Source organism: Xanthomonas hortorum, from assembly GCF_040279205.1.
In the GTDB taxonomy this organism is placed as follows: Bacteria; Pseudomonadota; Gammaproteobacteria; order Xanthomonadales; family Xanthomonadaceae; genus Xanthomonas; species Xanthomonas hortorum_F.
The window spans coordinates 1-57,671 of record NZ_JBEOLS010000009.1 but is presented as its reverse complement, the minus strand read 5'-3'; the positions used below and the strand labels follow the sequence as shown (position 1 = coordinate 57,671).

The following is a 57,671-nucleotide window of genomic DNA, read 5'->3' as shown; positions in this document are numbered from 1 at the left end:
TCGACACCGCATACGTGTTGTTATCGCCCGGCTTGGCGACCAGCAGCAGATTCATCGGTAGTTGCGCGGGCAATGCGCTTCCATCGTCTTTGACAGGGTCGAAGCGCCAAGAGGCGATCGATTGTTTGACGCGGTCGCGGACCACTGGTGGCAAGCTTGCTTGGTCGGTGAGCTTGACCGCCGTGACGGTGCCGTCCGGAGTCAGCGTCAATTCGCCCGCGACATTCATGCTGGCCTCCATCTGCGCCTGCACCTGCGCGGCACTGGGACGTGCCTGCACGCCGTTGATACTCGCCATTGCCATCAAAATGCCCAGGCCCAAGCGTTGCTTCCACTGCATGACCGCGCTCCATCGTGATTGAATCTTCGTTGTACCAGCCTTGGTGCATACGCGCAAATCGTCAGGCCAGTTTTCGCGAGTCCGCGTAGGGCGGCGTGTCCGGGTAATCGTCTTCGCGCAGTCGCGCTTGCAGATCGCGCCACCATTGCGGCTCGAACAGTTCCGGATGCGTGTGCCTGACCGCTTCCAGCTGCGACGCCGGCAAGCCCATAAACAGCGCAAAACGCTCGGGAAACACATCGCGCGGGCCGACATGAAACCAGGGCTCGGCGGACATTTGTTCTTCGTAACTGGTGGGCGTTGGCCAATCGCGGAACGTGCATTCGGTGATCAGGCACAGCTCGTCGTAGTCGTAGAACACCGCACGCTGATGGCGGGTGATGCCGAAGTTCTTCAGCAGCATGTCGCCGGGAAAGATGTTGTTGCGCGCCATGTCCTTGATCGCCTGCCCGTAGTCCAGCGCTGCGGCATGCGCGGCCTCGGGCAGTTGTTCGCGCAGGTATAGATTGAGCGGGCGCAGCCGGCGCTGCACGTAGCACAACGCGATCAACACATCGGCGCCATCTTCGCTCAGGCTCATCGCACAGCTGGTCTGCAGTTCTTCCAGCAACGCCGGCGAAAAACGCGCCTTGGGAAAGCGCAGAAAGCGGTACGGCTGCGCGTCCAGCAGGCGGCCGATGCGGTCGAGCTGGAACACCAGTTCGTATTTGCCTTCCACCTGCGCGCGGCTCATGGTTTTTGGATACGCAAAGCGGTCGCGGATCAGCTTGAACACCAGCGGATAACTGGGCAGCGTAAACACCACCATGACCATGCCCGGCGTGCCATCGGCATGCACCAACTGCTCGGCAGGATGGGCCTGAAAATGGCTGAAAAACGTGCGATAGCGTTCGGTCTTGCCCTGCTTGGCGCGCCCGAGCATCGTGTACAGCTCGTCGACCGGCTTGTGGGTGAGCAGGCTGCGTAAGAACACCACCGCGTCGCCGACAGTGGACAAATCGGCCTGGAAGTAACTGCGCGAGTTGCTGAATAACTGCGCGACGTCGCTGCGTTTGGTCAGCACCGCTTCGGCACGCAGGCCGGCACCATCGTTGACCAGTGCGATCACGCAGGGAGAAAAGCGATGTTCGCCAAACACGCGCCCGATCAGATAGGCGCGCCGTTCGCGGTAGAACACGGTCTCCAGCAGTTCCACACTGCGCACAGGATGCTCGCCCCGGTGCGCAAGATCGTCCTGCAGCCGCACTGCAATTGCCGCCGCGCAACGGGTGCGGTGCAGATACGGCACATCGAACGCATAATCGCCCAGCACGCGCACCAGCATGTCGGTCAGCCGGCCCGGCGAGACCGCGTAGGTATGCCGCGCAACCGGCAACGTGATCGCATCGGTGGGCTCGATATCCAGCGCGATGAATTCGATCTCCGCATCCACACCATGAGTGCCGAAGTAACGCCGGGTCAGGGTGTTGTAAAAGGTCTTGTACAGCTCCTGATCGATCAACCCGGTCAGAAGCGAGGCGTAATGCTCGCGTGCGCGCATCCACAACGCGCGGTCGTGCGCCTGCCCCAGCAACACCGCACGCAGCCGCAGCATGCATTCGCTTATGTATTGATCGTAGAGCGCAATACGCGCCACCGCATCCTCGCGCGCGCCGTTCCAGTCACGTGTCTCGAAGCGCTGTTTGGCGCGTGCGGTGATCTGCGCAAAGCGGGCGTGGTAATCCTCGAAGGCTTCATACACGGCGCGGCCGATCGCCAGCGCGCGACGCTCGGACTGCGGCGGTAACGGAACAGGGCTCATGGTGGCAGTGTACTCAGCACTTGCGACGGCGCGCAGCCAGTGCGGGCGATCGAGCACGTAATAAGCGGGCAAACACCTGCATCACGCGTCAACCTGCCGCAGCACGCGGTGCGCGCGCCGGCCCTGCTGATCCTGGCAAGGCAGCGCACGTTGCCAAGAGCTCTCGCCAGCCAGAGCCACACCGGGCAACACCCAGCCGTGGGCAATCCACTGCAAAGCGGCGGCAAGGCCGGATGCATGACGGTTGCGCTGTCTCCATTGCGCTGAAACGACAGGGCCCGCCTCTGAACGAGGCGGGCCCTGGATGTCGCACTTGCTGAGCGCACCGATACGCGGTGCGCTGGATCAGGCCTTCAGCGTCGCCAAGACGTCGTTGAAGGTCTTGCTCGGGCGCATCGCTTCGCTGACCTTGGCCAGATCGGGGTGGTAGTAGCCGCCGATATCCACCGGCTTGCCCTGCGCGCCGTTGAGCTCGGCCACGATGGTGGCTTCGCTCTCGGTCAAGGCCTTGGCCAGCGGCGCGAACTTGGCCTGCAGCGCGGTGTCTTCGGTCTGTGCGGCCAGGGCCTGCGCCCAGTACATCGCCAGATAGAAGTGGCTGCCGCGGTTGTCCAGTTCACCGACCTTGCGTGCCGGCGATTTGTTGTTGTCCAGGAACTGGCCGTTGGCCACGTCCAACGCCTTGGCCAGCACCGTGGCCGACGGGTTGTCGTAGCGGTTGCCCAGATGCTCCAGCGAGGCGGCCAGGGCCAGGAACTCGCCCAGCGAATCCCAGCGCAGGCTGTTCTGTTCGACGAACTGCTGCACGTGCTTGGGCGCCGAGCCACCGGCGCCGGTTTCGAACAGGCCGCCACCGGCCATCAGCGGCACGATGGAGAGCATCTTGGCGCTGGTGCCCAGTTCCAGGATCGGGAACAGGTCGGTGAGGTAATCGCGCAGCACGTTGCCGGTGACCGAGATGGTGTCCTGGCCCTTGCGGATGCGCTCCAGCGAGAAGGTGGTCGCTTCCACCGGCGGCAGGATGCGGATATCCAGCCCGCTGGTGTCGTGATCCTTCAGATAGGTTTCGACCTTGGCGATGACCTGCGCGTCGTGCGCGCGGGCCTTGTCCAGCCAGAACACGGCCGGGGTATCGCTCAGACGTGCGCGCTCGACCGCCAGCTTCACCCAGTCCTGAATCGGTGCGTCCTTGACCTGGCACATGCGCCACAAATCACCGGCTTCCACCGCATGTTCGAAGACGGTGGTGCCGGTGTCGTCGGTGACCTTGACGGTACCGGCGGCGGCAATCTGGAAGGTTTTGTCGTGCGAGCCGTATTCCTCGGCCTTCTGCGCCATCAGGCCGACATTCGGCACCGAGCCCATGGTGGACGGATCGAATGCGCCATGCGCCTTGCAGTCGTCGATCACTGCCTGATAGACATCGGCGTAGCAGCGATCCGGGATCACCGCCTTGGTGTCCTGCAGCTTGCCTTCGGCATTCCACATCTGACCGGAGTCGCGAATCATCGCCGGCATCGACGCATCGACGATCACGTCGCTGGGCACATGCAGGTTGGTGATGCCCTTGTCCGAATTGACCATCGCCAGGGCCGGACGCTGCGCGTATTCGGCCTGGATATCGGCCTTGATCTGCGCCTGCTGCGCTTCCGGCAGCGTGGCGATACGTGCGTACAGATCGCCGATGCCGTTGTTGGGATCGAAGCCGACCGACGCAAGCGCATCGGCATGCTTGCTCAGCGTGTCCTTGTAGAACTCGCCGACCACCACACCGAACAGCACCGGGTCGGAGACCTTCATCATGGTGGCTTTCAGATGCACCGAGAACAGCACATCGCGGGCTTTGGCATCGACGATCTGCGCGTCGATGAAGCTGGCCAGCGCGCGCTTGCTCAGCACCGCGGCATCGACGATTTCGCCGGCCTTGACCGCCACTTTGTCCTTCAGCACGGTGGTGCTGCCATCGTTGCCGACGAATTCGATCTTCAGCGTGCCCGCCGCTGCCACCGTGGTGGACTGCTCGCTACCGAAGAAGTCGCCCTCGTCCATGTGCGCCACGTGCGACCTGGAGTCGCTGCTCCACTTGCCCATGCGGTGCGGATGCTTGCGTGCGTAATTCTTCACCGACAGCGGTGCGCGGCGATCGGAGTTGCCTTCGCGCAGCACCGGGTTGACCGCGCTGCCCTTGACCTTGTCGTAGCGCGCCTTGATGTCCTTTTCGGCGTCGTCTTTGGGCGTGTCCGGATACGCCGGCAGCGCATAGCCCTGGCCCTGCAGTTCGGCGATCGCGGCCTTGAGCTGCGGCACCGAGGCGCTGATGTTGGGCAGCTTGATGATGTTGGCTTCCGGCGTGGTGGCCAGCGCGCCCAGCTCACCGAGGTCGTCGGCGATCTTCTGCGCGTCGGTCAGGTGCTCGGGGAACAGCGACAGAATGCGGCCGGCCAGCGAGATATCGCGGGTTTCGACCACGATGCCGGCGGTATCGGTGTAGGCATCGATGATCGGCAGCAGCGACTGCGTGGCCAGATACGGTGCTTCGTCGGTGAGCGTGTAGAGGATCTTCGGTGTCTTCGACATAAGGTGCGATGGCTCGTGTGGTCGGAAGGAGCGCCGGCGTTGTTGGCACTGGCGTTGGCGTGCGCGACGGGGGTCGCTGGTTGCACGCCGATCGGCCAGCGCGTGGAACGCGGCGATGGATCAGCACGGCATTGTCGCGTCTGAGCCGCGCCCGGGTAAAGCGACCACAGGCGGATGCTCCATCCCGTGACCCGGCCAATCGACATGGATGCAGCTGTAACGAATGCGTCGCGTCACAAGGTGGCGCAGCAAAAAGGCGCGATCGTGTGATCGCGCCCTGATGGCTTACCGCTTGATGGCTTGCTGGAAGAACAGCGACGAAGTGATCGCCCTGTTGGCGAAATGTTGGCGGGCCAGCGTGTTACCGCCCTGCTCCGCCAGCATGCGCGTCTACATGCAGCATGCTTCTTCGCGCCTGTCTTACTTGACCGTAATGGTCTGTGGATTACCTGCCGGCTTGCCATCCACCATTACCTGCGCGGTGTAGGTGCCAGCCGGCCAGCCATCGGGCTTGCTGAAGCTGAGATTGGTGGTTTCGGCACCGGTGGTGGTCAAGGTGGCGTTCTGCTCACCAGCGACCTGGCCGTCCTGGTAGGTGAGCTTGGCCGAAACCGCCACGTTGCTCGCGCTGCCATCGGTTTTCACCGAGACGATAATGGTGTCTTTGCTACCGATATTGGCCGACGGGGTCACCGTCTTGTCTGCGTCAGCGGTGGTGCCGACCGCGACGCTGGACACCGTCACTGCCGCGCCGGTTGCGGCGGCACTGTCGGTACTGGCAGCACCGGTAGCAGTGCTCTGGCCAGCCTGATCGCTTGCGGGCGGCGTGCCCGCCGGGCCGGGCATTGCTTCGGTGGCGGCACCGGAGGTCGGATCCTTCGACACGCTGGCATCTTCTTCTTTCTTGCAACCTGATAGTGCGAGCACGCCGACAAGCGCAATGGCGAGCGTGCTTGAAACGGATTTGGTACGCATGAATGAATCTCCGGATAAACGAATGGGGTTTCTTGAGGAAAGCATTGAGTGGAACAGATCACCAAGCCAGCGACTGGCTAAATCAGGCGTTTATGCCTTTGGTGGTAAGTGCAACACCTGTCCCGGAAAAATCTTGTCCGGATCCTTTAGCGTCTCGCGATTGGCCTCGAAAATGCGCGGCCACAGATTGCCGTCGCCATAATGGCGTTTGGCAATACTGGAAAGGCTGTCGCCTGCCTGCACGGTAATCGTCTCTTCAACGATCTGCGCGGTGCTTTGCACGCTGCTGCGGACGTTGGAAAAATCCGCCGCAGGCGCAACCTCTGCGGTGCTGTCGACCGACGACGTCACGTTGGAAAAATCTGCTTTCTTGTCGACACTCATTGCTGCCATCCTGCGTGCATCACGATGACTGCAGGATGCGCGGTGCGCCGTTAAGCGTGGATCGCGCCGCCGTGAAGCTGGCGCGATCCTCCAACACGGCCGGCTACTGGCGCAGATCGCGGAAAATCGACAGCGGTGTCGGCACGCTGGGCGAACTGCGCAACGGGTTGATGTCCAGTCCGCCACGACGGGTATAACGCGCCTCCACCACCAACCACTCGGGCGCGCAGCGGATCAGCACGTCATGGAAAATGCGCTCCACGCATTGCTCATGAAATTCGGCGTGGTCGCGGAAACTCACCAGATAGCGCAACAGGCCTTCGCGGTCGATCGGCGCGCCACGATAGCGCAGTGTGACGCTGGCCCAATCCGGTTGACCGGTGACCGGGCAATTGGACTTGAGCAAGGCCGAGGTCAGCACTTCTTCCACGATTGGTTGTGCGTGCGCTGAGAGATACGCGGCCTTTGGCGGGCCGTAGTCGTCGATGCTGACATCCAGCGCGTCGATCGATTCGCCCTCGCCCACCACATCGATCGGCGGCAGACCGAATTCCACCGCCACATCGGCACCGGCGCGCGTGGACAGGTCGGAGGCGATGCGCGTACGCACCGCTTCGGCGCTATTGAAACGGGTGGCATTGAGCGAATTGAGATACAGCTTGAGCGACTTGGATTCGATCAACGACGGCGAATCGCAAGGCACATGCAAGGTGGCGGTGGCCACGCAGGGTTTGCCCTGTGCATCGAGCCAGCTGAGTTCATAGGCGTGCCAGCGATCACGGCCGATAAAGGGCAGCGCGCCGGTCAGGCCGATCGCCTCGCGCCCGGCCGCGCGCGGAATCGGAAACAACAGCGACGGATCGTAGCCGCTGGGGTAAGCGACCTCACGACCGAGGGAGGAATCTTCAGGGGTATTCATGCCGCCATTTTAGGGCGAGCGGGCTGGCCGTGAGGTGTATGGCGGCCGCCGGAGCGACCCCTGGGCAAACAGAAGCAGAGGGCTTCACACAGCCCGCCGCCGTAATCACCGCAAACGGACAGCGGGAATCGTGCAGTTGCACACGAATCCCTAATCCCCAATCACGAATCCCGGTTTCAGCCAGCCTCACCCTGATGCAGATAATCCAGCGACACCTGCAACAGCGCGCGCAAACCCACATCCAGCGACGACTCGTCGAGCAGGAACTGCGGCGAATGATTGCTGGGCGCGGTCGCCGGGTCGATGCCCTTGGCGGTGGAGCCGACGAAGAAGAACATCGACGGCACCTGCTGCGCGTAGAACGAGAAGTCTTCAGCGCCCATCTGCAGCGGCGGCTCGTAGACGTTGTCGGCGCCCACTACGGCCTGCAGGCTGGGCAGCATCTTGGCGGTCAGCGCCGGGTCGTTGACCGTGGCCGGGTTGCCGGGCTGGTCCGGCACCTGCGCCTCGACGGTGGCCCCGTGGGCGGCGGCGGTGTGTTCGGCCACGGTCTTGAGGTCGGCGAAGATCTGCTGGCGCATGGCTTCGTCGAAGGTGCGGATGGTGCCGACCATTTCCACGTCGTCGGGGATGATGTTGTAGCGGATGCCGCCCTTGATCGCGCCGAAGCTCAGCACCGCCGGCTGCTTGGACAGGTTGGCGCGGCGGCTGATCACGGTCTGCGCAGCGCCGATCATGTCGGCACTGGCCACGATCGGGTCAATGCCGTTCCACGGCGCCGAGCCATGCGTCTGGCGGCCGATCATCTTGATCGCGAACCGATCCGAGGCGGCCATCAGCGGGCCGCTACGCACCGCGATCTTGCCGGCCTGCACGCTGGAGAACACATGCAGGCCGAACACCGCCTGCGGCTTGAAGTCGGCAAACAGGCCTTCCTTCAGCATCAGCGAGGCGCCGCCCTCTTCGTTGCCGGGTGCGCCCTCTTCGGAGGGCTGGAAGATCAGCATCACTTCGCCGGGCAGCTGCTCGCGCATGCCCACCAGCGCTTCGGCCACGCCGAGCAGGATTGCGGTATGCGCGTCGTGGCCGCAGGCGTGCATCACCCCGACCTGCTCGCCGCGGTACTCGGCAGTGGCTTTGGACGCGAACGGCAGCCCGGTCTGCTCTTTCACCGGCAGGGCGTCCATATCCGCACGCAGAGCGATCTTCGGCCCGGGCTTGCCGCCCTTGATGATGGCCACCACGCCGTGATGGGCGATGCCGGTGCGCGGCTTGAGGCCGAGCTTGCGCAGCTGCGCGGCCACCGTGGCGGCAGTGCGCTCCTCGCGGTTGGACAGTTCCGGATGCTGATGGAAGTCGCGGCGCCACTGCACCAGCTTGGTCTGCAACGGCGCGGCGGCGGCCTGCACTTCGGGCCGGGGCGCGGCCTGGGCGGCGGCGAGCGTGGGCAGGGCGAGCAACAGCGCGCTGGTCAGCAGGCGGGAGTGGCGCATCGAGAATCCTCTAAAGATGGTTGCTTAATGTAGTGCACCCGCGCAGCTGGCGGGCTGCGGTGGTGCCCGATTCAGCCCGCCGGTCAACCGTGGCGACCGTGGTGCGTTGCCGCTGTACTGCATCTGTGAACGTCGTGGCCGTTTCGCCTGGCGAGCCGTTACTTCAGTAACGCTCAATTGGTGGGGCGCAACGATATGCTTCGCACAGCTGCCCCACGGTCGCATCAGCGCCCGGCCCGCCCTCAGGAGTTGTCGCATGTCGCGTTTTTGGAAGATCACACTGCTGGTCGTAGCGGTGCTTGTCGTGGTGTTCGTTGCAATGCGCATGTTCGGTGGGGGCAATCACGGCAAGCGCGCGGGCGCGCCGGACGGCAGCGGCACCGAAGACCACGGCCCGGTGCCGGTCACGGTGGTGGCCACCACCACCCAGGACGTGCCGGTCTATGCCAGCGCGTTGGGCACGGTCACCGCGCTCAACACGGTCACGGTCAGCCCGCAGGTCGGCGGCCAGCTGATGAGCCTGAATTTCCAGGAGGGCCAGGAAGTGAAGAAGGGCCAGCTGCTGGCGCAGATCGATCCACGCAGCCTGCAGGCCAGCTATGACCAGTCGCTGGCGGCCAAGCGCCAGAACCAGGCGCTGCTGGCCACCGCGCGGGTCAACTACCAGCGCTCCAACGATCCGGCCTACAAGCAGTACGTCTCGCGCACCGATCTGGACACCCAGCGCAACCAGGTGGCGCAGTACGAGGCAGCGGTGTCGGCCAACGATGCGCAGATGCGCGCGGCCCAGGTGCAGTTGCAGTTCACCCGCATCCTGGCGCCGATCGACGGCATTGCCGGCATCCGCGGTGTGGACGTGGGCAATATCGTCAGCAGCACCTCCACCATCGTCACCCTGACCCAGATCCGCCCAATTTACGTGTCCTTCAACCTGCCCGAGCGCGAGCTGCAGGCGGTGCGCAGCGGTCAGGCCGCCGCCGCACTGGGCGTGGCGGCGCTGGATCGCGGCGATGCGCACATCATCAGCGGCGACGGCAAGCTGGATGTCATCGACAACCGCATCGCCGCCGACAGCGGCACCTTCGGCGCACGCGCGATCTTCGACAACGCCGACAACGCGCTGTGGCCGGGCCAGTTCGTCAACGTGCGCCTGCAGCTGCGCACCATCGCCGGCGGCACCGTGGTGCCGACCCAGGCGGTGCAGCGCGGCCCGGACGGCGATTACGTCTACGTGGTGGGCAGCGATAACACCGCGCAGATGCGCACCGTGGTGCAGGGCGTGGAGGTGGACGACAGCCACGTGCAGATCACCAAGGGGCTCAAGCAGGGCGAGCGGGTGGTGACCGAAGGCCAGTTCCGCTTGAAGCCGGGCAGCAAGGTCAGCGCGCTCAAGCCGGGCGAAACACCGCCCGAGCCGACCGAGGCCGAGCTCAAGGCTGCGCAGGACAAGAGCAGCGGCGGCGCCGGTGGCCGACGCGGCGGCGGCCCGCGCTAACTCGCGACCACCGGCGACGGGAGTTCCGTCGCCGGTGCGCGTCGGCGCATTGCGCGCCGGCACCGATTGACGTCTTCAGCAAGGATTCCCCCCGTGGGCTTTTCGACCATCTTCATCCGCCGTCCCATCGCCACCTCGTTGTTGATGGCGGGCATCCTGCTGCTGGGCATCCTGGGCTACCGGCAACTGCCGGTCTCCGCACTGCCGGAAATCGACGCGCCCAGCCTGGTCGTCTCCACCCAGTACCCCGGCGCCAATGCCACCACCATGGCCTCGCTGGTGACCACACCGCTGGAGCGCCAGCTCGGGCAGATCTCCGGGCTGCAGATGATGACCTCCGATTCGTCGGCAGGCCTGTCCACGATCATTCTGCAGTTCTCGATGGACCGCGACATCGACATCGCCGCGCAGGACGTGCAGGCGGCGATCCGCCAGGCCACCCTGCCCTCGTCGCTGCCGTATCAGCCGGTCTATAACCGGGTCAATCCGGCCGACGCGGCCATCCTCACGCTCAAGCTCACCTCCGATTCGCTGCCGCTGCGCGAGGTCAACCGCTACGCCGACGCGATCCTGGCCCAGCGCCTGTCGCAGGTGCCGGGCGTGGGTCTGGTCTCGATCGCCGGCAACGTGCGGCCTGCGGTGCGCATCCAGGTCAACCCGGCGCAGTTGTCGAACATGGGCCTGACCATGGAGTCGCTGCGCAGCGCGCTGACCCAGACCAATGTCAGCGCGCCCAAGGGCTCGCTCAACGGCAAGACCCAGTCCTACAGCATCGGCACCAACGACCAGCTCACCGATGCCGCGCAGTATCGCGAAACCATCATCAGCTACAGCAATGGCCGCCCGGTGCGGCTGGCCGATGTGGCCAACGTGGTCGACGGTGTGGAAAACGATCAGCTCGCCGCCTGGGCCGATGGCAAACCGGCAGTGCTGCTGGAAATCCGCCGCCAGCCCGGTGCCAACATCGTGCAGACGGTGGAGCAGATCCGCAGCATCCTGCCGCAGCTGCAGTCGGTATTGCCGGCCGATGTGCACCTGGAAGTGTTCGCCGACCGCACCGAAACCATCCGCGCCTCCGTGCATGAAGTGAAGTTCACCCTGGTGCTGACCATCTTCCTGGTGGTGGCGGTGATCTTCGTGTTCCTGCGCCGGCTGTGGGCCACCATCATTCCCTCGGTGGCGGTGCCGCTGTCGCTGGCCGGCACCTTCGGGGTGATGGCGTTTGCGGGCATGTCGCTGGACAACCTGTCGCTGATGGCGCTGGTGGTGGCGACCGGCTTCGTGGTCGACGATGCGATCGTCATGATCGAAAACATCGTGCGCTACATCGAACAAGGCAAAAGCGGGCCGGAAGCGGCCGAAATCGGCGCCAAGCAGATCGGCTTCACTGTGTTGTCGCTGACCGTGTCGCTGGTGGCGGTGTTCCTGCCGCTGCTGTTGATGCCGGGCGTCACCGGACGCCTGTTCCATGAGTTTGCGTGGGTGCTGTCGATTGCGGTGACGATCTCGATGCTGGTCTCGCTGACGCTGACGCCGATGATGTGCGCCTACCTGCTCAAGCCAGACGCCTTGCCCGAGGGCGAAGATGCGCACGAGCGTGCCGCCGCAGCCGGCAAGACCAACTTGTGGACGCGCACGGTGGGCACCTACGAGCGCAGCCTGGACTGGGTCCTGGCGCATCAGCCGCTGACTTTGGCGGTGGCGATCGGTGCGGTGGCGCTGACCGTGGTGCTGTACATCGCCATTCCTAAAGGCCTGCTGCCCGAGCAGGACACCGGCCTGATCACCGGCGTGGTGCAGGCCGACCAGAACGTGGCGTTCCCGCAGATGGAGCAGCGCACCCAGGCGGTGGCCGCGGCGCTGCAGAAAGACCCGGCCGTGACCGGCGTGGCCGCCTTCATCGGCGCCGGCACCATGAACCCGACCATCAACCAGGGCCAGCTCTCGATCGTGCTGAAGACGCGCGGCGACCGCGAGGGCCTGGACAAGGTGCTGCCGCGCCTGCAAAAGGCGGTGTCCGGCATTCCGGGCGTGGCGCTGTTCCTCAAACCGGTGCAGGACGTCACCCTCGACACCCGCGTAGCCGCAACCGAGTATCAGTATTCGATGTCGGATGTGGACAGCGCCGAGCTGGCCACCTGGGCCGCACGCATGACCGAGGCGATGCGCAAGCTGCCCGAGTTGGCCGACGTGGATAACAACCTGGCCAACCAGGGGCGCGCGCTGGAACTGACCATCGACCGCGACAAGGCCAGCATGCTCGGCGTGCCGATGCAGACCATCGACGACACGCTGTACGACGCCTTCGGCCAACGCCAGATCTCCACCATCTTCACCGAGCTCAATCAGTACCGCGTGGTGCTGGAAGTGGCGCCGGAATTCCGCAGCAGCACTGCGTTGATGAATCAGCTGGCGGTGGCCAGCAACGGCAGCGGCGCGTTGACCGGCACCAATGCGACCAGCTTCGGTCAGGTGAGCTCGTCCAACTCGTCCACCGCCACCGGCGTGGGCGCGCAGAACACCGGCATCGTGGTCGGCGCCGGCAGCATCATTCCGCTGGCTGCACTAGCCGAGGCCAAGGTCACCAACACGCCATTGGTGGTGAGCCATCAGCAACAGCTGCCGGCGGTCACGGTCTCGTTCAATCTGGCGCCGGGCCACTCGCTGTCGCAGGCGGTGGAAGCGATCGAACAGGCGCGCGAAGACCTCAAGATTCCGACCCAGGTACATGCCGAGTTCGTCGGCAAAGCGGCCGAATTCACCGGCAGCCAGACCGATATCGTGTGGCTGCTGCTGGCCTCGATCGTGGTGATCTACATCGTGCTGGGCGTGCTCTACGAGAGCTACATCCACCCGCTGACGATCATCTCCACGTTGCCGCCCGCCGGCGTTGGCGCGCTGCTGGCGCTGATGATGTGCGGGCTGAGCCTGTCGGTGGACGGCATCGTCGGCATCGTGCTGCTGATCGGCATCGTCAAGAAGAACGCGATCATGATGATCGACTTCGCCATCGACGCACGCCGCGAAGGCGCCAACGCGCACGAAGCGATCCGGCGCGCCTGCCTGCTGCGTTTCCGCCCGATCATGATGACCACCGCCGCCGCCATGCTGGGCGCCTTGCCGTTGGCCCTGGGCACCGGCATCGGCTCGGAGCTGCGCCGTCCGCTCGGTATTGCGATCGTCGGCGGCCTGTTGTTGTCGCAGCTGGTGACGCTGTACACCACGCCGGTGATCTATCTGTACATGGAACGCGCCGGCGAGCGCGTGCGTGATTGGCGTGCACGGCGTGCCGCACGCCGTGACGGCGCGAACCCGGCCTCCACCTCGGAGCGCCCGGCATGACGACTGGGGCAGCGAAGGCTGATCGGATTTCCGGCCTGCGGCGGCGCATGCCCGCACGCCTATTCGGGCGTGGCTTTGGCCCTGCTTGCCGACTCCCGATTCCCGAATCCCAAATCCCGGCCCCACAGCCATGAACATCTCCGCCCCCTTCATCAAGCGCCCGATCGGCACCTCGCTGCTGGCGATCGGTTTGTTCGTGATCGGATTGATGTGCTACCTGCGGCTGGGCGTGGCGGCATTGCCGAACATCCAGATTCCGGTGATCTTCGTGCACGCCACGCAGTCCGGCGCCGATGCCAGCACCATGGCCTCCACCGTCACTGCGCCGCTGGAACGGCATCTGGGCCAGCTGCCCGGCATCGACCGCATGCGCTCCTCCAGTTCGGAGAGCAGCAGCCTGGTGGTGCTGGTGTTCCAGAGCAATCGCAACATCGATTCGGCCGCACAGGACGTGCAGACCGCGATCAACTCCTCGCAATCGGATCTGCCTTCCGGACTCGGCACGCCGATCTATTCGAAAGCCAACCCGAACGATGACCCGGTCATCGCCATCGCGCTGACCTCCGACACCCAATCGGCCGATGAGCTCTACAACGTTGCCGACTCGCTGCTGGCGCAACGGCTGCGCCAGATCACCGGCATCAGCTCGGTGGATATTGCCGGCGCGTCCACACCGGCGGTACGCGTGGATGTGGATCTGCGCGCGCTCAACGCGCTGGGGCTGACCCCGGACGATCTGCGCAACGCGGTGCGCGCGGCCAACGTCACCTCGCCGACCGGATTCCTGTCCGACGGCAACACCACCATGGCGATCGTGGCCAACGATTCGGTCGCCAAGGCCGCCGATTTCGCACAGCTGGCGATCTCCACCCAGTCCAACGGGCGCATCGTGCGGCTGGGCGATGTGGCCACCGTCTACGACGGCCAGCAGGATGCGTATCAGGCGGCCTGGTTCGACGGCAAACCGGCGGTGGTGATGTACGCCTTCACCCGTGCCGGCGCCAACATCGTCGAAACCGTGGACCAGGTAAAGGCGCAGATTCCGGGTCTGCGCGCCTACCTGCAGCCCGGCACCAAACTCACGCCCTATTTCGACCGCACACCCACCATCCGCGCCTCGCTGCACGAGGTGCAGGCCACGCTGATGATCAGTCTGGTGATGGTGATCCTGACCATGGCGCTGTTCCTGCGCCGGCTGGCACCGACCTTGATTGCCGCAGTCACCGTGCCGCTGTCGTTGGCCGGCTCGGCGCTGGTGATGTACATGCTGGGCTTCACCTTGAACAACCTCAGCCTGCTGGCGTTGGTGATCGCCATTGGCTTTGTGGTCGACGATGCGATCGTGGTGATCGAAAACATCATGCGGCATCTGGACGAAGGCATGCCGCGTCTGGACGCCGCACTGGCCGGTGCGCGCGAGATCGGTTTCACCATCGTCTCGATCACCGCCTCGCTGGTGGCGGTGTTCATTCCGATGCTGTTTGCCAGCGGCATGGTCGGGGCGTTCTTCCGCGAATTCACCGTGACCCTGGTGGCGGCGATCGTGGTATCGATGCTGGTGTCGCTGACCTTGACGCCGGCGTTGTGCAGCCGCTTTCTGTCGGCGCATACCGAGCCGGAAAAACCTAGCCGTTTCGGTGCCTGGCTGGACCGTATGCACGAGCGCATGCTCGCCGTTTACACCGTGGCGCTGGACTTCTCGTTGCGCCACGCGCTGCTGCTGTCGCTGACGCCGTTGCTGTTGATTGCTGCCACCATCTTTCTCGGCAGCGCGGTCAAAAAGGGCTCCTTCCCCGCGCAGGACACCGGCCTGATCTGGGGCCGCGCTAATTCCAGCGCCACGGTGTCGTTCGCCGACATGGTCAGCCGCCAGCGCCGCATCACCGACATGCTGATGGCCGACCCGGCAGTGAAGACCGTCGGCGCGCGGCTGGGCTCCGGCCGTCAGGGCTCCAGCGCCTCGTTCAATATCGAACTGAAAAAACGCAATGAAGGCCGCCGCGACACCACCGCGCAAGTGGTCGCACGCCTGAGCGCCAAGGCCGACCGCTACCCGGATCTGGATCTGCGCCTGCGCGCGATCCAGGACCTGCCCAGCGATGGCGGCGGCGGCACCAGCCAGGGCGCGCAATACCGCGTGTCGCTGCAGGGCAACGACCTGGCACAGCTGCAGGAATGGTTGCCCAAGCTGCAGGCCGCGTTGAAGAAGAATCCGCGCCTGCGCGATGTCGGCACCGATGTGGACACCTCGGGCCTGCGCCAGAACATCGTGATCGACCGTGCCAAGGCCGCGCGGCTGGGCATCTCGGTCGGTGCGATCGATGGCGCGCTGTATGGCGCGTTCGGCCAGCGCTCCATTTCCACCATCTACTCGGATCTCAACCAGTACAGCGTGGTGGTCAATGCGTTGCCCTCGCAGACGGCCACGCCCAAGGCGCTGGATCAGGTGTTCGTGCCCAACCGTGCCGGCCTGATGGTGCCGATTACGTCGGTTGCCACGCAGGTGCCGGGCCTGGCGCCGCCGCAGATCATCCATGAAAACCAGTACACCACGATGGATCTGAGCTACAACCTGGCACCGGGCGTGAGCACCGGCGAGGCGGATCTGATCATCAAGTCCACCGTGGACGGCTTGCGTATGCCCGACGGCATCCGCCTCAGCGGCGACGACAGCTTCAACGTGCAACTCAGTCCCAACTCGATGGGCGTGCTGCTGCTGGCCGCGGTGCTCACCGTCTACATCGTGCTGGGCATGCTCTACGAGAGCCTGATCCATCCGGTGACCATCCTGTCGACGCTGCCGGCCGCCGGCGTCGGCGCGCTGCTGGCGTTGTTCCTCACCAACACCGAGTTGTCGGTGATCTCGATGATCGCGCTGGTGCTGCTGATCGGCATCGTCAAGAAGAACGCGATCATGATGATCGACTTCGCGCTGGTGGCGCAGCGCGTGCACGGCATGGATGCGCGCGCGGCCGCACGCGAGGCCTCGATCGTGCGCTTCCGCCCGATCATGATGACCACGATGGTGGCGATCCTGGCCGCAGTGCCGCTGGCGGTGGGCCTGGGCGAAGGCTCGGAACTGCGCCGCCCGCTCGGCATCGCGATGATCGGTGGGCTGATCTTCTCGCAGAGCCTGACCTTGCTCAGCACCCCGGCGCTGTATGTGATCTTCTCCTGCCTGAGCGAGCGCTGGAAGGCACATCGCGCACGTGCGCGCGCGCGCCGTGCAGAACGCGCGGCAGCACGGCGCCCGGCAGCCTCGGCGCACTGAGGCTGGGCTGACAAAAACCGAAGAGAAGTGATTGAACGGTGTGGATGCGTTGCGGTTGTGGAGCGGCTGATCTGCGCCTTGGCGGCAAGGACCAGTCGAGAGTGTCGGTGTGCAGGGTTTTAAACAAAGCTACCGATCAACTCTCTGGTGCGGTGTCCTCGCCGATTGCGGGACCGTGTGGCGGCATGGATGCCGCCACCGAGCCTCCAGGGATGGATTCACGGCGTGTCCCGCGAGCGGTGAGGGCATCGCGCCCTCGACCCGCTAGGTTTCGGAACATCCAAGCAATGCTGAAGCTCAAGATCCCGGTCGCCTTGAGATGTAATCGAACGGTGTGGATTGGTTGGTTGTAGAGCGGCTGATCTGCGGCTTGGCTGCAGGGCCCTTGCCCGCCTACCATCGCGGGACACGCCGCAAGTACGTCCGTGTAGGCTCTTACGCGGCATCCATGCCGCGTAAGGTCCCGCGACGGTGAGCGGGCAAGGACCAGTCGAAATGGTCGGTGTGCGTGGTTACAAGCAGGGCATGGAGCGCGATAGTTCGATTAGGTGCGGTCTGATCAGCTTAGTTCTATCCGATCGATGTCACTGCCATCCAACACCAACTCATTCGTCAAACCAGGGGCGTGTGGCCAACACGCTGCCGCTATCGAGACAGCGTTGAGAACTTATCAGTCGCCCTTCGTAGTGCGTGCAGTTGGGCGATATCGCATGCAGCACTTGAAACTGCGGGATACCGCTACCGCACACACCCACCTGATACTGTCGCCTGGTTGCTGCCTTACACCACCAACGCCTGCAGCGACTCCCGCTCCAACTGCGCATACAACGCAAATTCGTCGTGCACCTGCGCGCCCAATGCCTGCTCGAAACTGCGCTTGCTCGAATGTGCGGCGTAGGCGCGTTGTTCGGCGCCGCCGAGATTCGACTGGAAGATACCCGCCGCACTCACCGGCAGAAAATCTTCATAGATGATCGGATCGGCGCTGACCAGGCCAAGCGCGATCGCAGTTTCTGCTGGCATCGCGGCCACCTGCGCGGGATCGGCGCGGCCTGCCTCGGTGAACGCGTAACGGAAATAGCCCAGGCCTTCCTGACGCAACAGCGCTTCGTCATCGGGAAACGCCACAAACGCAGTCTGCAGCCGCGTGGCGTAATCGGCGCCGGTGCTGCCGGCGCCATCGCTGTCGCGTGCCTGCGCCAGCAACGCGTCGTACAGCGCGCGGCCCTTGGGCGTGAGCGCAAGCCCGCGCTGCTCGATCTCGCCAAAGCGCGCGGTGTGCGTGCCATGTTCGGCCAGCCCGCTGTCGCCGACAAAGCGCACCGGCTCTTCCAGGGCCTTGAAGCTGGTCTGCCGCAGCAGGATCGGAATGCGCCGCTGCGGCGGGCCTTCGATCACCGCCTTGGCATCGATGCCGGCACGCTGCATCTGCGCCTGCGCCGCATCGATATCCAGCGTGCGCGGCGTCAGGTGATTGATATGCGGGCCGTGGAAGCTCACCACGTCGGCAATCAGCTTGTGCGCCTCGCTCAGCGCGCGGTAGGTCGGCAGCGACACGGTGGCATCGCCATGCCAGCGGAAGGTTTCCAGCGCTTGCGCCACGAATTCCTGCGCCTGCGCCGCCTCCAGCCCGCCGTGACGCTCGTGCTGTTCGATCAGGTCCAGCGCGCCGGCGGTGAAGATCTGCCGCTGCTGCAGGATCTGTTCGGCCTGCGCACGCAGCGCGACATCTTCGATCAACTCCAGCCGCAGCAACGAGGTGAACACGCGGAACGGATTGGCCGACAGCGCCGCATCGTCGATCGGGCGGAACGCGGTGGAATGCACCGGCACGCCGGCCACCGACAGGTCGTAATAGCCCACCGGATGCATGCCCATCACCGCAAACAGCCGGCGCAAGGTGGCCAGTTCCTGCGCCGTGCCGACCCGGATCGCGCCGTGGCGTTCCAGATCCAGCCGCGCGCGCTCGTCGTTGCGCTGCAGGCGCGCGGCCAGGGCGGGATCGGCGCTCAGGGTGTCGGCGTTGACCTGCGCCACCAGCGTCATCAGGTCGCCATACAACGGCACCTCGGCGCGATACATGTCCGACATCGCCTGGGCGAACAGGCTGCGGATGTGATCGGGAGAGACAAACACGGTATCGCGCATGGGCTGGTCTTGGCAGAGCCGGCGAACGCCAGCGTTATCGCATTCTCGCCGACCCTGCCCTGCGGCGACCAGCTGCACGGCAGCATGCGGGCAGGCGCGTTGGCGTGTAGACAGTTGCGGGGTACGGCGAGTGTGGCGACTACGCACGCCTTGCCGCGCTAGAGCGTATAGATAGTCGTTGAGATCAGATGCGTTGTGCGGCGGCGGTGCGGAGCGGGTACTGCAAGCGCAAGCTTGGCTGGCTCGCCCAGGCAAGCCACGCGTCGCATGCTCCGTGCCACTGCACGCCATGCCACTGAAGGCCAACCTATGCGGGAGGCCCAAAGGCATGACACCCGCGCTAAAGCCCGGCCTGCGCCGCTGCCTCGTCCGCTTCGCTGGCCTGGCGCGCGGCCTCCAGCCGTTGCGTATGGTCGCCAAGTTGTCGACGCAGCAGCGCATCCAGCGTGATCGGCCGCTCCCAGCGGTCGTAGCTGGCGACGATGGCATGCCGCAGCGCACGCATGTGCGCGCTGTCCGGGCTGGCCGACAGCCGCGTGACCACGCCTTGCCAGCCATCGTGATGGTCGCGGCTGTACGCACGCACCGCGTCGCGACAGGACAACTGCAGCGTCTGCGCCCAGAAACAGGCGAAATAGATATCGCCCGCATGCCAGCCATGCACCTGCAGCAACGCCTGCACGTAACCGCGCGGGGTCCCGGTATAGCGCGCCACTTCGGCGATAAAGCTGTCCGGATAGCGCTGCGCGTAGCTACCCATGTCGGCCAGATGCTGGTCCACCCACGCATCACCGGTGCCGGGGATCACCGCCGGCGCCACCGGCTCTGCCGCAGCACCGGACGCTGGCGTTGCAGCAGGCGAGGTCTGCGCTGCCGCCAATGTCGGCAACAGCAACGCCATCAGCAATGGCAGAGATCGCAACAGGGCGGTGGGCAGTAAACGCATGTGCCGATGATGCCGCATGCCCGCGCCGGTGTCAGGCCGATCGCAGCGCTGCGCCATGTCACGCGTGGTCAACAGTGGTCAGGCAAGCAGCGTGGCGCGCCCAGACTTCAGAGTAGGCACGTGGTACAGGTCGCACCGCGCGTCGGCAATGCACCTGCGCCGGTTGGCGCAGCAGGAATGAGCCGCGCTCAGCGCAGATCGTAAAACCCGATGTGATGCACTTCGCGGCAACCGGTCAGGTCGCAAGACCCAACATAGCCCGGACCGATGTAACGCTGCCGCGCATCGCGGTTATGCGGGCTGCTGTAGGGGTCGGGGCCGTACAGCCCGTTGCCGTAATAAATTTGCCCGTAGGGACGGTTACGCGATGCACCCAGCCGCAAACCGGCGCCATATCCCGGATACCCAACACGATAGCCGGCGTATCCACCGTAGCGATCGTCCGAATACCGGTCCACCGCGAATGCGGAGCTGCCATCGCGCCCATTCGGCCGGGTCTGCAAGGTCGCGATACTCTGACCCTGGGCATCCACATAGCCTTGCTCACGGTCGAAGCGCACCGTGCGGAAATACACCAACTCCCCACCCTCCCGACGCGTGCGCAGGCGAACATAGTCGCCGCCATCGTCGTAGTACGGCTGGCCGTCGCGAAAGATCACTTCGCTGGGGTTGATGACTTCTTCTTCAAGCTCGGCAGCCGCCAGCGGCAGCGTGCCCACCAGCAGACCCAACAACGCGGCCAGGCTGGTGCGATAGGTAAACGACAACATGTGCATTGGTGATCCCCAAGGTCGGCCATGCGTGCGCCCAGCCGGAAACGTCCTGTTGCTAGGGCACCTCAGCGTGCCCGCCTGTTGCATCTGCAGTGATTTTGTTCGCCGCTTTTAGCTTAGCGCGTGCTGCCGGGCCAATGCATCCAGCGCCTGCACCGCCGCCGGCCAGCCGGCCGCATCGGGCACTTCGTGCATCCGTGGCTCGTCGGCGGCCACGCCATGCTCCTGCTCGTGCGCCCAGGTCACCGCGTACGGGGTGTAGATGCCCCAGCCACCGATGGCCAGCACCGGCTCCACATCCGAACGCAACGAGTTGCCGATCATCACAAAGCGCTGTGCCGGCAGGTCGAACTCGCCCAGCACGCGCGCATAGGTCTCGGGGTCTTTTTCGGAGACCACTTCGACGCGCGGAAACAGATCGGCCAGACCGGACTGCTCGATCTTCTGCTCCTGATGGAACAGATCGCCCTTGGTGATCAGCACCACCGCATAGTCGGCGGCGATCGTACTGACCGCCTCGCGTACGCCGGCAATCACCTCTACCGGGTGCTGCAGCGTGGCGCGGCCGATCTCGACGATGCGCTGGATGTCGCGCGCGGCAATGCGCGCCTGCGTCAGCTCGATCGCGGTTTCGATCATCGACAACGTCATGCCCTTGGCGCCGTAACCGAACACCTTGAGATTGCGCCGCTCCACCGTCAGCAGATGCTGCTGCATGCGGCTGTCGCCCAGGTCCAGATAATCGGCCAGAATCGCTTCGAAATCCGCTTCGGCGCTGCGGTAATAGTCCTCGCTCTTCCAGAGGGTATCGTCGCCATCGAAGCCGACCAGTTGGATCGCCTGGCCGTCGCGCTGTGCAAAAGAGGTCATCGCACAAGTCTAGCAGCGCACTGGAGCGTTGCTGTGCTCAGTCGCCTGCGGCATCGCCCGGGCCAGGCTGGTAGCTGACGAATTCATCGCGCGACAGGCGCCCGTCGCCATTGCTGTCGAAACCGGCGAAGTTCTCGCGCAGAACCGGGTCGGCGCTGGCTTCGGCCATCGTCAGCGACCCATCGGCATCGCTGTCCAGGCTGCGAAAACTGCGTGGCACCAGAACGCCTGCTTGCGGTGCGAGCGACGCCTCTGCGCCGCCTTTGGCAGTGGATGACCCGGGCACATCGGCAGGCAGCAATGGCGTGCTGGCAGGCGTTGGTGGATCGATTGGCAATGGCGACATCGCCGGTGCAGCGGTATTGGATGCCGTCGGCGACGGCAATGGCGCCACGGTGGGCAGCTCTGGCGGCGCGGCGAGCGCCAGCAATGGACTCGACAAGCCGACCAACAAGACGATGCGCAACTGAAACATGAAAGAAGACCGGGCAGAAGGCCACACCACCGTAGCGAGGCAGACGTAAAGAAAACGGGAGCGACCCCGGCAGATCGCTCCCGCATGTCCATCCTGTTACTTGCTCATACCGGGCATCCAGAAGCGATGCCACGGATCAAACGACAACTGCTGATCAAACACCTGCTACTGCGAAAGCTGCCTCCTGATATCTGGAAATTGTCAGCAAACAAACTCACTTGCGTTGCAACCTACTGCCTTAATTGCCTTGCGACCCACTCGCTGCGCCGCCCTGCTGCTTGACGACAAACGCCTTGTACTCGTCCGGGGTCAATTGCCCGTCCTTGTCGGAGTCGGCGTCGTTGAAGATCTGCGCAAGCCCAGCGTTGACCTGAGCCTCCTGTGTACTGATGGCGCCGCTGCTATCGGTGTCGACACTCGCCCAGGTCTGGCCGCCGCCGGACTGTGCAGGCTGTGCCGCAGTGGTGGCAGAACTTCCCGACTGGGCCGATGTCGCGGCGGCATCCTGTTGCGTGCTCTGCGCCATGGCCGGTAGCGCCAAGGCGGCAGCAAGGGCGGCGGTGGCAGCGAGCAGCGAGATGCGGTTGCGATTCTTCATTTGGGTGGTCTCCTTGGCTTGGGAATGCACGGTATCGCCGCGCATGGCATCACCCTACCTAGCGCGAATGAATACAAAACCCACCCTAAATTTGCGCGAAACATCCTTTTAACCACAGCGCGGATATTTGCGACTAGCCATCTGTTAGGTCTCGATGAGCCAAACAGAAGTGGCTCATTCAATGCAGGAAAATATGCGAACTCCAACACATTTTTTCGGGCGATGTCAGGCGTTCGGCGGCGCGTCGTCCCAGCTCCCGGAGCTGAACAGTTTCCAACCCAGTACCACGCCGGCAATCGCGCCGAACACTTCCAGCACCACACGCGATCCCAGCTCGTTGGGATCGTGGATCCTGGCCAACGCGATGCGCGCATACAACGGCGACTCCAGCCGCACGATGCTGGTGTAGACAAGATTCCAGATGTCGTAACCGGCGCCGATCGCAACTGCGAGCAGGCAGGCGATCCCCAGCGTGTGCCCATGGGTGAACTGCAGGCGCCGCCCGCTGTACTCCACTGCCGCAAACACCAGCACACCCAGCACCAACGCGATCAAACCAGCCTCCAGCGAACCGAGCAGGCCGAAGTGCAGAGACAAATTCATCGTGACGATCCGGGTAGCAGGCGCATCAGTCTAGCGGCTGCGGGCGACCGATCCCTGCCAGACCCGCAGGAACGACCGGTCACGCGAATGGGGTTTGGCTGGGCAAACCGCTTACTCGATCGTGCGACAAGCCACGCTCATGCATCGTCCTGCCCGCGCGCGCTCACCTGCGCCTCGCCCTCGTCGTCCCACTGCACGCTCACCGAGATCGGCTTGCAGCAGACCTGGCAATCTTCGATGTAATGCTGATCGCCGCCGGTCAGGTCCAGCGTGAGCGTGATCCACTCCCCGCAATACGGGCAGGCGATATCGACAAAACGTTCCGGGTCGGACATGACAGTTCCTTGAAGTGGCAATTTACGCTACGCGGCAATCAGGCCACGCGCAGCGCGCGGATGGCGGGCAGCACGCGCAGTGTACGAGCGGCGTTGACCGCTGCCGAGCGCCCACGACCACCGGCGACAGCGCAGCGGCTTCGTGCCCGATCAGTTGACCGGAACGTCGTACGCAGTGTCGGGCGTGGGCTCGGGACGCAGAGTGAAGTGCCACCACTCCATCGGATAGTTGGCAAAGCCCTGCGCCGCCATCGCACGCAGCAAGCGCTGACGGTTCGCCCGCTGCGCGGCGCCGATATCGGGTGCATCGGTATGCGCACGCGCATCGAAGAAATCGAAATCGGTGCCCATATCGACCGCAAGACACTGGCCTGATCGGCAATCCAGCAAGCCCAGATCCAGCGTCGCACCGCGGCTATGGCCGGAGGTCTCGGCGATGTAATCGCCCAGCAGCGCGCGCTTGTCCACGCGCGGGTAGTACTGCGCCTTGCTCGCCTGCTCCTGCAGATCCCCTGCCCAGGCCACGAACGCCTGCACCGCCCGCACCGGTCGATAGCAATCGAACACCTGCAGCCGATATCCCTGGGCCTTGAGCGTACGCGCCACCCGCGCCAACGCCTCCGCCGCCGGACGCAGCAGATAGCAGGTCGGCGCCGCATACCCCGGCACCACACGCCCGGTGAAGTTGTTGCTGCCCGCATAGCGCATGTCCACCGCGATCTCCGGCGCAAGGCTGCGCACATCGATCAGGCCGGCTTGTGCGGGTGTCTGCGCTGGCGAAACACGCACCTCGGCTGCGTTTACGGCAAACGGTAGCGCGACCATCATCAGCAACGTTCTCCAGATCGCCTGCGGCCAGTCACGGCGCTGATTTTGTAACAGTTTGGTTTTCTGCATGGTCTTACTCCTGTGCAAGCCGCAAACGACGCGCGCCATTCGCCGATCTTTACCCAATTGCCGAAGAGGTGGCTTGGCCACTTCGACCAGGATCCGCTTACGGTCCATCGCCCTCAAGCGGCTCGGCAGCGCCAGGCAGGCTTGGTGGCCGCAGTGGTCCGGTCAACGCGTACAGAATGCGCAGATCCTCAGCATCCAATGTGCGTGCATCGTTGCCGCGATAGTGGTGGTGAAAGGCGCGCAGCGTCGCGGCGGGATCCTCGACGCTGTAGCCGAGCAGGGCGAGCGCTTGCCACGGGTCGAAACCGGCCGGCGCAGCCGGGGCGTCGGCTACGGGCCAGCGGCCGAATCCGGCGTCGGCCAGGCGTTTCCAGGGAAACAGGGGGCCGGGGTCGTTCTTGCGCGTCGGCGCGACGTCTTCATGGCCGACGATCTGCGTGCGCGGGATGCGCAAGCGCGTGCACAGGTCGTCCAGCAAGACCAGCAGGCTGTCGATCTGCACGGACGCGAACGGCTCACTGCCGTCGTTGTCCAGCTCGATGCCGATCGAAGCGGAATTGATGTCGGTAATGGTGCCCCAGCGCCCGGCACCGCCGTGCCAGGCGCGCTGGTCGTCGCTGACCAACTGATAACGCTGCCCATCGTCGCCGATCAGATAATGCGCACTGACCCGGCCACCGCTGTTACGCCCGCGCAGCGTACTCAGACTTTGCTGCACCGAGTGCTGGTCGGTGAAGTGCAGCACGATCAGGATCGGCCGCCGCGTGTCGTAATTGGGCGACGGCACCCACTGGGCCAGCGGATTGCGCTGCGGCGCATGCGCGCAAGCACCCAACGACAGCACGACCAGGCAACACGCGGCGCGTAGCCAGAGCGATGGCGACAGGGTGGTAGTGGGCGACATCGGACTCTCCGGGTGACTGGCGAAACGACAAAGACATGCGCCGTGCCTGCGCCTGGATGGACACCGCACGCGGTGCACCCATTATCTGCCGAGCGTCATGAAGTTGCAGCGGCCGCGAGCAGCGCTGCAAGCGCGGTAGGCACCGCGGCATGCGCCACGCGTACACTGCAATCCATTGCGCTCGTCGCAGGTGCAGAATGCGCTTGCAGCATTGGTCTCTCGCACAGCACCTCGTCAGTCGCTACATCCATCAAGAGCCTTCTTCATGCCATTGTCGCGCCGCCTGCTGACGTTGTTGCTGCTGGTCACCGGCCTGCCCTGCAGTGCGGCTCCGGCAACGCATGCCGTTCCTGTGCAGCAGACGGCCCCATTTGCGATCAGCGATGCGCAGCTGACAGCCGATTACTGGATCCAACGCAGTCGCACCGCACCAACGCTGCGCATGACTTCCGCACAGATCGCCAGCTTCAATGCGCGCTTGCTGCGTGACGATGTCTCCATGCACGATCTGTCACAGCTGCCCGAAGCTCTCCCTGCTGCCGATGTACGCGCACGCATCGAGAAACTGTCGGCCACGCCAACGCGTGCGTTGTACGGCGCGGACGGACAGCCCATCGACACAACACGCTTGGCCGCGTTGCGCCACGCACTGGCATTGGATGCACTCCCCGCCCAGGTAACGCCACGCTTCGCGCTGGTGGTGCGGCGCACCGCGCTACGCACCTTCCCAACTGCGCAACGTGCGTTCACCACCACTGACGACCACGATATCGACCGCTTCCAGGAATCGGCGCTCTACCCCGGCACGCCGGTGGCGGTGTTGCACACCAGTGCCGATGGCGCATGGCAATTCGTACTGGCCGCCAACTACGCCGCATGGGTCGCCAGTGATCGTCTCGCAATCGGTACACGCGCCGAAGTGCTGGGCTACGCACAACGCAGCCCACGCGTGATGGTCACCGCTGCACGCGTGCAAAGCGCTTACACACCAGAACTACCGGCAATTTCTGCGCTGACGCTGGACATGGGCACCAGCGTGCCGCTGCTCAATGACTGGCCACCGCAACAGCCGGTCAACGGGCAGTTGCCGCTCGCAGCCTATGTCGTGCAACTGCCACTGCGCAACCAACAAGGCAGCTTGCAACTGGTGCCGGCACTGATCCCGCGCGGTGCCGACGCGCGCACTGGTCCGTTGCCGGCCACGCATGCAGGGCTATTGCGTCAAGCATTCAAATTCCTTGGCGAACGCTATGGCTGGGGCAACGATTACGACGCGCGCGACTGCAGCGGCTTCGTGCTGGATGTGTATCGCAGCCTCGGCATCGCGTTGCCGCGCAATACCGGCGATCAGGCGCGTAGTCCGGCGTTACGTAACGTGCCGTTCGATGTGCGCGCGCCATTGCCGCAACGCCTGCAACAACTCGCACAACTGCAGGTAGGCGACCTGCTCTATATCCCGGGCCATGTGATGCTGGTGATCGGGCATGAACATGGTGCACCGTGGGTCATCCACGATGTGGCAGGCGCCAACTATCGCGCGGCCGATGGCAGCGTGCAGCGCGCGCGCTTGAACGGCGTATCGGTCACCCCGCTGCTGCCACTGCTCGCCAGCGACGGAACGCCGTTTGTCGATCACATCACCCGCATCCAACGCATCGCACCGATTGGCTCCCCATGAAGATCACCGGCTTCCGCCTCGGCATGCTGCGCGTGCCGTTGAAAACTCCGTTCAAGACCGCGGTCCGCACCGTGCAGGCGATCGAGGATGTGGTGGTGCTGTTGCAGACCGACAGCGGCCATATCGGCTATGGCGCAGCGCCGGCCACCGCACCGATCACCGGCGATACGCATGGTTCTATCGTCGCCGCGATCCAACAGTGCATCGCCCCGAAGTTGATCGGCCAGGACGTGGCCGATCTCAACCGGCTATGTGCGCTGGTGCAACACGCGCTGGAGCGCAATACCAACGCCAAGGCGGCAGTGGAAATCGCGCTCTACGATCTGTGGGCGCAGGCATTGGGTACCCCGCTATATCAGGCGCTCGGTGGCGGCACGCCGCGCATCACCACCGATATCACCATCAGCGTCGATGCCATCGACACGATGGTGGCCGATGCGCTATCCGCGCTCGCACGCGGCTATGGGTCGCTGAAGATCAAGGTCGGCAAAGACGGCGATTCGGATGTCGAACGCATCAAGGCGATCCATGCGGCGGTCACTGGCCGCGCATCGCTGCGCCTGGATGCCAACCAGGGTTGGACGCCCAAACAGGCGGTGCGCACGATGCGCACGCTGGAAGACGCAGGCATCGTGATGGAGCTGGTGGAGCAGCCGGTCAAGGCGGCCGACATCGACGGACTGGCCTTCGTCACGGCGCGGATCGACACGCCGGTGATGGCCGACGAAAGCGTGTTCTCGCCGATCCAGGCGATCGAGCTCATCCAGCGCCGCGCCGCCGACATCGTCAACATCAAACTGATGAAGACCGGCGGACTCTCCAACGCAATCCGTATCGCCGATATCGCAGCGTTATATGGCGTGCCGTGCATGATCGGTTGCATGATCGAATCCAGCATCAGCGTGGCGGCGGCGGTACATCTGGCCGTGGCCAAGGCCGACAGCATCACCCTGGCGGATCTGGATGCGCCCGCACTCGGGCAGTTCGATCCCACCGAGGGCGGCGTGCACTTCGACGAAGCGCAACTCCATATCGACGACTCGCCGGGTCTGGGCATCCGACGCATTCGCGGACTGGAGCTGTTGTCGGATTAAAGCGCAGCTGGATATTTCCAAGCCGCGTCGGTCGGTCTGTCGAGCGCGCGGTGCCCTCGCCGCTCGCAGGACACGCCGTAAATCCGTCCGTAGAGGCTCGGTGGCGGCATCCATGCCGCCACACGGTCCCGCAAGCGGCGAGGACACCGCACCAGAGAGTGGGTCGGTTGCGTTGTTGAAAACATACACAACGACCATCTCCACTGGTCCTTGCCCGTCCACCGTCGCGGGACCTTACGCGGCATGGATGCCGCGTAAGAGCCTACACGGACGTACTTGCGGCGTGTCCCGCGATGGTGGGCGGGCAAGGGCCCTGCAGCAAACCCGCAGATCAGCCGCTCTGCAAGTGATCTATCCGCACTGTCCAACCACGCCAAGACAACCGCAACCTCTCGGTCTTAAGCCGGCGCCGCCAAGCACGCATACAAACATCGCGCGCGCATGCGCCACACAGCCGCATTGCTGGGTACAGTAGCGATAAGGTGTTGGTCCGTGATGCAGTGCCGAGGCACCGCACTGTCGCCGCCAACGACCGATCGACTCAACGCAGCTCACCCCTGCCAGACCCATTCCTCCGGAGCCTGCATGCGCCTTGCCACCGTGTTTCGATCCGTCGCGTTGTTGGCGCTGACAAGCTGCAGCAGCCTTGCCGTCGCTGCCAGTCCAATCGATGCGCTGAATCGAGCGCGCGCATTGATCGTGGTGACCACACCGGATTGGAACAGCACACAGGCGCGCCTGCAGACATTTACCCGTGTGGATGGCCACTGGCAACCGGCCGCACCAGGGTTTGCGGTGGCGCTGGGCCGCCATGGCAGCGCCTGGGGCGATGGCCTGCATCCTGCACAGACGCAAGGCCTGCAGAAGCGCGAAGGCGACGGCCGCAGCCCGGCCGGTGTCTTCGCCATCGGCCCTGCCTTCGGTTATGCCCCGAGTATCGACAGCACGATGCCGTACCAGGCGATGACCGCCACCAACTACTGCATGGATGTACCGAGCTCGCCGCTGTACAACCGCATCGTCGATGCCGCACAGGTCGGTGAGGCAGCGGTGGCCGGGTCGACCGAACCGATGCGCCTGGATCTGCAACATCCCGGCGATGCACGTTACAGCGAAGGCTTCGTGATCGCGCACAACCCCAACGCGATCCCCGGTCATGGCAGCTGCATCTTCGCCCACCTATGGCGCACGCCGGGCCAGTTCACCGCCGGTTGCACCGCCATGGCGCCGGCCGATATGCAACGCCTGCTGGCCTGGTTGAAGCCCGACGACAAACCGCTGTTCGTGCTGTTGCCGCGTGCCGAATACGCACGCTTGCAAGCACAGTGGCAGCTGCCCAAGTTGAAGGACGCCGCACGATGAACACACCGGTTCCGGCTCCCGATTCCACTGGGCTGGTGCGCGTCGTCAGCCGTTGGCAGATCGTCGGATTGTCGATCAACGATGTGATCGGCAGCGGCATCTATCTGCTGCCGGCGGCCACCGCCGCGCTGCTGGGGCCAATGAGCCTGTGGGCGGTGATGCTGGCCGGCCTGGCGGTGGCCTTACTGGTGTTGTGCTATGCGCAGGCGGCGAGTTATTTTGATACGCCAGGCGGTAGTTACCTATACACGCGCGAGGCGTTCGGCCCCTTCGTCGGTTTTCAGATCGGCTGGATGATCTGGCTCACCCGCATCAGTTCGGCAGCCGCATTGAGCAACGGCCTGGCCGACGCGGTCGCGCGGTTCTGGCCGACCGTCGCCACCGAGCAGTGGGCACGTCTGCTGGTGGTGGTCGGCTCATTGGGATTGCTCACCGCCATCAATGTGATCGGAGTGAAATCGGCCGCGCGCACCGGCATCGCCCTGGTGATCGGCAAGCTGGTGCCGCTGCTGTTGTTCGTGGCAATCGGCCTGTTTTATGTGGATTGGTCGTGGGCCTTCGCCGGCACCACGCCGGACTTGCGCGACCTGGGCAATCTAGGCGAAGCCGCCTTATTGTTGCTGTTCGCCTACGCAGGCTTCGAAAACATTCCTGCTGCCGCTGGCGAATACCGCAATCCACGTCGCGATGTGCCGTTTGCGCTGATCACCATGATCGTCACCGTGACCTTGATCTACGCAGCGGTACAAGTCGTCGCACAAGGCACGCTGCCCAATCTTGCCGCCTCGCCTACACCGTTGGCCGATGCCGCAAGCCGCTTCGGTGGCGAAGCGCTGGCGCTGATTCTCACCGTTGGCGCCACCATCTCCATCCTCGGCACCACCAGCAACACGGTGATGCTCGGGCCACGCTTTTTGTTCGCGCTCGCACAAGATGGGTATGGCCCGGCATTTCTGGCGCGCGTGCATCCGCGCTTCCACACCCCTGCAGCGGCAGTGATCACCCAAGGCGTGTTGTCGCTTGGATTGGCGTTGTCCGGGTCGTTCACGCAGCTGGCGCTGTTGTCGATGGTCACGCGGCTGTTTGCGTATATCGGCACGGCTGCAGCGGTCATCGTGCTGGCGCGTCGTTACCGGCAACGTACCGACACCTTGCGTCTACCGGGTGGGCCAGCCATTCCCATCGCCGCACTGCTGTTGTCGCTTGGCCTGCTGGCCAGTGCCAGCTGGCAGAATCTGGCCGCCGCCGGCATCGCCTTGCTGGTGGGCTGGGCGTTTTATCTGTTCCCACGCAAGCAGGTCTAAGGATTTCGCAACACACTCGCGCAGGGCTCACGCACACCTAACTGCACGCACCTAACGCTGCAGCTCTTACCTGCATGGGAGTTTGCGATGAAACTGCGCCGTGTCTACAGCACACCCGATATCGCTAGTGCGCAACGCGTCATGCAGGCCGCACGCAGCGCAGGCATCGACAACGATGCGTTGTCGCTGATTGCCCGTTCGGATATCGAGCTGGAAGACGTGCCTGACGAGCGCAAGAATGCCAAGACCGATTTTCTTCCCGCTGCCGCGCGTGGCGCCGCAACGGGCGGTGCCGCAGGCTTAGTCGCCGGTCTGGTTGCCATCGCAGTGCCTCCCATCGGCCTCACCATTGCCGGGGCCGGCGTCATGGCGCTGGCAGGCGCGCTGGTCGGCACCTGGTCGTCTGCACTGATCGGGGCCACCGTACCCGATCCGATTCGTCGCCAGTTCGAAGAGGAAATTCAGGCCGGGCGCGTATTGGTGATCATCGATGCCGACGAGCCGTCGCTGCTGCATGCCGAAACCAGCCTGGTGGCTGCGGGTGCAACACCATTGCCCTACGAGGCCGCATCGGCGGCGACTTGAATGCGGTCGGAGACGGGCGACAGCCGGCCAATTGCAAGGGACCTTGGTTTCAGCATCGCAAGCCGGACCGGTTTTATGGAACTCACCTCGACCCGACGCCTTGATGCCCTCCTCACCTGCCCTGGCAACGGATTTAACACCTGTCCACCTACGGTAGCTGGCACATTCACCGTGGAGACGAGCATGAACGTGCCGTATCAGATTCCAGGCCGTGCGCCGGACGAAGACCGCAGCCAGAACGTATCCAACTATTGGCGTGAGCGCTTCACCGAAGAGCCGTATTACACCGAAGGTGACCGTTACGAAGATTACGAGGGCGCCTACTTGGCAGGACATGAAGCACGTATCCGTGAAAACGCGCGTGCCTATGACCAGGTAGAAGCCGAATTGCACCGCGAATGGGAAGCCAATCGCGGCACCGAAGGTTTGAGCTGGAGCAAGGCCCGTCACGCAGTCAAGCGTGCCTGGGAAAACGCGACGGACTTTGTCACCGGCGATAGCAAGTCAAAGCCCTGAAAACAACAACGCCACCGTCGAGGTGGCGTTGTTGTTTCAGCGTGGTCAGGCATCAGTCCAGTGGCGGCGGTGCCGCGCGCGAAATAGGCAACCTGCTGTCGACATCCATCGCATCGCGCGTGTTCTTCTGCACCGCAACCGCACCGAACAGACTCAATGCATACGCCATTGCATAAAAGCCTTTCTCGCTGAGCAACAAGGTCGCGTTGATCAAGCCAATCGCCAATAGCAGCAGTGCGATGATCAGCGAGAACCAGCAGATCGCGTAATACAGTCCCGTCACCGGAATACCGTCCGCGCGGTCACGCACACTCTTCTGCAGCGACACCGATGCGAACAAGCCAAACAGCAGCAACGTAAAGTAGTAGCCTTTTTCGTTGAGCATCATCTGCGCATTCCACAACCCGATCAGGTAGGCAGTGCTGCCCAGCAGCAATGCGGCCCAGGATGCGGCGATAAAAGCAGGCGAGGTTTTTTGCGTGGCAACCATGGAAACTCCTTTTCATGGTGGAGCAGGAAGGTGGGACGCACACGTCTCACAGAGAAAGTGATCTACGACAAGGCGGCCTCGAAGGCGTCGTGTAAGGTACTTGAAAACCCGACGCGGGACACGTTGCGGGAGGGCTGCAGCGTCACCGCGCCTTATCCCCTGGAGGACCACATGTCTGTCCGACGTCTGCTTGCACTGGCCTGCTCGGCCACGCTGTTCACCACCGGCGCCGCATTTGCCGCGCCCGCCGCCGCACCTGCGGCGTCCATTCCCAAGGCGCAGTGGCCATTCCAGGCCACCACCGTTGCCGATTTCGACGAACCCTGGGCGATGACCTTCCTGCCTGACGGCAGTTTGCTGGTCAGCGAAAAACGCGGCTCGCTGATGCGGCTTGATCCCAAGACCAAGCGCAAAAGCGCCATCACCGGCATCCCGACCGTGGCCTACGGCGGCCAGGGCGGCTTTGGCGACGTGCTCGCGCACCCGCGCTTTGCTCGCAATGGCCTGGTCTATGTGAGTTATGCCGAACCAGGCGAAGGCGATACACGCGGCGGTGCCGTGGCGCGGGCCAAACTGACCCTGGATGCCACCGGCGGCGGCACGCTGTCGGACTTCAAGGTGATCTGGCGTCAGGACCCCAAGGTCACCGGCAATGGACACTTCGGGCACCGCCTGGCATTCGATCAGGCCGGCAAACTGTGGATCAGCTCCAGCGAACGGCAGAAATTCACCCCCGCGCAGGACATGAAAGCGAATCTCGGCAAACTGATCCGGCTCAATGACGACGGCAGCGTGCCGGCCGACAATCCCTTCGTTGCGCAAGGCGGTGTCGCCGCGCAAGTGTGGTCGCTGGGCCATCGCAACATCCTGGGCATCGCGTTCGACAGCAAGGGCCGCTTGTGGGAACACGAGATGGGCCCGATGGGCGGCGATGAGCTGAATCTGATCCAGCGCGGCGCCAACTATGGTTACCCGATCGTCTCCAATGGCGACAACTACGACGGCACCCCGATTCCCGACCACAACACCCGCCCGGAATTCGCCGCGCCCAAGATCAGCTGGACACCGGTGATCTCGCCGGCCGGCTTTGTGATCTATAGCGGCAAGCAGTTCCCGACATGGCGCGGCAACGGCTTCATCGGCGGGTTGTCGTCGATGGCATTGGTGCAGGTCTCGCTCGGCGATCAGCCGCGCGAAGTGGCCCGCTACGACATGGGCGCACGTATCCGCGAAGTGGAACAAGGGCCAGATGGCGCGCTGTGGTTGCTGGAAGACGAAGCCAGTGGCAGCACCGGGCGTTTGCTCAAGCTGACACCCAAGAGCAAAGCCGCAGTCGAGAACGATGCGTAAGTTGGTGCATCGCCTGGATCGCTGCGCCAATGCGTGCTGCGTCAGGTAGCAGCACGGAGTGATGACTCGCACCATCGCCATGCGCTCGTTGAGCGCTGGCGATGGTGACGATCAAGCGAATTGCTTGGGTGGCGATTTGCGCTGCATTGCGTCGGCTTGGCCAAACGCAACGCTCTTGCTGACAACTGCATCAGCGCAAACTGGTGATGACCAGCCGTTAGACATACGGTCAACCGAAAGCGGCGGCTCCAAACGCACCGGCTTCCTCGGAGGACACGCTTTCAGCCTTCCAGCAACTCGAAGGTCACTGCCTCGCCACTCTTGGCCGATGCGCAGACCCACACATCGAACAATCCCGGCTCGGCGCCGAATACGCCCTTGGGGTCAGTGAAGGCCAGCGCATCGCGTGCAAGGGTAAACACCACGTCCGTGCTTTCGCCAGGCTGCAACAACACCTTGCGAAAGCCCTTGAGTTCGCGCACCGGGCGCACCCGGCTGGCCACGCGATCGTGCACATACAGCTGTACCACTTCTTCGCCTGCAACGCGACCGGTATTGGTCACGCGCGTGGTGATGGTCAGCGCCTGATCCCAACCAACCTGCGCGCTGCTCAGCTGCGGCGGCGCATACGCAAACGTGGTGTAACTCAAGCCATGCCCGAACGGATACAACGGCTCGTTGGGCATTTCGCGCCAGCGCGCCTTGTATTCGGACAAGGTCGGCAATTCCGGGCGGCCGGTGCGCAGATGGTTGTAGAAATACGGCTGCTGCCCGGTCACCTGCGGGAAGCTGATCGGCAGCCGCGCAGACGGGTTGTAGTCGCCGAACAACACATCGGCCACGCCGGTGCCGGTCTGCGTGCCCAGATACCAGGTCACTGCAATCGCATCGGCATCGCGCACCGCACCGCTCAATGCCAGCGCGCGCCCATTGCGCAACAACACCACCATCGGTGTGCCAGTGGCGGCAATGGCTTCGGCCAGCGCCTGCTGTGCCGGCGGCAACACGATCTCGGTGCGCGACTGCGCCTCGCCACTGAACCGCTGCGGCTCGCCCAGCGCCAGCACCACCACATCGGCGGCCTGCGCCGCATCAATGGCGGCGGAAATCCCGCCCGGCAGCGGCTCTTCCAGGCCGCAGCCCGGCACCACGCTCAGATGCTCACCACCGACCACCGCACGCACGCCCTGCTCCAGGGTCACATAGCGTTCCTTGTCGCCGAACAGCGTCCAGCAGCCCTCGATATTCTCGCGGTCCTGCACGAACGGCCCGATCAGCGCGATGTGCTGTCCGCTTTTCTTCAACGGCAACACGTCGCCGTCGTTCTTCAGCAACACGATCGAACGCCGCGCCGCATCGCGCGACAACCCATCGTGCGCCGGCAGATGCGCGGTATCGGCTTCGCGTGCCGGATCCAGCGAGCGATACGGATTGTCGAACAAGCCGATCGCTTCTTTGAGCTGCAGCATGCGACGCACACTCGCATCCAGCGTGGCCATCGGCACCTCGCCGCTTTCCACCAGCGACGGCAGATGCGCAGCATAAAAGCCGCTCTGCATGCTCAGATCCAGGCCGGCCAGGAAGGCTTTTTTGGTCGCATCGCGCTCATCGGTGGCGTAACCGTGCGCGATCAATTCCATGTCGGCGGTGTAATCGGAAATCACCACGCCGGGGAACTGCCATTCGCCGCGCAGGATCTCGGTCAGCAACTCGTGGTTGGCGCTGGCTGGCACGCCGTTGATGTCGTTGAACGAGGACATCACGGTCAGTGCGCCGGCATCGAAGGCGGCCTTGAATGGCGGCAGATGCACATCGCGCAAGGTTTGCGGCGCGATGTCCACGGTGTTGTATTCCATGCCCGCCGCCACCGCGCCATAGGCGGCAAAGTGCTTGGGCGTGGCCAACAGCGAATCGGCGGCTTTGAGATCGCTACCCTGGAAACCGCGCACGCGGGCGGCGGCAAACGCCGCGCCCAGCAACACGTCTTCGCCGGCGCCTTCCGCGCCACGGCCCCAGCGCTGATCGCGCGCAATGTCCACCGCCGGTGCGTAGGTCCAGTGCAGGCCAGCGGCGGTCGCTTCGATCGCGGTGGCGCGCGCGGTGCGCTCGGCCAGTTCCGGCTCGAAGCTGGCCGCTTCGCCCAGTGGAATCGGGAACACCGTGCGCATGCCGTGGATCACGTCGGCGGCCAGGATCACCGGGATGCCCAGACGGCTTTCTTCCACCGCCACTTTCTGGATCTGGACGCCCAGCGCGGCGCCAACGCCATTGAACAGCGAGCCGACCCGGCCCTGCCGGACCTGCTGCAGCACCTCGTCGGCGTTGAGCACATTGGCTTCGGGATTCACGTCCGGCGCGAACGGCCGCACCATGTCGGCGAACACACCCAACTGTCCGACCTTCTCTTCGACGGTCATCTGGGCAATCAGGGTTTCGATGCGATCAGCAGCCATGAGATCCTTGAGAAAACGTTTACATGGCCGTCAATTCTAGCCTGACGCGACCGCGAGGATGCAACTCTTCTGCCTGTTCAGGCTGATATTCAGCCCCGTTGGCAGACGTTGGACGGCAAAATGACGACCTGCCTTGCAGTCGCTCCCGCGCCACCGCAACCGCTCAATACCTGCCATCGGTGGGCGCCCGGAACCTACAGACGGCCCAGCCGCCGACAACACCGAGCGCTACTGTAAGGCCAGGGAGCGGATACACCCTATAGAGAAGGTGGCACGTCAGCAGAAACGCGCGTGCGCTCGATGATCACCCCCACCGCCTGCGCCCCGCGCACCGCACCCGGCTTGCTCAGCTTCAGCCGCAGCCAGTGCACCCCAAACTCGTCCAGCACGATCGCCGCGCAGCGCTCGGCCAGCGTTTCCACCAGCCCGAAGTCGGAGGCCTGCACGAACTCGATCAGCCGCTTGCTCACCGCCTTGTAGTTCAGCGTGTCGGCAATGTCGTCGCTGGTGGCCGGAATGCGGTTGTCGAACCCCATCTCCAGATCGAACCGCAGCGTCTGGCGGATGCGCCGCTCCCAGTCGTAGATGCCGATCAGCGCATCGATTTCCAGGCCTTCGATAAAAACTTTGTCCATGGGGAGCCGTGATTGGGGATTGGGGATTGGGGATTGGGGATTGGGGATTGGCAAGAGCGGAGCACATGAAGCGAAGGAAAGGGCTTTTACGAATCCCCAATCCCAACTCCCGAATCCCGCGCCGCCACGAGTGGCGGCAGCGCAGCCATATCCCAGCGCGGCGTCACATGCACCGCCGCATCGGCGCGCTCGCCGGCCTCCAGCCGCAGCGCGCCGGCGAAGGCGATCATCGCGCCGTTGTCGGTGCACAAGGCCGGGCGTGGGAAGCACACCCGGCCGCCGCGCCGCTGCGCCGCCTCCTGCAGCCGCGCGCGCAGGCGCTTGTTGGCACCCACGCCACCGGCCACCACCAGCGTGTTGCAGTCGGCCGCATCCAGCGCGCGCAGGCACTTGATCGCCAGTGTCTCCACCACCGCATCCTCGAACCCGCGCGCGATGTCCGCGCGCGTGGTGTCGAACTGGTCGCTGGCGCGCCAGGCCAGCAGCACCTGGGTCTTGAGCCCGCTGAAACTGAAATCCAGGCCGGGCCGGTCGGTCATCGGTCGCGAGAATTTATAGCGTCCCGGTGTGCCGGTTTCGGCCAGGGCAGCGAGCTGCGGGCCGCCCGGATACGGCAGACCCATCATCTTGGCGGTCTTGTCGAAGGCCTCGCCGGCTGCATCGTCCAGCGTTTCTCCGAGCACTTCATAACACCCCAGCGCCTTGACCGACACCAGTTGGGTGTGGCCGCCAGAGACCAGCAGCGCCACGAATGGCGGCTGCGGCGGGTCGTCTTCCATCAACGGCGCCAGCAGATGACCTTCCATGTGATGCACACCGATCGCCGGCACATCCAGCGCCCAGGCCAGCGAGCGCGCCACACCGGCACCTACAAGGAGTGCGCCCACCAGGCCCGGGCCTGCGGTATAGGCCACGCCATCGAGTTCGTCGATGCGCAAGCCGGCCTCGTCCAGGGTCTGGCGGATCAGCGGCAGCAACTTGCGCACGTGGTCGCGGCTGGCCAGCTCCGGTACCACCCCGCCGTATTCGGCATGCAGCGCAATCTGGCTGTAGACCGCATGCGCGCGTAACGCCGGCACGCCGGACAGCGCGGTGTCGTAGACCGCCACACCGGTCTCATCACACGATGATTCGATCCCAAGAACTTTCACGGCAACTCGGCAGACAGGCACATGCGGCCTATTTTCGCAGCTTTTGCGCTGCGCAGATTGGCCAGAGGAGATATGCTACGCCGCCGTGCGATCGCTGCCGGATCAGGCCAAAACGCACGCTCTTATTGGCCTGCAGAAGCAAATCTTGCAGGGGGCTTGCAGGTCGTTGGCAAGTCGTTATAATGCGCGGCTCGCCGGGGCAACCCGGAAATTCCGTCACGCGAGTCCGCTCGCACCCGCCCGGGGCTCCCGGACGGAAATCCCATTATCTGGAGAACCCATGCCCAGCGTTAAAGTCCGCGAGAACGAGCCCTTCGAATTTGCGCTCCGCCGTTTCAAGCGCACCTGCGAAAAGGCCGGCGTGCTGGCCGAAACCCGCAAGCGCGAGTTCTATGAAAAGCCGACCCAGGAGCGTAAGCGCAAGGCTGCCGCTGCTGTGAAGCGTCAGTTGCGTCGTTCCTCGCGCGACGTCACCAAGCGTCAGCGCTTGTACTGATCGAACGCGGTTCCCTGCCGGTGGGCATGCGCTGTAGGCGCGGCTCATCGGGATCGAACCCAAGAGCCGGCACGCGCAAGCGTCGCCGGCTTTTTGTATTGGTTTTTTTCAACACGCAACCTCAGGAGTCACCGCATGCCCCTCAAGCAGCAGCTCACCGATGACATGAAAGCCGCCATGAAGTCCGGCGACAAGCACAGCCTGGGCGTGATCCGGCTGATCAATGCCGCGATCAAGCAGAAGGAAGTGGACGAGCGCATCGAGATGGACGATGCGGCCGTGATCGCCGTGCTCGACAAGATGGTCAAGCAGCGCAAGGACTCGGTCACCCAGTTCGAAGCCGCCGCGCGCGAAGACCTGGCGCAGATCGAGCGCGAGGAGATCGTGGTGATCGAGCGCTATTTGCCGGCCAAGATGGGCGAAGCCGAGATCGTCGCCGCCATCCAGGCTGCGATTGCAGAAACCGGCGCCAGCAGCCCCGCCGACATCGGCAAGCTGATGGGCGCGCTCAAGCCAAAGCTGGCCGGTCAGGCCGACATGGGCCTGGTCTCGACCCTGGTCAAGAAGAGTCTGGCAGGCTGAAATCTGCCTCCGCATTGCCCTGTGCTTGATTGCCAGGGCAATACAGATCTCCGCGCAAGCAGGGATCTCGGTGCCGCATCGTGCGCACCACATCGCGCGACATCCAGCGCCCGCTTTCACCAGACCTTCGATTCGGCCCTGTTAGAACAGGTCCGCCAATGCAGGCACGGGCGAAGCATTCCGCATACCGGTTTCGTCCTCTCACCCCTGCACGCATCACGGTATGCCCAAGGATTTCCCCCGCCGGTGACGAAGCTCTCAACCGAACACCTGCAGAAGCATCTGGGCCGCCTGCAACGCAGCCTGCCGATGGCACTGCTCAATCGCTTTCTTGAGATCGACGTGATGACGCAGGCCGCGTCGCTGTCGTTCTACGCCTTGCTGTCGCTGGCACCGCTGCTGGTGTTGCTGCTGTGGCTGACTGCATCGCTGTATCCGCCTGCGCAGGAAGCCTTGGTGCAGCAGATTGCGCAGCTGGCCGGCGGTAGCGCAGCGGAAGTCGCCGACACGGTGATCCGCAATGCCACCGATCAACCCGGCGTGGGCTCGCTGGCCGGCCTGTGGAGCACGCTGTTGCTGTTCATCGGCGCCACCGCGGTGTTTGCGCAGTTACAGAACGCATTGAACCTGATCTTCCGCACTGACAAGGAGCGCCTGGAAGGCGTCGTGGCGTGGCTGAAGAAGCGCGTGTTCTCGTTCGGCGTGATCCTGGCGCTGGGCTTCTTGTTGATCGTGTCGATGATTGCCACCACCGCGCTGCAAGTGGTGTTCGCACGCCTGCCCTCGGTACTGCCGGCGATCGGGTATGTCACCACCCTGGCGCTGTATTCGCTCGCCTTCGCGTTTCTGTATCGCTATCTGCCCGATCGCACCGTGAACTGGCGGCAGGCCTTTGTCGGCGGCGTCATCACCGCGTTGTTGTTTGCATTGGGGCGCTACGGCATCGGCCTGTACATCGCCAAGGCGGCACCCGGCAGCGCGTATGGCTCGATGGGCACCTTGGTGATCCTGCTGGTGTGGATGTACTACGCCTCAGTGGTGTTCTTCGTCGGCGCCTTGCTGACCGCCGTGATCGACGAGCGCGTGCGCTCGCACCGCAAGCTGCGCGAGGCCGGGGTGGATACGGACAACCTGCCGCCGGCGGACGACGAACCGAGCGTCACGCCGCAGCCGGAAACGCCGGCACGCAGTTGATTGCGCCCGGCGCGGCCTGTGCCATGTGTGGCAAGGCTGCACGTAGTGACGCACTGAGGGCCTTCGCTCTCTAAGAGCCTTCGTTCGCTGAAGCCGGCGAGCGCCAGCGGCTGGGATATCCTAGCGGGATGGCCCGCATCCCCGACGCATTCATCGACGAACTGCTCGCACGCACCGACATCGTCGAGGTGGTGGGCGGTCGCGTGCCGCTCAAGCGTCAGGGCAAGGAATACTCGGCGCGCTGCCCGTTCCATGACGAGCGCTCGGCCTCGTTCACGGTCTCGCCGACCAAGCAGTTCTATCACTGCTTCGGCTGCGGCGCGCACGGCACCGCAATTAGTTTTCTGATGAATTACGACCGCCTCGAATTTCTCGATGCGGTCGACGAGCTGGCCAAGCGCGCCGGCATGGAGATCCCGCGCGAGACCCAGCAGCGCACGCCGCAGCAGCAGGACGACAGCCGCGAACTGTATTCGGCACTGGAAGCGGCAACGCAGTTCTTCCAGCGCCAGCTAGAAGGCAGCGAGCGCGCCCGCGACTATCTGGACGGGCGCGGCGTGGATGCCGACAACCGCGCACGCTTCCAGATCGGCTACGCACCCGATGGCTACAGCGCGTTGAAGGACACCCTGGGCACCGATGCGCGCCGCATGAGCGTGCTCGAACGCGCCGGCCTGTTTTCCAAGAACGATCGCGGCCACGTCTACGACAAGTTCCGCGACCGGGTGATGTTCCCGATCTTCGACCGCCGCGGCCGCGTGATCGCCTTCGGCGGGCGCATCATGGGCGCGCCGGCCGATGGCCGCGACCCCGGCCCGAAGTACCTCAATTCGCCGGAAACCGCGCTGTTCCATAAGGGCCGCGAGCTGTACGGCCTGTGGCAGGTGCGCCAGGCCAATCAGAAGATCGAGCGGCTGATCGTGGTGGAGGGCTACATGGACGTGGTCTCGCTGTTCCAGTTCGGCGTCACCCAGGCGGTGGCCACGCTTGGCACGGCAACCACACCCGAACATGCCGAACTGCTGTTTCGCAACGCACCGGATGTGTATTTCTGTTTCGACGGCGATAACGCCGGCCGCAAAGCCGGTTGGCGCGCGCTGGAATCGGTGCTACCGCGCATGAAGGACGGCCGCCAGGCGTTCTTTCTGTTTCTGCCCGATGGCGAAGACCCGGACACCATCGTGCGCAAGGAAGGCGCGCAGGCCTTCGATCAACGCCTGAAACAGGCCACACCGCTGTCGCAGTTCTTCTTCGACGAGATGTCGCGCGAGATCAACCTGCACACGCTCGATGGCAAGGCGCGGCTGGCCGAACGCGCCAAGCCGATGCTGGCGCAGATTCCCGAAGGTGCGTTCGGCGATCTGATGAGGCAGGAACTGTCGCGCCTGACCGGTGTGGGCGCCAGCACCTCCACGCAAGCGTCCACGCCACAAGGGCGGCCGCCCGCGCGCATGGGCGCACCCACGCAAAAACGCAGCCTGGTGCGCGCGTCCATCGCCATCCTGCTGCAACAGCCGTCGCTGGCAATGAGCCTGGAAGGCGACCACGATTTTTCCGGCCTGCGCCTGCCTGGCATCGACCTGTTGATGGAGCTGCTGGCGCTGGTGCGGCAACGCCCGGAAATCAGCACCGGCGCGCTGCTGGAACACTTCGCCGAACGCGAAGAACAGGCCGCGCTGCAGAAACTGGCCGCACAGGTCCTGCCCGGCGACGAGCATAGTTGGGCGATGGAGTTGCATGACGTCGTCGCGCAACTGGACAAGCAATTGCTGCGTCAACGCCTGGACGAACTGCAGGACAAGCAGCGCGCGCAAGGACTGGACGACACCGACAAATACGAGCTGCGCGAGCTGTTCAAGGCGCTCGCTGCGTTGTAGGGCGGGTTGCCGCTATCAAGGAAGGCCAGGTTGTTGTGCGCGCTGCCCAGGCCACCGTGCATCGTAGAATGACGCGCACCACGCGCCTGAGCGCGCACTCTCCGGGACCTCGATGAAGAAGCTGCTGGCGCGGTTGCGCATTGATCCATTCACCCTCGCGCTGCTGTGCACGGTCACGCTCGCCTCGTTTCTGCCGGTCTACGGCACGGCTGCCGCGATCATGGACGATGTCACCGATGTGGCGATCGCCGCGTTGTTCTTCCTGCACGGCGCGCGGTTGTCGCGTGAGGCAGTCAAGGCCGGCGCGCTGCATTGGCGCCTGCATCTGGTGATCCTGACCTACACCTTCGTGCTGTTTCCACTGCTCGGAGTGTTGTCCAAACCGCTCGCGCATCTGGCGCTGACACCGGAGCTGTATGTCGGCCTGTTGTTTTTGTGCGCGCTGCCATCCACGGTGCAATCCTCGATCGCCTTCACCTCGATGGCGCGCGGCAACGTGCCGGCCGCCGTCTGTGCAGCCTCGCTTTCCAGCCTGTTGGGCGTGTTTCTGACGCCATTGTTGATGGGTCTGTTGGTCGGCAGCCAAGGCGCGATGGCGCACCCGGCCGAGGCGATCGGCAAGATCATGCTGCAGTTGCTGGTGCCGTTCCTGGCCGGGCATTTCCTGCGTCCGTGGATCGGCGGCTGGGTCGAACGGCATCGCGCCGTGCTGCGTTACACCGACCAGGGCACCATCCTGCTGGTGGTCTATACCGCCTTCAGCGCGTCGGTGAACGAAGGGCTGTGGCAGAAGACGCCGTTGCCGGCCCTGCTCGCCGTACTCGGTGCGGCCGCGCTGTTGCTGGCCGTTGCGATGCTCTCGATCACCTTCATCGCGCGCCGCCTGCGCTTCAACCGCGCCGACGAGATCGCAATTGTCTTTTGCGGCTCGAAGAAGAGCCTGGCCACCGGCGTGCCGATGGCCAAGGTGATGTTCGCCGGCGGCGGCCTCGGTGCGATCGTGTTGCCGATCATGCTGTACCACCAGCTGCAGCTGATCGTCTGCGCGTTCGTGGCCGCACGTTATGCACGTAGCGCACCGAGCGAGCCGCAAGCCGGTGCCGGTGGTCACTGAGCGCGACGATCACTGCACTGCGGTGGTCTGATCGCTTACACGCAGGCGCGGCCCGCGCTGCGTGGCCTTAAAGATGCCTGCTTGCTGCCGGCGGGTTGCATCTGCCGCAAACGCCAAGCCACGACGCTCCACGTGATGGCACTTCGCATTGCAGCTCGGAGCGGGTTCTAAGCAGATGGACAAGCGTCATGAGCTGTCGCATGGTTGGCAAGGCACAGCTCGCTAGAGTGCTTGATCGTCCCCCTGCCGCCCCCATCGGTGATTGCCATGACGCTGTCGTTCCGACGCCCTTCCCCGTCCTTGATCGTGCTGCTGGCGGTACTCGCCACCCTGACTGCCTGCGACAAGCCCGCGACGCCATCGGCACCCGCGCAGACCAAGACAACGGCCACGCCTGCCCCAGCGTCCAGCATCGCCTGGCGCGAGGGCGATGTGGAAGACGCGTTTGTCGAGGCCAAGGAAAGCGGCAAACCGATCCTGCTGTACTGGGGCGCGGCCTGGTGCCCGCCGTGCAATCGTCTGAAGGCCACCTTGTTCAAGGACCCGGCCTTCATTGACCGTACCCAGCAATTCGTGGCAGTGCACCTGGATGGCGATTCCGAAGGCGCGCAGGCCTGGGGCGAGCGCTTCGGCATCAAGGGCTACCCGACCATCATCGTGCTGCGCCCGGATCGCAGCGAGATCACCCGCCTGGCCGGCGACGCCGACAACGCGCGTCTGGCCGATGTGCTGCGCGTGGCGGCCAAGAGCACCAGCACCGCCAAGCAAATGCTCGACACCGCATTGCAGACCCCGCAGCAACTCAGCGCGGACGACTGGGCCGTGCTCGGCAATTACGCCTGGGGCACCGACGATCGGCTCGTCAAACCCGATGAGGCGGTCGATGTGCTCACGCGCCTGTCCAAATCGGCCCCGCAGCCGGCCCTGCAACGCAGCTTCGCGCTGGCAGCGATTGCGGCGGCCAAGGAGCCTCCCGCCCCGACTCCGGCTGCTCGCACCCTGCTGGAATCGGTGCTGGCCGATCCGGCAGAAGTACGCGCCAATCTCGGCACGCTGACCTACGTCCCCGCGCGTCTGGTCGCCGCTGCCAGCAGCGATGCCGGCGAGCGCGCCACCTTGTCCAACGCGCTGAATCTGGCATTGGACAAGGTCTACGCCGACACCGCGCTGCCGATCGCCGACCGGCTGGGCACTGCCTACGCACAGATCCAGCTGGCACGCCTGGCGCAGGGCCAGCCCACCGAAACCGAAGCGAAAGGCCCGCAACCACCACTCCCCAAAACCGTTGTCGACACCGTGCAGCAACGCGTGCAATGGGCCACCGACACCGCCAAGACCGACGAAGAGCGCCAATCCACCATCAGCACCGCCGCGGCGCTACTGAGCGAAGTGGGCGACAGCAGCGGCGCCGAGCAGCTGCTGCTGGCCGAATTGGCACGCAGCAAGACACCGTACTACTACATGCCCGAACTGGCCGATCTGGCCGAACAACGCGGCGATAAAAAGACCGCGCTGTCCTGGCTCAAGAAAGCCTACGAGGGTGCGCAAGGTCCTGCCACCCGGGTGCAGTGGGGCGTGATGTATGTGGATGGCCTGATCCGGCTCAGCCCCGACGACACCGCCGGCATCGAGGCGGCCGCCACGCAGGTGATCGGCGAGCTGGCCGGGCAACCCGACGGTTACCGTCAACGCACCCGGCAGCGCTTCGCCACGCTGGGCGCTGCACTCAAGACCTGGGGCAAGCAGCATCACCAGCAAGGCAATGCGGTGCTGACACGACTTCAGCAAAAGATGCAGACCAGCTGCGGCAGCAAGAACACCAGCGAGTGCGCCAACTGGCTGAGCTGAGCCTGCGCAACCGTGCAGGCAGTTGCGCGGCGACTTGGCGCGGCTGACAGAGCACGGTTGGCGGTTGGCCAATCAATGTTGAACGTGCTCGGGACCGGCGTGTATGGCTGGTACACGCCGCGTCCGAGCACTGGCCGCACCCATCGGCGGCCGCACAGCAGCTTTGTCAGCCGCTCCTGGCGTCAGCTGCCTGTCGCCGCCGCTAGCGGACCCATGGCAGCACCAAGTGATCCACCATCAGGAACGCGAACAGCGCCATCAGATACACGATGGAATACCCGAACATCTTCATCGAGAACAGTTCGTCCGGCGGGTCGAGCATGCGCCACGCATACCAGAGAAACACCACGTTGAGCACCAGCGCGCCGCCGAGATAGAACACCCCGCTCATGCCCACCGCCACCGGCAGCAGGGTCACGATCGCCAGCAGCACCGTGTACACCAGGATCTGCCTGCGCGTATGCGGCACGCCGTGGGTCACCGGCAACATCGGGATCGCGGCCTTGGCGTAATCGGCGCGACGGAAGATCGCCAGCGCCCAGAAATGCGGCGGCGTCCAGATGAAGATGATCAGCACCAGCAGCGAGGCATTGATCCAGTCGGCGCTGGTAGGCAAGCCCGTCACTGCCGCCCAGCCCAGCATCGGCGGCGTGGCACCGGCCAGGCCGCCGATCACGATGTTCTGCGAGGTCGCACGCTTCAAGTAAACGGTGTAAATCACCGCATAACCGATCAGCGAAGCAAACGTCAGCACCGCCGTAATGACATTCACCCAGACCACCAGAATGGTCATGGAAATCACGATCAGCACGCTGGCGAACAGCAGCACCTGCCACGGCCGCACCTTGCCCACTACCAGCGGGCGCCAAGAGGTGCGCGCCATCTGCGCGTCGATCTTGGCATCGAGCAATTGATTGATGGCTGCCGCCGCCGACGCCGCCAGCCAGATGCCCAGAAAGCCCAACGCACCGGTGCGCACCTGCAGCCACGTCGGCACGTCGGGGATGGCCAGGAACATGCCCACCAATGCGGTGAACACGATCAGTGCCACCACCTTGGGTTTGGTCAGATCCCAGTAATCGCGTGCGCTGACAGCCATGTTCACTCCGGCGCGCGCAGCCGCGCCAGCAGCGAGACCAGCACGAACAACAATGCCACCGCCCCGCCGTTGTGCAGTACCGACACTTCCAGCGGCAACGCCAGCTTGACGTTGAGCATGCCCAGCGTCACTTGCACCGCCACCAGCACCGCCAGCGCGCCGGCCCACACGCGCATGCCCGGCGAGCGCGACAGGCGCCAGGCCAGCCACCACAGATACAGCGCGGTCGCAATCGCCCACAACCGGTGCGCCATCTGGATCGCGATACGCGCCGCGCCATCGAGCACACCGCCTTCGTAATCCACCCCGATCCCGCGCCAGAGTGTGAAGCCTTCGCGGAAGTCGTGTGGCGGCCACCATTGGCTCACACAACGCGGGAAATTGTCGGCCGACCAGCTACCGCCGCCGCAGGCCAGCGCCGCGTAGTTGGCACTGACCCAACCGCCCAGCGCGATCTGCAGGCCCAGCACCGCCACGCCCAGGCGCAGCAGCCACTTCAGCCGCGAGGCGTCGGCCAGCGTGATCGGCAGATGCGTCGCGCGCCAGGCCATCCACACCAGCAGCGAGAACATCAGCATGCCGCCCAGCAGGTGACCCATCACCACAATCGGCTTGAGCAGCAGCGTCACCGTCCACATGCCCAGCAGCGCCTGGAAGATCACCACCGCCAGCGTCAGCACCGCCGCGCGCGCCAGATCGATATTGCTCCAGCGCAATGCCGCCAGCAGCAGGATGGCTTCGCCCGCGATCGCCCCCCCGGACGCCAACGTGTGCCAGCCGGACATGTACAGCGGGATCGACAACGCCACCAGCACCGCCGCAGTGACAACCTGGGCAATGCCCATGCGTCTGCGGCGCACCGCCAGCAACGACAGCACCAGCACTTCCACCCCGAGCGCGCCGGCCAGGAAACGGTGCACCTGCTCGCGCCAGGCCTTGTGCGACTCCAGCGGGCGGATCTTGCTGGCCACATGCGTATTGGCCTCGTCGCTGGTCTGCGGCCAGGTGACGCGGCCATAGCAGGTCGGCCAGTCCGGGCAGCTCATGCCGGCGTCGGACAAGCGCACGAACGACCCGAACAGGATCGTGCTCGCAGTGAACAACGCCGCCAGCCAGGCCATGCGATGGAAGTGGCGGAACAATGCCGGTGGCGCAAACAGATTCATCGAAACGGGCTCACATCAGTTTCAGCAGCTTGACCAGATCGGCGCGCAGGCCGGCCGGGTCGAACCCTGGGGCATACCGCAGGATCACGAAGCCGTTAGGGTCGATCACATAGACCGGCACGCCGGCCGCATCGGTAGCGCGTGGTAACGCCTGCCGCAGCCGCGCGTCGTCGCGCAGCACACGCAGCGCCGGCATTGGCGGCAAACCGGCCGGCGGGGTGCCGATCCACAGCACCTCCACCTTGTCGGCGCGATGCCCGAGCAGTTGCCACACCTTGTCCAGCTCTGCAGCCAGCGCTACGCACTGCTGCGTGCAACTGGCGGGCGGTGCCAGCGCGATGCGCCACACGCGTTCGGCTGGCATCCATGCATACGGCTGCCCGTCCGCGCGCAGCGGCACCAACGCGCGCAGGTCGGCGGGCGGCTTCAGCAGTTCGCCGTGATTGCGCATCGATGCCGGCTGCCATCCGGAGAAGCGCAGCACGCCGGCCAGCAACATCGAGCCGAAGAACAGCACCGCCAGGGCAATCAGCATCCTGCGGCCGCGTTTGACCGAATGCGGCGTGGCCGATGTGGATGAGGTCATGCCGGCGATTTTCTCATGCCGCAGGCGTCAGTGCCCGCGTCGACGGCGGCGACGCGCACGCCATGTCAGCAACGTCGCGGTGACCAATACCGCTGCGGCCAGACCGAACCATTGCACCGCATAACCCAAGTGCCGCGCGGGTGGCAGCGTGTTTGGCAGCATCTCCAGATCGCGCACATAACCGACCGATAGGGCCGGATCCAGCCGCAAGACCTGCGACGAAATGTCGCGCCTGCCAAAGGCACTGCGCAGGGCGGGCGCATCCAGGCGTGTGGCCAGCCAGGTCTGCGGCGTACCGGCGGCGGCCAATGCCGGCCCCAAGGCAAGTCCGGCCGATGGCGGCGCACTCAACAACCCCTGCACTGCCTGGGTCCCGTGCAGTGGCGTGATCGTCGGTAACTGCCGATTGGCCGGCAACGGCAGCCAGCCCAGATCGATCAGTAGTGTGCCTGCGCTGCCTTGTGCCGCGGCAAGTTGATAAACGCGCACACCGGCGCGCCCTGCATGCAGTTGGTTGTCCAGCAACACCTGCTGCGGCAGAAAACGCACGTCTCCGCTCACCCAGGCCAGCGCATGCGGCATGGCTAACGCTTGCACCAGCGTCAACGGCATCTCGCGCACATGCGCAGCGCGTTCCAGCAACGCTTGCTTGCTGTGCATGCGTTGCAGCTGCCAGTACCCAAGTGCCGCAAAACCCGCGCTGACCAGCAACGCCAGACACCAGCCCAACACCGCCGTGTGCTTGCGCATCATGACAAGCGACGCAAAAAGGCGTGCAATGCCGTTACCACGCCGACGACCACCGGGGCTGTTGTGAACGATTCGCTCAAGACGCTGCTGATTGTCGCCTTCCTGATCGTGATCCTATGGAACCTGGGCGCAGGTCTCTATTACCTGCTCACCGATCGCGGCGAGACCAAGCGCACCGTCAACGCACTCACCTGGCGCATCGGTCTGTCGGTCGCGCTGATCACGGTGGTGATCCTCGGCATCTATACCGGCTGGATCAAGCCGCATGGGCTCGGCCGCTGACGCGGCCGATGGGATTGGGGATTGGGGATTCGTAATAGCAAAAGCGGATCGCTCTTGCGAATCCCCAATCCCGACTCCCCAATCCCCACCCTCAAAGGACATACACGAACAGGAACAGCGCCAGCCACACCACGTCGACGAAGTGCCAATACCACGCGGCCGCTTCAAAGGCGAAATGGTTGTCGCGGGTGAAGTGCCCGCGCGCCACGCGCAGCCACATCACCGCCAACATGATGGTGCCCAGCAACACATGCATGCCGTGGAAGCCGGTGAGCATGAAGAACGTGGAGCCGTAGATGCCGGAGCCAAGCGTCAGATTGAGCTCGGTGTAGGCGTGGATGTATTCCTCGGCCTGCAGGAACAGGAACACGCAACCCAGCAGCACGGTCAACCCGAGCCACAACAGCAGCGCACCGCGCCGGCCACCTTTCAGCGCGTGATGGGCAATGGTCAGCGTCACACCGGAGCTGAGCAGGATCAGCGTATTGATCAGCGGCAAGCCCCACGCCGGGATGGTCTGGAACTGCCCGCCGATCGTACCCGGGCCATTGGTCGGCCACGCGGCGGAATACCCATTCCACAGCAGCTCGTTGGTCATCACACCATCGCCTTCGCCGCCCAGCCAGGGCAGCGTCAGCACACGCGTATAGAACAACGCACCGAAGAAGGCGCAGAAGAACATCACCTCGGAAAAGATGAACCACACCATCCCCATGCGGAACGAGCCGTCCACCTGGCGGTTGTAGTGCCCGGCATTGGATTCGCGGATGACATCGCCAAACCACATGAACAAGGTCGCCAGCAACATCGCAACGCCAGCGAAGAACGTCCAACGCCCCCAGGCCGCATCGTTGAGCCAGCTGGCCACGCCGATCATCATCACGAACATCGCAATCGACCCGACAAACGGCCACTTGCTATGGCTCGGGACGAAATACGCATCGGCGTTGGGACTATGGTCGGCCATGGCGTTGCTTCCGTGTCGGTGCTGCGTGTGGATGAAGGATCAAGGCGCCGCGCGCGGCGCGCTGGATGCGCCACCGCCCTGCAACTCCGAGGTCAGGGTGTCGTTGCGATAGAACGTGTAGGACAGGGTGATCGTGGTGACTTCCGGCGGCAACGCAGGGTCGACGATGAAACGCAGCGGCATATTGCGCGTTTCGCCGGCCTGCAAGGTCTGCGCGGTAAAACAGAAACACTCGGTCTTGTTGAAGTATCCGGACGCACGCGCCGGTGCGACCGATGGCACCGCACTGCCGACCACCGCACGCACGCTGTCGTTGCGCGCGAAATACAGCGCCTCGTTGAGTTCGCCCGGCACCACATCCATCGTCATCTGCTCGGGATGGAAGGTCCACGGCAGTTTGGAATTTACTCCTGCATCGAACTCCACACGCACCGTGCGCTTGCCTGCCGCTGCAGCCCCGACAGCACTTGCACGCGTGCTGCCAGGCGCGCGCTCCATGCGAATTCCGAACACTTTCTCGCACGCGATGCGATACAGCGGCACCAACGAAAACGTCAGTACGAACACGCCCAACACCACGCCCAGCAGCTTGAACAGGCCGGCAGTCGGTGCAGGCGCGGGCGCGTGGGTACTCACCGCCCGACGACTCCCGAGGCGATGAAACCCGCGTAGATCAGCAACGCGATGATGCCGACCGTGATCGCGGTGCGGCGCACGGCGCGGCGCTGTTGCGCCTGCCGTTCGGCAGCGGAGAGCAAACGTGCCACGGCCGGAACCGGCGCGGACTCAGTGACCGATGTCTTCATGCGCAAGATCTCCAGGCTTGATCACCGGCGGCACGGTGAAAGTATGCGCCGGTGCGGGCGATGGCACCGTCCACTCCAGCCCCTTTGCACCTTCCCAGGCGCGCGCCTCGGCCTTTGCGCCATTGCGCAGCGAAGCAAACAGAATGCCGGCCATCAGGAACGGGGTGGCAAACATGCCGAAGGCGCCGATCGAGCTGATCAGGTTCCAGTCTGCGAACACCACGTTGTAATCGGGAATCCGCCGCGGCATGCCGGCCAGGCCGAGAAAGTGCTGCGGAAAGAACAACAGATTGACGAAGACCATCGTCCACCAGAAGTGGAACTTGGCCCAGGTCTCGTTGTACATGCGCCCGGTCCACTTCGGCCACCAGTAATACACCGCCGCAATCAACGCGAATACCGCGCCGGTGACCAACACATAGTGGAAATGCGCGACCACAAAATAGGTGTCGTGATACTGGAAATCCGCCGGCACGATTGCCAGCATCAGGCCCGAAAATCCACCGATGCTGAAGAGAATCACGAACGCCACCGCCCACAGCATCGGCGATTCGAACGTCAGCGAGCCCTTCCACATCGTACTGACCCAGTTGAACACCTTCACCCCGGTCGGGATGGAGATCAGCATCGTGGCGAACATGAAGTAGATTTCGCCACCGAGCGGCATGCCCACGGTGAACATGTGGTGCGCCCACACGATAAAGCTCAGGAACGCGATCGCCGCGATCGCATAGACCATCGCCTGATAGCCGAACAGCGGCTTGCGGCTGAAGGTCGGGATGATCTCGCTGACCACGCCGAACGCCGGCAGGATCATGATGTAGACCTCCGGGTGCCCGAAGAACCAGAAGATGTGCTGGTACATCACCGGGTCGCCGCCGCCGGCCGCATTGAAGAAGCTGGTACCGAAGAACTTGTCGGTCAGCAGCATGGTCACCGCGCCGGCCAGCACCGGCATCACCGCGATCAGCAGGAAGGCGGTGATCAGCCAGGCCCAGCAGAAGATCGGCATCTTCAACAGATCGATACCGGGTGCACGCATGTTGAGCACGGTGGCGATGATGTTGATCGCGCCCATGATCGAACTGACGCCGGCGACATGGATCGCAAATACGCTGAAGGCCACGTTGTAGCCACCCTGCAGCGACAGCGGCGGGTACAGCGTCCAGCCACCGGCCGGTGCGCCACCGGGCAGGAACAGTGTCAGCAACAACAGGGTAAATGCCACCGGCAGCAACCAGAACGACCAGTTGTTCATGCGCGGCAACGCCATGTCCGGTGCGCCGATCTGCAGCGGAATCATCCAGTTGGCCAGGCCGACGAAGGCCGGCATCACCCCGCCAAAGATCATCACCAGGGCATGCACGGTTGTCATCTGGTTGAAGAATTCCGGCTTGACGAACTGCAGCCCGGGCTGCATCAATTCAGCGCGGATCACCACGCTCATCGCCGCGCCGATGATGAACATCACGAAGGAAAACAGCAGGTACAGCGTGCCGATGTCCTTGTGATTTGTGGAGAAAAACCAGCGTTCGACGAAACCGGGCTGGTGGTGTCCGTGGTGATCGACTGCGGTATGCGCCATGACGGAACGACCTCTATCAAGCGGTGCGGTTGCGAGCGATTAAAGAGCGGCGGTCGGTGCGGCGGCTGGAACAGGCGCGGCGGCGGGAGCGGCCTCACCGGCAGGGACTGCTGCAGGTGCGGAGATCGGTGCAGGTGCGCCTGCCGGTGCAGCAGCAGGTGTTGCGCTTGCACTGCGACGCGCCGCCAGCCAGCGCTGGAATTCGGCCTTGGGCAACGCCTCCACCACGATCGGCATGAAGCCATGATCCTTGCCGCACAACTCGGCGCACTGCCCGCGATACACGCCCGGCTGCTCGATGTTGGTCCATGCCTCGTTGACGATGCCGGGGATGGCGTCCTGCTTCCAGCCAAGGGCCGGCACCCACCACGCATGAATCACGTCGTCGGCAGTGATCACGAAACGGATCTTGGTGCCGACCGGCAGTACCAGGCGGTTGTCCACGTCCAACAGATAATGCGGTTGCGATGCAGCGGTCGGGCGCTCGCCACTCTGGCGGATGCGGTCGGATTCGCGGGCCAGCCGGCTGGTGAACTCCACGCCCTGGCCCAGATACTCGTATTTCCACATCCACTGGTAGCCGGTCACCTTGACGGTCATTTCCGACTCACGGGTGTCGTACATCGCAATCAGCTTGGCCGTTGCCGGCCAGGCCATCGCAATCAGCACCAGCACTGGAATCACCGTCCACAGCACTTCTGCCGTGGTGTTATGGCTGAATTGCGCCGCCACCGCGCCCTTGGACTTGCGGAACTTGAAGATCGCATAGCCCATCGCACCGAACACCAACGCGCCGATCACCACGCAGACCCACAGCGCCACCATGTGCGCCTCGTAGGCCATGCGCGCGGTCTGCGTGACCCCGCGGCCCATGTTGAGCTGCCATTCCTTCGGGTCGGCCGATTGCGCCCAGGCAGCTTGTGCGCTCAGCAGCGCCGTCATTGCCAGGCTCACTTTCGTATATATCGCCTTCCAGCTGCTGCGTTGCGTCATTGCCTAGACCCTTACGTCATCGGTGACGGCCATTGGCGGCCGCGAGCAAGCGTTTCAGCGTAGTTGCCAGTTCCACACGTTCGGCCGGCCCGAGAAAACTTCCGATCTCGATCTGCCTGCCGCTGCTTATCAGCAACACCCTGTCGTCGCGTTCCATGCATAACCGCACCCAGTGCGGATGTGCCTGAAACGCTGGTGGCGCATGCCCGGACGGAAACACCTCGACAACGGCCTCCCCCACCCGGATCGCTTCTTCGCGCTCGCCACTTCGCCACAACTGCCGTAGCGCCAGCGCCACCACACCACTGTGCAACAGGGCGAACACCGGCGCGAACGCATTGCCGGTCCACCACCCCAGGCCTGCAAATAACCACATCGTTCCCGCCAACACTGCGAACAACTGCACGAATTGCCTGGCAGACAGTGCCCGCGGAGGCCGCAACCGCACCTGCGTCCCAACCCCTTCGGACATCAAGGGCAGCACTTCGATCATTGGCAACACGCAGCGCACTGCGGGAATAGCCCGATGGTAGACCCGCGCGAACGCATGCGGCAAGCGTTTCCGGCAATCATTCAATTGCTGCAGTGCAGCTAAAAACACGCGTAAATCAAACACTTCCCCGATGCAGGTGGCTGCAGCCAGCAACGATCGAGTCCGCTTGAGCGTGCGATGGCGACATGCACAAAACGGCGGAAAAGTTGCCGCTTCCACACAAGTGCGCAGGTACTTCCGCTCTCTAGAATGAGCACGGATCCACAGGCATCTTTCGCATGAACGCTCAGCTCGACCCGCTTGCCTCAACCTCAGTTGCGCGCCCGCTGTTGGCGCCCGAGCTGCCTGCCGCACCCGGTGCATTGCGCGCCGCCATCACCGCCGCCTGGCTCAAGGACGAAGCCGAGCACATGCGCGAACTGCTCGACCAGGCCCGCCTGCCCGCCGCCGAACAGGTCAAGGTGCAGGCGGTCGCCGCCGACCTGGTCACCCGCGTCCGCGCACGTGCGCAGGACCAGGGCGCGATCGAAGCCTTCATGCGCCAATACGACCTGGGCAGCGAGGAAGGTGTGCTGCTGATGTGCGTGGCCGAAGCGCTGTTGCGCATTCCAGACCAGGACACCGCAGACAAGCTGATCCGCGACAAGCTCGGCGATGCGGACTGGAAAAAACACGTCGGCGGCAGCGACTCGGTCCTGGTCAATGCATCGACCTGGGGCCTGATGCTCACCGGCAAGCTGGTGCAACTCAACGACCTCACCCGCGCCGACGTACCGGGGGCGTTCAAGCGGCTGATCGGCCGCATTGGCGAACCTGTGATCCGTCTGGCCGTGCGCCAGGCGATGAAGATCATGGGCCACCAGTTCGTCATGGGACGCACCATTGGTGAAGCACTTGCGCGCTCACGCAAGGGCGACAACGCCAACTACCGCTATTCGTTCGACATGCTCGGCGAAGGCGCATTGACCATGAAAGATGCGCAGCGCTATCTGCAGGCGTATCGCGATGCCATCCACGCGATCGGCCGCAGCGGCAAGTTTGTCGGCACCGACGTATTTGCAGCGCCCAGTATCTCGATCAAATTGTCTGCGCTGTATCCGCGCTACGAGCACGCCAAACGCGCGCGCGTCATGGCCGAGCTCGTACCGGGCGTGCTGGAGCTGGCGCAGCTGGCCAAGTCCTACGGTATCGGCTACACCGTCGATGCCGAAGAAGCCGATCGTCTGGAACTGTCGCTGGACATCATCGAGGCCACGTTCTCCGACCCATCGCTGGATGGCTGGGAAGGCTATGGTTTGGCGGTGCAGGCGTATCAAAAGCGCACGCCGTACACGATCGATTTTCTGGCCGATCTTGCGCGTCGTGTCGGTCGCCGGATTCCCGTGCGTCTGGTCAAGGGCGCGTACTGGGATGCGGAGATCAAGCGCGCACAGATCGAAGGCCACCCTGGCTATCCGGTCTTTACGCGCAAGCAGAACACCGACGTGTCGTATCTGGCCTGCGCACGCCGCATGTTCGCGCACAGCGATGCGCTGTATCCAATGTTTGCCACGCACAACGCGCAGACCATCGCCGCCGTGCGCGCGATCGCCACGAGCAAGCACTACGAACACCAGAAACTGCACGGCATGGGCGATGACCTGTATGCCGAGGTGATTCCAGCCGATCGCTTGGGCTTGCCGTGTCGCGTCTACGCGCCGGTCGGCTCGCACGAGGACCTGCTGCCGTACCTGGTGCGTCGCTTGCTCGAAAACGGCGCCAATTCCAGCTTCGTCAATCGCATCACCGACGAGGATGTCGCCATCGAAGACCTGATCCGCGATCCGGTCGAAGCGGTGTCGTCGTTTAGCTCCATCCCGCACCCCAAGATTGCGCTGCCAACCGATCTGTTGCGCAGCCAGAACCAACACAGGAAAAACTCCATGGGCGCCAATCTCGCCAACGACAACGATCTGCGGCAGCTGGCCGAGCAACTCAATGCCGCAATCAAACCGTGGAAGGCCGCCCCACTGGTGCCCGGCGCAGTGCTCAGCACGCCCAGCGAAGCGGTACTCAACCCGGCAGACCGACGCGAGACCGTCGGCCATTGGCAGCCGGCCGATCCAGCAACCGTGCAGAAGGCGCTGGCGTCCGCTGCCGCCGCGCAGCCCGCCTGGAACCGCACGCCCGCCGCCAGCCGCGCCACCATCCTGGAACACGCAGCCGACCTGCTCGAAGCGCGCATGCCAGAGTTCATGGCGATCTGCGTCAAGGAAGCCGGCAAGACTCTGCCCGACGCAGTGGCCGAGGTCCGCGAAGCAGTCGACTTCCTGCGCTACTACGCCGCCCAGGCACGCGCCCAGTTCGGCGCACCCGAGCGCCTGCCCGGGCCGACCGGTGAATCCAACGAACTGCAGCTGCATGGCCGCGGTGTGTTCGTTTGCATCAGCCCCTGGAATTTCCCGCTCGCCATTTTCCTGGGTCAGGTCGCCGCCGCCCTGGCCGCCGGCAACAGCGTTATCGCCAAGCCGGCAGAGCAAACCAACCTGATCGGCTACGCGGCAGTGAAGCTGCTGCAAGAAGCCGGCATCCCCGCGGCTGTCGTGCAGTTCCTGCCAGGCGATGGCGCGACCGTTGGCGCCGCGCTGACCAACGACTCGCGCGTGGCCGGCGTCGCTTTCACCGGCTCCACGGAGACCGCACGGGTCATCAACCGCACCCTGGCCGCACGCGACGCCGCGATCGGTGTGCTGCTTGCCGAAACCGGTGGCCAGAACGCCTTCATCGCCGACTCGTCGTCGTTGCCGGAAGCCGTCGTCAAGGATGCGATCTCCAGCGCCTTCATGTCCGCCGGCCAACGCTGCTCGGCGGCCCGCGTCTTGTTCGTGCAGGACGACATCGCCGACAAGGTCATGACCATGCTGGCCGGCGCGATGGGAGAGCTGAAGATCGGCGACCCTGCGCTACTGTCCACCGACGTTGGCCCGGTAATCGACGCAGATGCACTCAAGATCCTCGACGATCATGCAGCACGCATGGATCGCGAGGCGCGCCTGATCGGCAGCACGACACTGGATCCAGCAACCGCGCATGGCAGCTTCTTCGCCCCGCGCGCCTATGAGCTGACCTCGCTGACGCAGCTGCAACGTGAGATCTTCGGACCAGTGCTGCATGTAATCCGCTGGAAAGCAGACCAGCTCGATATCGTTATCGACCAGATCAACGCCACCGGTTATGGACTGACGCTAGGTGTGCACTCGCGTATCGACGAGACCATCGACCGCATCACCACACGCGTTGCGGTTGGCAATGTCTACGTCAACCGCAATCAAATCGGCGCCGTCGTCGGCGTACAACCCTTCGGCGGCCAAGGCCTCTCGGGCACTGGCCCAAAAGCCGGCGGCCCGCATTACCTGCTGCGCTTCGCGACCGAGAAGGTCGTCACCGTCAACACAACCGCTGCAGGCGGTAACGCCTCGTTGCTGACATTGGGCGACTGAGAGCTCGCTCAGCACGCGTAGTTCTCTCACTCAGAAAACAAAAACCCCGCGATAGCGGGGTTTTTGTTGCATCCAGATTTGCCAATGAGCCGCTACAACTAAATTAGCTCCGCATTCAAGCGGAGCACGAAAGTAATCGTATGCCGGATCAATATTCCTATCGGCACCTTGAGCGCGTTGCGTCATCTCATCCTCAAGCCATGCCTTGCCAGAAACGGCAAAACGTAACTCGACACTTTGACTTGCCATGCTGGATTACGTCAGCGATGGATTCGCCGTGATCTAAGACATCAAGGCAGCAGATGGATCGCAAGAAGCCGATCAGTGCAATGAAACAGTATCGCCGGCACTGAGGTCTCCAAGACTACTGGCATCTCTCCAACTGGCCAATCCGTCGGTGCAGCGGAATTGATCAGTATGGTGGGCGAACAGCAATGACTCCACCTTGGCGCACACCCACAGTGGCCTTGGCCTCGGCTTATCGCGCCGAATTCCACGCAAAAAGAAACCCCCAATCCTTTCGGACTGAGGGTTTCGGGTAAAGCCCCTGGCGATGACCTACTCTCGCATGGCTTGAGCCACACTACCAT

At 64.1% G+C, this 57,671-nt stretch carries 50 protein-coding genes (1 of these 50 running past the window's edge); 18 read left to right on the top strand and 32 right to left on the bottom strand.

The features are described from left to right. The 7 genes from ABS769_RS06010 to ABS769_RS05980 form a co-directional block, all read right to left on the bottom strand. On the bottom strand, nt 1–340 hold the beginning of the coding sequence (locus ABS769_RS06010) for a hypothetical protein (RefSeq protein WP_317061694.1). The gene continues 545 nt to the left of window position 1, outside the view; only the first 340 of its 885 coding nucleotides appear in the window; the start codon lies at nt 338–340; the stop codon falls past the left edge of the window. A gap of 61 nt (nt 341–401) precedes the next feature. Then, nucleotides 402–2,141: a bifunctional isocitrate dehydrogenase kinase/phosphatase gene (aceK, locus tag ABS769_RS06005; protein WP_317061692.1), complete on the bottom strand. Its 1,740-nt coding sequence runs from the start codon at nt 2,139–2,141 to the stop codon at nt 402–404. Nucleotides 2,142–2,486: 345 nt separating this feature from the next. Then, complete coding sequence (locus ABS769_RS06000; RefSeq protein WP_317061691.1) at nt 2,487–4,718, bottom strand: NADP-dependent isocitrate dehydrogenase; 2,232 nt, start codon at nt 4,716–4,718, stop codon at nt 2,487–2,489. 420 nt (nt 4,719–5,138) lie between these two features. Continuing rightward, the gene (locus tag ABS769_RS05995; protein WP_317061689.1) at nt 5,139–5,693 is read right to left on the bottom strand and encodes a hypothetical protein; all 555 of its coding nucleotides are present in this window, start codon (nt 5,691–5,693) and stop codon (nt 5,139–5,141) included. A 90-nt stretch (nt 5,694–5,783) separates the two neighbouring features. Further along, nucleotides 5,784–6,077 (bottom strand): LysM peptidoglycan-binding domain-containing protein, encoded by a 294-nt coding sequence (locus tag ABS769_RS05990; RefSeq protein ID WP_317061688.1) that lies wholly within the window; start codon nt 6,075–6,077, stop codon nt 5,784–5,786. Between the two features lie 103 nt (nt 6,078–6,180). Beyond that, on the bottom strand, nt 6,181–6,996 hold the full coding sequence (gene queF, locus ABS769_RS05985; protein WP_317061687.1) for an NADPH-dependent 7-cyano-7-deazaguanine reductase QueF: 816 nt from the start codon (nt 6,994–6,996) through the stop codon (nt 6,181–6,183). A gap of 176 nt (nt 6,997–7,172) precedes the next feature. Next, nucleotides 7,173–8,489, bottom strand: coding sequence for a M20 family metallopeptidase (locus tag ABS769_RS05980; protein ID WP_317061686.1), 1,317 nt, complete (start codon nt 8,487–8,489; stop codon nt 7,173–7,175). Nucleotides 8,490–8,745: 256 nt separating this feature from the next. Between ABS769_RS05980 and ABS769_RS05975 the strand changes: the two genes are divergently transcribed. The 3 genes from ABS769_RS05975 to ABS769_RS05965 all read left to right on the top strand — a co-directional run bounded on the left by ABS769_RS05975 (nt 8,746) and on the right by ABS769_RS05965 (nt 16,597). After that, entirely contained in the window at nt 8,746–9,984 is a 1,239-nt protein-coding gene (locus tag ABS769_RS05975) for an efflux RND transporter periplasmic adaptor subunit (RefSeq protein WP_317061685.1), read from the top strand. Between the two features lie 93 nt (nt 9,985–10,077). Further along, on the top strand, nt 10,078–13,326 hold the full coding sequence (locus ABS769_RS05970; RefSeq protein WP_317061684.1) for an efflux RND transporter permease subunit: 3,249 nt from the start codon (nt 10,078–10,080) through the stop codon (nt 13,324–13,326). A gap of 130 nt (nt 13,327–13,456) precedes the next feature. Beyond that, nucleotides 13,457–16,597, top strand: coding sequence for an efflux RND transporter permease subunit (locus tag ABS769_RS05965; RefSeq protein WP_317061682.1), 3,141 nt, complete (start codon nt 13,457–13,459; stop codon nt 16,595–16,597). Between the two features lie 780 nt (nt 16,598–17,377). Here the strand turns inward: ABS769_RS05965 and hglS are convergent. The 10 genes from hglS to ABS769_RS05915 form a co-directional block, all read right to left on the bottom strand. Further along, nucleotides 17,378–18,745, bottom strand: a complete 1,368-nt coding sequence (gene hglS / locus ABS769_RS05960) for a 2-oxoadipate dioxygenase/decarboxylase HglS (RefSeq protein WP_317062425.1) — start codon at nt 18,743–18,745, stop codon at nt 17,378–17,380. Between the two features lie 340 nt (nt 18,746–19,085). Continuing rightward, nucleotides 19,086–19,709 (bottom strand): hypothetical protein, encoded by a 624-nt coding sequence (locus ABS769_RS05955; protein WP_317062453.1) that lies wholly within the window; start codon nt 19,707–19,709, stop codon nt 19,086–19,088. Nucleotides 19,710–19,879: 170 nt separating this feature from the next. Next, the gene (locus tag ABS769_RS05950) at nt 19,880–20,467 is read right to left on the bottom strand and encodes a hypothetical protein (RefSeq protein ID WP_350498122.1); all 588 of its coding nucleotides are present in this window, start codon (nt 20,465–20,467) and stop codon (nt 19,880–19,882) included. Nucleotides 20,468–20,575: 108 nt separating this feature from the next. After that, on the bottom strand, nt 20,576–21,334 hold the full coding sequence (locus ABS769_RS05945; RefSeq protein ID WP_317062428.1) for an HAD family hydrolase: 759 nt from the start codon (nt 21,332–21,334) through the stop codon (nt 20,576–20,578). Between the two features lie 37 nt (nt 21,335–21,371). After that, nucleotides 21,372–21,776, bottom strand: a complete 405-nt coding sequence (locus ABS769_RS05940; protein WP_317062454.1) for an EF-hand domain-containing protein — start codon at nt 21,774–21,776, stop codon at nt 21,372–21,374. 271 nt (nt 21,777–22,047) lie between these two features. Beyond that, the gene (locus ABS769_RS05935) at nt 22,048–22,407 is read right to left on the bottom strand and encodes an EF-hand domain-containing protein (RefSeq protein ID WP_043907690.1); all 360 of its coding nucleotides are present in this window, start codon (nt 22,405–22,407) and stop codon (nt 22,048–22,050) included. Between the two features lie 225 nt (nt 22,408–22,632). Continuing rightward, the gene (locus tag ABS769_RS05930) at nt 22,633–23,010 is read right to left on the bottom strand and encodes a hypothetical protein (RefSeq protein ID WP_168959658.1); all 378 of its coding nucleotides are present in this window, start codon (nt 23,008–23,010) and stop codon (nt 22,633–22,635) included. A 137-nt stretch (nt 23,011–23,147) separates the two neighbouring features. Beyond that, a complete protein-coding gene (locus tag ABS769_RS05925) occupies nt 23,148–23,345 on the bottom strand; it encodes a CPXCG motif-containing cysteine-rich protein (RefSeq protein WP_115039547.1) in 198 nt (65 codons plus the stop codon). A 150-nt stretch (nt 23,346–23,495) separates the two neighbouring features. Beyond that, nucleotides 23,496–24,242 (bottom strand): M15 family metallopeptidase, encoded by a 747-nt coding sequence (locus ABS769_RS05920; RefSeq protein ID WP_430544180.1) that lies wholly within the window; start codon nt 24,240–24,242, stop codon nt 23,496–23,498. A 97-nt stretch (nt 24,243–24,339) separates the two neighbouring features. Beyond that, on the bottom strand, nt 24,340–25,146 hold the full coding sequence (locus ABS769_RS05915; RefSeq protein ID WP_317062429.1) for an N-acetylmuramoyl-L-alanine amidase: 807 nt from the start codon (nt 25,144–25,146) through the stop codon (nt 24,340–24,342). A gap of 265 nt (nt 25,147–25,411) precedes the next feature. Here ABS769_RS05915 and ABS769_RS05910 point away from each other — a divergent pair, with 265 nt between their 5' ends. The 6 genes from ABS769_RS05910 (at nt 25,412) to ABS769_RS05885 (ending at nt 31,685) form a co-directional block, all read left to right on the top strand. Next, nucleotides 25,412–26,824, top strand: coding sequence for an SH3 domain-containing protein (locus ABS769_RS05910; protein ID WP_317062430.1), 1,413 nt, complete (start codon nt 25,412–25,414; stop codon nt 26,822–26,824). Next, nucleotides 26,821–27,918, top strand: coding sequence for a dipeptide epimerase (locus ABS769_RS05905; protein ID WP_317062431.1), 1,098 nt, complete (start codon nt 26,821–26,823; stop codon nt 27,916–27,918). Before ABS769_RS05910 ends, ABS769_RS05905 begins: the two co-directional genes overlap by 4 nt. A 585-nt stretch (nt 27,919–28,503) precedes the next feature. Continuing rightward, on the top strand, nt 28,504–29,280 hold the full coding sequence (locus ABS769_RS05900; RefSeq protein ID WP_317062432.1) for a L,D-transpeptidase family protein: 777 nt from the start codon (nt 28,504–28,506) through the stop codon (nt 29,278–29,280). Beyond that, nucleotides 29,277–30,584: an APC family permease gene (locus tag ABS769_RS05895; RefSeq protein ID WP_104591718.1), complete on the top strand. Its 1,308-nt coding sequence runs from the start codon at nt 29,277–29,279 to the stop codon at nt 30,582–30,584. Before ABS769_RS05900 ends, ABS769_RS05895 begins: the two co-directional genes overlap by 4 nt. An 87-nt stretch (nt 30,585–30,671) precedes the next feature. Further along, nucleotides 30,672–31,169 carry a hypothetical protein gene (locus tag ABS769_RS05890; protein WP_023905428.1) on the top strand — a complete coding sequence of 166 codons (498 nt, stop codon included), beginning with the start codon at nt 30,672–30,674 and terminating at the stop codon, nt 31,167–31,169. Nucleotides 31,170–31,352: 183 nt separating this feature from the next. Beyond that, entirely contained in the window at nt 31,353–31,685 is a 333-nt protein-coding gene (locus tag ABS769_RS05885; protein WP_104551622.1) for a hypothetical protein, read from the top strand. Between the two features lie 52 nt (nt 31,686–31,737). Here the strand turns inward: ABS769_RS05885 and yiaA are convergent, their stop codons facing one another. Next, nucleotides 31,738–32,175 (bottom strand): inner membrane protein YiaA, encoded by a 438-nt coding sequence (gene yiaA / locus ABS769_RS05880; RefSeq protein ID WP_317062433.1) that lies wholly within the window; start codon nt 32,173–32,175, stop codon nt 31,738–31,740. A 171-nt stretch (nt 32,176–32,346) separates the two neighbouring features. On the opposite strand from yiaA, the gene ABS769_RS05875 reads away from it, so the two are divergent. Further along, nucleotides 32,347–33,525, top strand: coding sequence for a PQQ-dependent sugar dehydrogenase (locus ABS769_RS05875; RefSeq protein ID WP_317062435.1), 1,179 nt, complete (start codon nt 32,347–32,349; stop codon nt 33,523–33,525). 281 nt (nt 33,526–33,806) lie between these two features. Here ABS769_RS05875 and ABS769_RS05870 read toward each other — a convergent pair whose 3' ends face one another. From ABS769_RS05870 to tsaD, 3 genes are all read right to left on the bottom strand, one after another. Continuing rightward, nucleotides 33,807–35,978, bottom strand: coding sequence for a glycoside hydrolase family 3 N-terminal domain-containing protein (locus ABS769_RS05870; protein ID WP_317062436.1), 2,172 nt, complete (start codon nt 35,976–35,978; stop codon nt 33,807–33,809). A 257-nt stretch (nt 35,979–36,235) separates the two neighbouring features. After that, nucleotides 36,236–36,613, bottom strand: coding sequence for a dihydroneopterin aldolase (gene folB, locus ABS769_RS05865; protein ID WP_317062437.1), 378 nt, complete (start codon nt 36,611–36,613; stop codon nt 36,236–36,238). Between the two features lie 86 nt (nt 36,614–36,699). Beyond that, a complete protein-coding gene (gene tsaD, locus ABS769_RS05860; protein WP_317062438.1) occupies nt 36,700–37,764 on the bottom strand; it encodes a tRNA (adenosine(37)-N6)-threonylcarbamoyltransferase complex transferase subunit TsaD in 1,065 nt (354 codons plus the stop codon). A gap of 280 nt (nt 37,765–38,044) precedes the next feature. On the opposite strand from tsaD, the gene rpsU reads away from it, so the two are divergent. From rpsU to ABS769_RS05830, 6 genes are all read left to right on the top strand, one after another. Continuing rightward, the gene (gene rpsU, locus ABS769_RS05855) at nt 38,045–38,260 is read left to right on the top strand and encodes a 30S ribosomal protein S21 (RefSeq protein ID WP_002808376.1); all 216 of its coding nucleotides are present in this window, start codon (nt 38,045–38,047) and stop codon (nt 38,258–38,260) included. Between the two features lie 135 nt (nt 38,261–38,395). Continuing rightward, entirely contained in the window at nt 38,396–38,842 is a 447-nt protein-coding gene (locus tag ABS769_RS05850; protein ID WP_317062439.1) for a GatB/YqeY domain-containing protein, read from the top strand. 246 nt (nt 38,843–39,088) lie between these two features. Beyond that, on the top strand, nt 39,089–40,036 hold the full coding sequence (locus ABS769_RS05845; RefSeq protein ID WP_317062440.1) for a YihY/virulence factor BrkB family protein: 948 nt from the start codon (nt 39,089–39,091) through the stop codon (nt 40,034–40,036). Between the two features lie 128 nt (nt 40,037–40,164). Next, entirely contained in the window at nt 40,165–41,913 is a 1,749-nt protein-coding gene (gene dnaG / locus ABS769_RS05840; RefSeq protein ID WP_115039529.1) for a DNA primase, read from the top strand. Nucleotides 41,914–42,025: 112 nt separating this feature from the next. Beyond that, the gene (locus ABS769_RS05835) at nt 42,026–43,027 is read left to right on the top strand and encodes a bile acid:sodium symporter family protein (RefSeq protein ID WP_317062441.1); all 1,002 of its coding nucleotides are present in this window, start codon (nt 42,026–42,028) and stop codon (nt 43,025–43,027) included. A gap of 267 nt (nt 43,028–43,294) precedes the next feature. Further along, nucleotides 43,295–44,875: a thioredoxin family protein gene (locus tag ABS769_RS05830; RefSeq protein WP_317062442.1), complete on the top strand. Its 1,581-nt coding sequence runs from the start codon at nt 43,295–43,297 to the stop codon at nt 44,873–44,875. A 202-nt stretch (nt 44,876–45,077) separates the two neighbouring features. On the opposite strand, the gene cyoE is transcribed toward ABS769_RS05830, so the two are convergent. The 4 genes from cyoE to ABS769_RS05810 are packed head-to-tail and all read right to left on the bottom strand — an operon-like array spanning nt 45,078 to nt 48,479. After that, nucleotides 45,078–45,974, bottom strand: coding sequence for a heme o synthase (gene cyoE, locus ABS769_RS05825; protein ID WP_168960026.1), 897 nt, complete (start codon nt 45,972–45,974; stop codon nt 45,078–45,080). A 2-nt stretch (nt 45,975–45,976) separates the two neighbouring features. Then, entirely contained in the window at nt 45,977–47,140 is a 1,164-nt protein-coding gene (locus tag ABS769_RS05820; RefSeq protein ID WP_317062444.1) for a COX15/CtaA family protein, read from the bottom strand. A gap of 10 nt (nt 47,141–47,150) precedes the next feature. After that, nucleotides 47,151–47,726, bottom strand: coding sequence for a hypothetical protein (locus tag ABS769_RS05815; protein ID WP_317062445.1), 576 nt, complete (start codon nt 47,724–47,726; stop codon nt 47,151–47,153). Nucleotides 47,727–47,753: 27 nt separating this feature from the next. Next, nucleotides 47,754–48,479 (bottom strand): SURF1 family protein, encoded by a 726-nt coding sequence (locus ABS769_RS05810; protein ID WP_317062446.1) that lies wholly within the window; start codon nt 48,477–48,479, stop codon nt 47,754–47,756. Nucleotides 48,480–48,539: 60 nt separating this feature from the next. On the opposite strand from ABS769_RS05810, the gene ABS769_RS05805 reads away from it, so the two are divergent. Further along, nucleotides 48,540–48,758 carry a twin transmembrane helix small protein gene (locus ABS769_RS05805; protein WP_104555101.1) on the top strand — a complete coding sequence of 73 codons (219 nt, stop codon included), beginning with the start codon at nt 48,540–48,542 and terminating at the stop codon, nt 48,756–48,758. A 91-nt stretch (nt 48,759–48,849) separates the two neighbouring features. Here ABS769_RS05805 and ABS769_RS05800 read toward each other — a convergent pair whose 3' ends face one another. Genes ABS769_RS05800 through ABS769_RS05775 form a run of 6 tightly spaced genes read right to left on the bottom strand, consistent with a single transcriptional unit; the run spans nt 48,850 to nt 53,602 of the window. Beyond that, nucleotides 48,850–49,725: a cytochrome c oxidase subunit 3 gene (locus ABS769_RS05800; RefSeq protein ID WP_006449737.1), complete on the bottom strand. Its 876-nt coding sequence runs from the start codon at nt 49,723–49,725 to the stop codon at nt 48,850–48,852. A gap of 39 nt (nt 49,726–49,764) precedes the next feature. Continuing rightward, complete coding sequence (locus tag ABS769_RS05795) at nt 49,765–50,361, bottom strand: cytochrome c oxidase assembly protein (protein WP_317062448.1); 597 nt, start codon at nt 50,359–50,361, stop codon at nt 49,765–49,767. Beyond that, nucleotides 50,358–50,531 carry a hypothetical protein gene (locus ABS769_RS05790; protein ID WP_317062449.1) on the bottom strand — a complete coding sequence of 58 codons (174 nt, stop codon included), beginning with the start codon at nt 50,529–50,531 and terminating at the stop codon, nt 50,358–50,360. Before ABS769_RS05790 ends, ABS769_RS05795 begins: the two co-directional genes overlap by 4 nt. Further along, nucleotides 50,512–52,116: a cytochrome c oxidase subunit I gene (gene ctaD, locus ABS769_RS05785; protein ID WP_316697906.1), complete on the bottom strand. Its 1,605-nt coding sequence runs from the start codon at nt 52,114–52,116 to the stop codon at nt 50,512–50,514. Before ctaD ends, ABS769_RS05790 begins: the two co-directional genes overlap by 20 nt. Before the next feature lie 39 nt (nt 52,117–52,155). Continuing rightward, nucleotides 52,156–53,109 carry a cytochrome c oxidase subunit II gene (gene coxB / locus ABS769_RS05780; protein WP_317062450.1) on the bottom strand — a complete coding sequence of 318 codons (954 nt, stop codon included), beginning with the start codon at nt 53,107–53,109 and terminating at the stop codon, nt 52,156–52,158. 16 nt (nt 53,110–53,125) lie between these two features. Further along, nucleotides 53,126–53,602, bottom strand: coding sequence for a DUF2244 domain-containing protein (locus tag ABS769_RS05775; RefSeq protein WP_317062458.1), 477 nt, complete (start codon nt 53,600–53,602; stop codon nt 53,126–53,128). Between the two features lie 278 nt (nt 53,603–53,880). Between ABS769_RS05775 and putA the strand changes: the two genes are divergently transcribed. After that, nucleotides 53,881–57,081, top strand: coding sequence for a bifunctional proline dehydrogenase/L-glutamate gamma-semialdehyde dehydrogenase PutA (gene putA / locus ABS769_RS05770; RefSeq protein ID WP_317062451.1), 3,201 nt, complete (start codon nt 53,881–53,883; stop codon nt 57,079–57,081). Nucleotides 57,082–57,111: 30 nt separating this feature from the next. Here the strand turns inward: putA and ABS769_RS05765 are convergent, their stop codons facing one another. Next, nucleotides 57,112–57,330: a hypothetical protein gene (locus tag ABS769_RS05765; protein WP_317062452.1), complete on the bottom strand. Its 219-nt coding sequence runs from the start codon at nt 57,328–57,330 to the stop codon at nt 57,112–57,114. Nucleotides 57,331–57,671: the final 341 nt, after the last annotated feature.

Coding starts and splice junctions, on each gene's coding strand:
- aceK (WP_317061692.1), bottom strand. CDS start 2,141: ATGAGCCCTGTTCCGTTACCGCCGCAGTCCGAGCGTCGCGCGCTGGCG.
- ABS769_RS06000 (WP_317061691.1), bottom strand. CDS start 4,718: ATGTCGAAGACACCGAAGATCCTCTACACGCTCACCGACGAAGCACCG.
- ABS769_RS05995 (WP_317061689.1), bottom strand. CDS start 5,693: ATGCGTACCAAATCCGTTTCAAGCACGCTCGCCATTGCGCTTGTCGGC.
- ABS769_RS05990 (WP_317061688.1), bottom strand. CDS start 6,077: ATGAGTGTCGACAAGAAAGCAGATTTTTCCAACGTGACGTCGTCGGTC.
- queF (WP_317061687.1), bottom strand. CDS start 6,996: ATGAATACCCCTGAAGATTCCTCCCTCGGTCGTGAGGTCGCTTACCCC.
- ABS769_RS05980 (WP_317061686.1), bottom strand. CDS start 8,489: ATGCGCCACTCCCGCCTGCTGACCAGCGCGCTGTTGCTCGCCCTGCCC.
- ABS769_RS05975 (WP_317061685.1), top strand. CDS start 8,746: ATGTCGCGTTTTTGGAAGATCACACTGCTGGTCGTAGCGGTGCTTGTC.
- ABS769_RS05965 (WP_317061682.1), top strand. CDS start 13,457: ATGAACATCTCCGCCCCCTTCATCAAGCGCCCGATCGGCACCTCGCTG.
- hglS (WP_317062425.1), bottom strand. CDS start 18,745: ATGCGCGATACCGTGTTTGTCTCTCCCGATCACATCCGCAGCCTGTTC.
- ABS769_RS05955 (WP_317062453.1), bottom strand. CDS start 19,709: ATGCGGCATCATCGGCACATGCGTTTACTGCCCACCGCCCTGTTGCGA.
- ABS769_RS05950 (WP_350498122.1), bottom strand. CDS start 20,467: ATGCACATGTTGTCGTTTACCTATCGCACCAGCCTGGCCGCGTTGTTG.
- ABS769_RS05945 (WP_317062428.1), bottom strand. CDS start 21,334: ATGACCTCTTTTGCACAGCGCGACGGCCAGGCGATCCAACTGGTCGGC.
- ABS769_RS05935 (WP_043907690.1), bottom strand. CDS start 22,407: ATGAAGAATCGCAACCGCATCTCGCTGCTCGCTGCCACCGCCGCCCTT.
- ABS769_RS05930 (WP_168959658.1), bottom strand. CDS start 23,010: ATGAATTTGTCTCTGCACTTCGGCCTGCTCGGTTCGCTGGAGGCTGGT.
- ABS769_RS05925 (WP_115039547.1), bottom strand. CDS start 23,345: ATGTCCGACCCGGAACGTTTTGTCGATATCGCCTGCCCGTATTGCGGG.
- ABS769_RS05920 (WP_430544180.1), bottom strand. CDS start 24,242: ATGCAGAAAACCAAACTGTTACAAAATCAGCGCCGTGACTGGCCGCAG.
- ABS769_RS05915 (WP_317062429.1), bottom strand. CDS start 25,146: ATGTCGCCCACTACCACCCTGTCGCCATCGCTCTGGCTACGCGCCGCG.
- ABS769_RS05910 (WP_317062430.1), top strand. CDS start 25,412: ATGCCATTGTCGCGCCGCCTGCTGACGTTGTTGCTGCTGGTCACCGGC.
- ABS769_RS05905 (WP_317062431.1), top strand. CDS start 26,821: ATGAAGATCACCGGCTTCCGCCTCGGCATGCTGCGCGTGCCGTTGAAA.
- ABS769_RS05900 (WP_317062432.1), top strand. CDS start 28,504: ATGCGCCTTGCCACCGTGTTTCGATCCGTCGCGTTGTTGGCGCTGACA.
- ABS769_RS05895 (WP_104591718.1), top strand. CDS start 29,277: ATGAACACACCGGTTCCGGCTCCCGATTCCACTGGGCTGGTGCGCGTC.
- ABS769_RS05890 (WP_023905428.1), top strand. CDS start 30,672: ATGAAACTGCGCCGTGTCTACAGCACACCCGATATCGCTAGTGCGCAA.
- ABS769_RS05885 (WP_104551622.1), top strand. CDS start 31,353: ATGAACGTGCCGTATCAGATTCCAGGCCGTGCGCCGGACGAAGACCGC.
- yiaA (WP_317062433.1), bottom strand. CDS start 32,175: ATGGTTGCCACGCAAAAAACCTCGCCTGCTTTTATCGCCGCATCCTGG.
- ABS769_RS05875 (WP_317062435.1), top strand. CDS start 32,347: ATGTCTGTCCGACGTCTGCTTGCACTGGCCTGCTCGGCCACGCTGTTC.
- ABS769_RS05870 (WP_317062436.1), bottom strand. CDS start 35,978: ATGGCTGCTGATCGCATCGAAACCCTGATTGCCCAGATGACCGTCGAA.
- folB (WP_317062437.1), bottom strand. CDS start 36,613: ATGGACAAAGTTTTTATCGAAGGCCTGGAAATCGATGCGCTGATCGGC.
- rpsU (WP_002808376.1), top strand. CDS start 38,045: ATGCCCAGCGTTAAAGTCCGCGAGAACGAGCCCTTCGAATTTGCGCTC.
- ABS769_RS05850 (WP_317062439.1), top strand. CDS start 38,396: ATGCCCCTCAAGCAGCAGCTCACCGATGACATGAAAGCCGCCATGAAG.
- dnaG (WP_115039529.1), top strand. CDS start 40,165: ATGGCCCGCATCCCCGACGCATTCATCGACGAACTGCTCGCACGCACC.
- ABS769_RS05835 (WP_317062441.1), top strand. CDS start 42,026: ATGAAGAAGCTGCTGGCGCGGTTGCGCATTGATCCATTCACCCTCGCG.
- ABS769_RS05830 (WP_317062442.1), top strand. CDS start 43,295: ATGACGCTGTCGTTCCGACGCCCTTCCCCGTCCTTGATCGTGCTGCTG.
- cyoE (WP_168960026.1), bottom strand. CDS start 45,974: ATGGCTGTCAGCGCACGCGATTACTGGGATCTGACCAAACCCAAGGTG.
- ABS769_RS05820 (WP_317062444.1), bottom strand. CDS start 47,140: ATGAATCTGTTTGCGCCACCGGCATTGTTCCGCCACTTCCATCGCATG.
- ABS769_RS05815 (WP_317062445.1), bottom strand. CDS start 47,726: ATGACCTCATCCACATCGGCCACGCCGCATTCGGTCAAACGCGGCCGC.
- ABS769_RS05810 (WP_317062446.1), bottom strand. CDS start 48,479: ATGATGCGCAAGCACACGGCGGTGTTGGGCTGGTGTCTGGCGTTGCTG.
- ABS769_RS05800 (WP_006449737.1), bottom strand. CDS start 49,725: ATGGCCGACCATAGTCCCAACGCCGATGCGTATTTCGTCCCGAGCCAT.
- ABS769_RS05790 (WP_317062449.1), bottom strand. CDS start 50,531: ATGAAGACATCGGTCACTGAGTCCGCGCCGGTTCCGGCCGTGGCACGT.
- ctaD (WP_316697906.1), bottom strand. CDS start 52,116: ATGGCGCATACCGCAGTCGATCACCACGGACACCACCAGCCCGGTTTC.
- coxB (WP_317062450.1), bottom strand. CDS start 53,109: ATGACGCAACGCAGCAGCTGGAAGGCGATATATACGAAAGTGAGCCTG.
- ABS769_RS05775 (WP_317062458.1), bottom strand. CDS start 53,602: ATGATCGAAGTGCTGCCCTTGATGTCCGAAGGGGTTGGGACGCAGGTG.
- putA (WP_317062451.1), top strand. CDS start 53,881: ATGAACGCTCAGCTCGACCCGCTTGCCTCAACCTCAGTTGCGCGCCCG.
- ABS769_RS05765 (WP_317062452.1), bottom strand. CDS start 57,330: ATGGCAAGTCAAAGTGTCGAGTTACGTTTTGCCGTTTCTGGCAAGGCA.